Consider the following 57,671-nt stretch of genomic DNA (forward strand, 5'->3'; position numbering starts at 1 on the left):
AGACGCGGCTCGATCCCGCATAGCGGCTTGAGCACGCTCACGGAGGTCCAGCCGACGTGACATACGCCGGCACGCTTGCTGAAAAACGGCATCGCCACTGCTGCAACGCCTGCATACACCGTGGCGGCACAGCAGAACCCAACCAGCAGCCACTCCAAAACAGATAGCGAATGCACCGTCATTGGCCCCCACTCCGACTCCCCGTGGCCCGCAAACCGGCAATGACAAAACTAGTCGACAAGAGATGCACAAACACACTCGCTCGCACGATCGGAACTCCTTCTGTTGCGTCAGAACAATCGGCGTCGAATTGAGCCGCTGCCTTAAAGCAAAGCGTGCAAAGACATTCCTGTAATTTCCCGTAATATTGCGGTGGGTATATGACAGATAATCGAAAGCGTTTAGACAGAGATCAAATGGCCAATTCCAGCAGCTTACAAAAGATCAATCTGGTTGCGTTTCTGTCAGCCACCGAAAGGGCGTTGAAACTACTAGGTTAAGAGGCACCGCTGCCGCCACGGGAGCGTCAAGCTTGGTGCGCCTTTGAATGGCAATCGCACGCACATTCATGGGTCGGGAAAATTGTAGCAGCGCTGGCGCAGACTTGCTCGTTGCATTCGGTCATATGATCCGCGTTTTATTGACTCCGACAGTATCTTTTACAGCCATATAACTCTGTATTGTTAGTCTGACAATAATTGCGGCATTCCGGCAATTAATCCCCTGCGGGCGTTAACGATCTAATCAATTGGGCTAATTGCCGCACCCGGCTCGGCCTTTTGCACCTCCCGCTGGATCCGCGTTCCCTGTGCATGAGCGGGCCCGCTTCCGGGCGACGCAACACCCTGTTGCAGTTGTGGACTTGTGCAGCCCGTCAGCGCGAACGAACACGCTTTGGCACAATCCGATTTTGCCTTTGCTGTCGACGGCCTTACGGCGTGCGAGCACTTCGCTCCACGCGTTTCCGCTCGACGCAGGGCTTCGGACGAATTCGCCATGATTCCTTTTTCGGTTCTCGACCTCTCCCCCATCACCGCCGGCGCGAGCGCGGCGCAGGCTTTCGCCAATACGCTCGATCTCGCCCAGCACGCTGAAAACTGGGGTTATCGCCGCTTCTGGCTCGCCGAGCATCACAACATGACCGGCATCGCCAGCGCGGCGACCTCAGTGGTGATCGGCCATGTGGCGGGGGGCACCCGAACCATCCGCGTCGGCTCGGGCGGCGTGATGCTGCCGAATCACGCACCGCTCGTGATCGCCGAACAGTTCGGCACGCTCGCCTCGCTCTACCCCGGCCGCATCGACCTGGGCCTCGGCCGCGCGCCGGGTACGGACCAGACCACCGCGCGCGCCTTGCGCCGCGATCTGCAAGGCAGTGCGGACACGTTCCCGGACGACGTGGTCGAATTGCAGCGTTACTTCGCGGACCCAGTGCCGGGTCAACGCGTGCGCGCGGTGCCGGGCGCGGGGTTGCACGTGCCGTTGTGGCTGCTCGGCTCCTCGCTCTTCAGCGCGCAACTGGCGGCAGCGCTCGGCCTGCCGTTCGCATTCGCCTCGCACTTCGCGCCAGACCAGATGCTGACCGCGCTGCGTCTGTACCGCGCGCAGTTCCGTCCGTCGGCGGCGCTCGAGAAACCGTATGCGATGGTCGGCGTGAACCTGTTCGCGGCCGATACCAACGAGGCCGCCCTGCGTCTTTTCACGTCGCTGCAGCAGCAGTTCATCAATTTGCGACGCGGCACGCCGGGGCAATTGCAGCCGCCCGTCGACAGGGTCGAGGCGGCGGAGATGGAATTGAATGGCGTCGCGCAGTCGCTGGCGTGCTCGGTGATCGGCGATCCGGATACGGTTCGGGCGGGACTGCTATCCGTGATCGAGCAGACCGGCGCAGACGAATTGATGCTGACCGCGCAGATCTACGATCACGCTGCACGGTTGCGGTCGTTTGAAATTGCCGCGCAGGTGCGCGAAGCAATCGTCAGTGGAAAGTGAGAGGCAAGCGGGTGGTAACTAACTGGCCCGCTGCGGTAAAAGAGGCTCGCTGCGGTTCGCAGCGAGCCTCTTTTTACGAAGGCGTTCGAACACCTGATTGGGTATCTGGCGCCCGCAGATGACCCAACCCAACCTACTGATTAGCCGGCAACGCAGCCAGTCCATCAAGCAGCGCCTTGTGAAACGCCTGCGGATCCTGCATCTGCGGCGCGTGCCCCAGGTCTGCGAACTCGACGAGCGTCGCATGCGGAATCGTCCGCGCGGCGAGCCGTCCCAGTTCCGGATAGTGGCCAAGCTTCGCGCGCACGTCGGGCGGCGCGGCATCCTTGCCGATCGCCGTCGTGTCCTTCTGGCCAATCATCAGCAGCGTCGGCATCTTCAGCTCGCCTAGTTCATAGACCACCGGCTGGGTGTAGATCATGTCGTACAGCAGCGCGGAATTCCACGCCACGATCTGCTTACCCGGCCCGCGGTACATACCCGCCAGCATCTGCACCCATGGTTCGTAATCCGCGCGCCAGTGGCCCGCGTAGTAGGTCGCCTGCTCGTAGCGGCGGATGCCGTCGGCGGTCGTCTTCAACTCGCGCTCGTACCACTGGTCGACCGACAGCGACGGCACCCCTTTCGCTTTCCAGTCCTCGAGGCCGATCGGGTCGACCAGCACCAGCTGCTGCGTCTCTTGCGGATACATCAGCGCATAGCGGATCGCCAGCATGCCGCCGGTCGAATGGCCGATCAGGGTGGCGCGGCTCACGCCCAGCGATTCGAGCAGCGCATGCGTATTGCGCGCGAATTGCTGGAAGCTGTATTGGTAGTGCTCTGGTTTGCTCGATTTGCAAAAGCCGATCTGATCCGGGGCAATCACCCGGTAGCCTGCCTCGCTTAGGCGCCGGATGGTGGGCTCCCATGTGGCAGCACAAAAATTCTTGCCGTGCAGCAGCACGGCCGTGCGTCCGTTGGCATGGTCCGGCTTGATGTCCATGTAAGCCATGTGCAACGCCACGCCCTGCGACGTGAAGTCGTATTGTTCGACCGGCTCCGGGTACGTGAAACCTTGGAGTTCGGGTCCGTAAGCAGGACCCTCGCTGCCGGCGACGGCGGCACTCGCCTCGGCAGGCTCGCTGCCGGTAGCGGCATGCGCCGCGCCGCACCCGGCAGACGAGGCCAGCGCACAAGCGCACAACAGCGCAACCAGGGGATGAAGGCTGAAACTCATAGGCATGGGGTTCGGCGGACGGGTTCTGTTTCTGCACGAGTGCACGAGAATCCCGGCGGGCAGGCGCCCAACCCGCCGGGGAGCGGAGCCGCCGATTCTACGTGGGCGTCCAAAATCCTGCTGTGCGGCAGGCCCCAGTGCCTTAGGCACGCATATTGCCGCGCCCCAATTGCACAGCTATGCGCCGTGCCGCACGGACGCACCGATGGCCGGCTGCGATCTTGCGCAGGACACCGATATGTTGCGATACCTTACGATTCGTTGGGCATCCACATAATCCAGACTATTCGCGGGTGGCCATTCGGTGCTAAAAATAGCAAACAATCGTCAAGGCACCGCGACAGAAGACCGCATCTGGACCAGAATCGACAAGAAAAACAGCCAGCATAATCAATCGGGGCACACCACCAGCAACCAGGTTGCATGGGACATAGGAGACAAAGCATGGAAACTCCGGCAAGCCTCAACGATCTGCAACGCACCACTCTCGCAATCGTCCTCGCGGGCGGACGCGGCACGCGGCTCGGCCCGCTCACCAACAAGCGCGTCAAGCCGGCCGTGCACTTCGGCGGCAAGTACCGGATCATCGACTTTGCGCTGTCCAATTGCCTGAACTCCGGCATCCGCCGTATCGCGGTCGTCACGCAATACAAGGCGCATTCGCTGATCCGGCATGTCCAGCGCGGCTGGGGCTTCCTGCGTGGCGAGTTCAACGAGTTCATCGACCTGTGGCCCGCCCAGCAACGCGTCGAAGGTGCGCACTGGTATCGCGGCACGGCGGACGCGGTGTTCCAGAACCTCGACATCATCCGTTCGATCCGGCCGAAATACGTCGTGGTGCTGGCCGGCGACCACATCTACAAGATGGATTACACGCGCATGATCGCCGACCACGTCGAAAGCGGCGCGGACTGCACGGTGGGCTGTATCGAGGTACCGCGCATGGAAGCCGTGGCGTTCGGCGTGATGCACGTGGACGAGAACCGCCGCGTCACCGGCTTTGTCGAAAAGCCCGCGGACCCGCCCGCGATGCCGGGGCGCCCGGACATAGCCCTCGCCAGCATGGGCATCTACGTGTTCGATGCGGACTACCTGTATTCACTGCTCGAAGAAAATATCACCAGCGCCGACACCGATCACGACTTCGGCAAGGACATCCTGCCGCGCGTGGTCACGAAAGGCAACGCGATCGCCCATCCGTTCAGCATGTCGTGCGTATCATCGGACCCGAACGTGGAGCCCTACTGGCGCGACGTCGGCACGATCGACGCATACTGGGCCGCCAATCTGGACCTCTCCTCGACAATTCCGACGCTCGACCTCTACGACCGCGACTGGCCAATCTGGACGCACCAGCAGCAGTTGCCGCCCGCCAAGTTCGTACGCGACATGAATGGGCTGCAAGGCACGGGCACGAACCTGATCGTGTGCGGCGGCTGCGTGATCTCCGGCTCGCAGATTTCGCGCTCGGTGCTGTCGTCAAATGTGCTGGTGAATTCTTTCTGTAACATCAATGAGGCAGTCTTGTTGCCGCAGGTCACCATTGGCGCCAGTTGCCGATTGCGCCGCGTCGTGATCGACCGCGGCTGCGCCATTCCGGACGGGACGGTGATCGGCGAAGACCCCGTGCACGACGCCGAACGCTTCTACCGCACTGAAACCGGCATTGTGCTCGTGACGCCGGACGCGTTGCGAGGCCAGAAGGCGGAGCACTAGCGCGGGAGCCTGCTCACTCGAACCACCACCCGCCACAACCGGAAATCTGCCCATGACGATTCGCGCCCTGCACGTCGCAAGCGAGCTGTATCCCCTCCTGAAAACAGGCGGTCTTGCCGACGTGGCGGGCGCCCTCCCGCTGGCGCTGATCGAGCGCGGCGCGGACGTCCGGGTGCTGCTGCCGGGCTTTCCGGCGGTGATCGCGGGCCTCTCCGATCTGCGCACGGTGGCGCAGTTGGGCCGCCGTTTCGACGCGCCGCACGTGACGCTGGAGCAGGGCACGCTGCCATCCAGCGACCTCGTGGTCTACGTGATCCGCGCCGACTCTCTCTACGACCGCCCCGGCAACCCCTACCTCGACGCCGAACATGTGCCCTATGGCGACAACGCCCAGCGTTTTGCGCTGCTCGGCTGGACTGCCGCGCAGCTCGCCCAGCAGCTTGATCCGGCGTGGGCGCCGCAGATCGTCCATGCGCACGACTGGCACGCCGGCCTCGCCCCCGCCTATCTACGAGCAGCCGAGCGCCAGCATGGCAAAGCTTTCGCCCACAGCATATTCACCGTGCATAACCTCGCTTACCAGGGCATCTTCCCGGCGCATCTGTTCGGTCAGCTGGCGCTGCCGGCTGACTTCTTCAGCATGCAAGGCATTGAGTTCTACGGACAGTTGTCGTTTCTGAAAGCAGGCCTCTACTACAGCGACCGCATCACCACCGTGAGTCCCACCTACGCCCGCGAAATCCAGACACTTGCCCAGGGCGGCGGCCTCGACGGGCTCCTGCGCAACCGCACGCATGACCTGTCCGGCATCCTGAACGGCGTCGACTACACCGTCTGGAACCCGGCCACCGACACCCTGCTTGCCGAGCACTACACCGAGTCCCTGCTGTCCGGCAAGCACGCCTGCAAGAGCGCCCTGCAAAAGCGCTTCGGCCTCGCCGGCAAAAGCGACGCCTTGCTGTTTGGCGTCGTCAGCCGTCTCACTGAACAGAAGGGCCTCGACCTGCTGCTCGCGGCGCTGCCGGAGATCATCAAGCGCGGCGGGCAACTGGTGGTATTCGGTACCGGCGATACGACGCTCGAGAAAGGCTTGCAACGGGTGGCGCATGCGCACCCTGAGTCGGTGGCGGTCGAACTGGGTTTCGACGAAGCGCTGGCGCACGCCATCATCGCCGGCAGCGACGTGGTGGCGGTGCCGTCGCGCTTCGAGCCCTGCGGCCTCACGCAACTCTACGCGCTAGCCTATGGCTCGCTGCCGCTCGTGCATCGCGTGGGCGGCCTCGCGGACACGGTGGTGGACGCATCGCTGGAAAATCTGGCCGACGATCTCACGACCGGCTTCGTATTCGAGCGCTTTGAACCGGACGCGCTAGGCGCCGCGATTCGCCGCGCTTTCGCGCTGTACGCGCGCCACGCCGAGTGGAAAGCCACCCAGCGGCGCGCGATGCGCCAGGACTTCGGCTGGGGCGCCTCGGCCGAGCGCTATCTGACGCTGTACCGTGAGCTGGCCTGAACAAGCGGTCCGCAAGCGGGGGGGCGCCTCGCCACTCCGCGACCGCTCCATGATGGCTCGGCGCAACACCACGGGGACGGATCATGCCGGCCCGGTGAAAACTCATGTATTGTTGATTGCATAGGCACACCGCGCCGCTGCTGGGTTGTCCGAAACGCCAACATGGCAGCGCAAGGGTTCGCGCCAGCCTGATTGCATGACGTAGCGGCCGACGCGCCTCTCGCCGGTGCACGCGGCTTACGCCAGGCAAATCCATCCACCGAAACGGCCACTAGCGATCCTCGCGATCGCATGCGGCTCTATCGACCATTAGCGGCGCCTAACGGATAGCGCCGGCGAAGACATCATGAAAAACGTCCTGAGCATCCAGTCACATGTCGTCTTCGGGCACGCGGGCAATAGCGCCGCGGTCTTCCCGATGAGCCGTCTTGGGGTCAACGTCTGGCCGCTCAATACCGTGCAGTTCTCGAATCACACGCAGTACGGCCACTGGACCGGCAGCGCCATCGATGCTTCACAGATGCAGGATCTGGTCGAAGGCATCGGCGCGATCGGCGTGCTGCCGCGCTGCGATGCGGTGCTCTCGGGCTACCTGGGCACGCCCGACCAGGCGCAGGCCGTGATTGAAATCGTCAAGGCTGTGAAGGCGGCCAATCCGCGTGCCTGGTATTTCTGCGATCCGGTGATGGGGGCGGCCACCGGTTGCAAGGTCGAACCCGGCATCCAGGAATTTCTCGTGCGCACAATGCCCGAGGTGGCCGACGGCATGGCCCCGAATCACAGCGAATTGCAGCGTCTGGTCGGGCGGGAGATCGAAACAGTAGAGGAAGCGGTCGCCGCCTGCCACGAGATCATCCGCCGCGGGCCGAAGATTGTGCTGGTCAAGCACCTGCTCGACCGCAACAGCCCCGCCGACCGCTTCAACATGTTGGTGGTCACGCCGACCGAGGCGTGGATGGGACAACGGCCGCTCTACCCGTTCGCCCGGCAGCCGGTCGGTGTCGGCGATCTGACGAGCGCGGCGTTCGTCGCCCGCAGGCTGCTTGGCGACTCGATCCGGGTGGCCTTCGAACATACGCTCGCCGCCGTGAATGCGGTCGTCAAGGCGACCTGGCAAGCCGGCCGCTATGAGCTGGAACTGGTCGCCGCGCAGGATGAAATTGCGCAGCCGCGCGAGTGGTTCGACGCGTGGACCATCGATTCGGTATAGCGCCAGCGCTACGCGCTTACAGGGCCGCCTTGGCCCAACCTACCGGTTGCAATGGCTGCGCCGGCTGCGTATCCAGTGCGTGATGGCCGGCGATCTCAGCCAGCACCTGGGCGCTCGTTAGCCCTGCTGCCTGCGCAATCGACGGTGCCACGCTCACCACGCCCGCTACACACAGCGCGAGCGCAACGAGGGAAAACCAGACTCCCTTCATTGTATTTCTCCACATTGATCAGACGAATAAGCCGCCCGATTCCCTGATCGGAACAGCCGGGGCGAGTTTAACGATCCGTGCGCCCTGGCGCATCCCCCTTAGACGGAAAACACTATTCGCGCTTCGGTAGACAATCCAATAGCGATGCACCTGCGCGGGGCAAGCGGCGCTGCTCGCCCGCCGCTCAGGTCGCTGACGCTCGCTTGTCAGCCGCTCGTCCTATAATGCGTGCCGCGTGGTGCACGCAACCCTTTTCAAGCACCCGCTACAGGCAAACGAGGTACAGATGGACGGTCATATCCGCAGCGAGCGGGAAGAATATTTCGAAGAGTTGTGCATCAGCGTCGACGCCGACGAAGCGCACGAACAGGAAGCGATCGAGTATTTCGAGAACCAGTTCGGCGAGGCGGATTTCGATCCGACGCAGTGGCTCGACATCGCGCTCTACTACTCGCCGGCGGTGGCACGCGGCATCATCGAACTGGTCACGGCCGACGACCGCGCCCGCAGCAACATCGCCGAAGTGATCGCGGACAATCTCGACATCTCTTACGGCGAAGACGAGTGCCAGCAGTTTGCTGAGACCATCCAGTTCGCGCTTGCCAACGGCGTGCCGGTGGATCTCGATCTGGTGCTCGACGGCTGCCAGCGCGCCATCGACGATCTCGAGACCTGGGCCGACGACGACACCAAGGAACCGCTCATGCGTTTGCGCGAAGAAGTGCTGCGCCTGCAAGGCGAGCAGTAAGCGGCGCTCACCCGCCTGGGCACTTCCACGCCCAGGCATTCCCGCACGTCCACGCTTCTGCCGTTCGACGTTTCACCCCTCCGGCGCAACCGCGCCACCCGCCTTGCGTGTGCCGGCATCCGCACCCGCCAGCTGCTCGATACACGCCCGTCGCCCGCCCTGTCCAGGGCCTATGCTGAAATCCTCATCCAAAGCGCCGCGAACTGCCAAGACGGGCTCAAATTGGCTTTCTATATTTCGGCCACATTGATGGACACATTGATGGACACATTGATGGACACATTGACGGACACATTGAGGCACGCAGGACCGGTGGCACGCGAGTTGTCAAGCAATGCCTGGCACTACGTTCACCAGGTCTTGTCCTCACTACCGCTGTCACTGTGTTTTCCATCATTCTTTCTGGCGTACGATCATCCGTACTCTGAAACAGTCTGACCTTTGAAGGAGACCACGCCGCACGCATCGAGCCTCAAGCCAGTTTTCATCGCACATTCTGACCGGCTCGCGCCTTCGCGTTTCTCAGCGCGCGGCGCGCTGCTTCAGCGTGACAGCCGTACCCGGCCGCAGATGCCGGTTGCCGTGACCGATATTCATAATTTGAACCTGTCGCTGGAAGGAGAGACCATGAGCTTTAGCAAGACGCTGAAACCCCTCGTTGTGGTACTGGGCGCAATCCTCGCAGTCGCACCGCTGTCCGGCTTCGCGGACGACCTGCCGGTGAAGATCGGCTTCGCGGCGCCGCTCACGGGCGTCAACGCCGGTTACGGCAAAGACCTCCAGAACGGCGTGCAGCTCGCCCTCGACGAAGCCAACGCACAAAAGATCAAGATCGGCAATCAGGTTGCCAACTTCCAGATCGTCGCCGAGGATGATCAGGCCGACCCGCGCGTCGGCGTGCAGGCGGCGCAAAAACTGGTGGACTCCGGCGTGTCGGTGGTGGTGGGCCACTTCAACTCGGGTACGACGATTCCCGCGTCGCAACTCTATGAAACGGCCGGCATTCCGGTCATCGACCCGGCGGCCACCAACCCGATCATCACCGGGCGCGGTTTTGCGAACACCTTCATGGTGATCTCCACGGACGCGCAAAACGCCGGCAATGCGGGCGTCTACGCGGTCGAGGTGACCAAGGCCAAGCGCATTGCGATCCTGGACGACCGCACCGCGTTCGGCCAGGGCGAGGCCGACGAGTTCGAGAAGGCGGTGAAGGCGCACGGCGGCAATATCGTCGCGCATGAATACACCAACAACCAGGCGGTCGACTTCAGCACGCAGCTCACCGCGATCAAGGCCACCAATGCGGATCTGATCTTCTTCGGCGGCCTCGATACGCAGGCAGCAGGCGTCGCCAAGCGGATGAAGCAGCTCGGCCTCACGGCGCAACTGGTTGGCGGCGGCGGCGTCATGGATCCGGAGTTCATCAAGCTGGCAGGCGATGCAGCCGATGGCGCAATGGCATGGGAATACGGCCGGCCGCTCTCACAGTTGCCGGGCGGCAAGGACTTCTCAGAGAAGTTCAAGAAGCGCTTTGGCGTGGATATCCTGTCGTATGCGCCGTTCGGCTACGACGCGGCATGGGCGGCGATCAAGGCCATGCAGCAGGCCAAGTCCACAACGCCCGCGGCGTATCGCCCGGTGCTGAAGGCGATCAGCTTCGACGGCGTGACCGGTCCGATCGCCTTCGATCCGAACGGCTCGCTGAAGAACGCCGGCTCGACGCTGTATCAGGTCAAGAACGGTACGTGGGTGCCGATTGTGACCAAGGGTGGCGGGAGCTAAGCGTTGCGATGCGTTAAGACTTGAAGGATGGGACAGCCGGCAACACGCCGGCTGAACCAGCGGGCAGTCCAGCGCAAGGTCCTTGCGTCCTTGCGCTGGCACTCCCCGGACTGCGGCTGGCGCGGGCGCGCATCTAATCTATCTCGGCAAGCACTATCCGTTGGACATGGTCGGCGCTTTGATCCGGCCGGGCTGCGCGAAACGGTAAGTCACGGGCGTCGCCCGCACCACCACCTGCGATGACGCATCGCGCTCAATCCTCACCAGCGACGCCTGCACTTCATTGAACATGTCCGCCGAGCAGACCTGGTGGGCGAACTTCGTATGCAAGCGGCGCGTGATCTGCAGGACCCGGGTGGACGGATCAAACACGTAGTGCGAGGCGTAATCGAAGAAGTCGTCCTCCACGCTCGCGTCGGCCGGCAGATCGGTCACGCGCACCGTATCGGGCAACGTGATCTGCGCGGTTTCGTCGAAGTCACCACCTACACAGACCCACGGTTGCGTGCGTTGCGGCTCGGCCAGCCACGTCTGCACCTGGCTGGCAATGCCGCCCGCGAAACTTGTGAGGGCGGGTAGCGCGGTGGTGCCGTCGGTCCACGTGAAGTGCTCCAGCGTTCCCTGAATCGTGGTGGCGAACGGTCCTTCGGTGGTCGAGACGTCGCTGGTGCGCAGTAGCGAGCTGCCGTGCAAGCCCGTCTGCAACAGCCGGCTCGCGGCAATCTGCTGGGCGCGCTGATGAGTGGCGCGGCGGAACACGTTGCGCTCGAGTTCGGCCGTCGCACCCGAGTCTTCCACCCGGTACGCGTACGACCCTGCCCCGGTGTCGTTCACGTCGATCTGCAAGCGCACCGAGCGGGCCCGCGGCTGGACGGCCGGCGTGCGCGACATGACCCCGTCATCGACCAGCAGAACCGGCCGGTCCATTACGACGAGCGGCAGATAGCCGAACGCGATGCCGCCCGCGGTCGTATCCGCATAGAGCGAGAACTGCGGAATCCAGACGATCGCATGATTGATCGCGCTGTCGCCATAGCCCGGCACGTCCGGCAAAGTGTAGTAAGGCCCGAGATTCAACAGCACCGCTTCGCTATGGATGCCCACGGCCGCCAGCAATGCGCTGTACAGCGCGACGTGATCCTTGCAGTCGCCATAGCGGTTGTGCAGGATATCGATGGCCCTGTGCGGCACCGCCGCGGTCTCTCCGAGAAAGAGCGCCACGTAGCGTACATTCAGACGCATCCAGTCGTACAGGATGCGGGCCTTTTCGCGCGGATCGTTGGTCCCGGCCGTCAGTGACTGCGCAAGCTGAACGATGGCCGGATCGCTTATGGTGGCATCGGTGGCGGGGGCCTTGTAGCGCGCGGCGAAAGTGGCGTAGTCCGGCACTGTCGAGACCATCAGCCGGTCGCCCCACGTCTCGTAGCCCACCGCGCCGGACTCGATGGGCGTATACGGCCCGTGCCGGTAGTCGAACTCATAGCGGGTGCGGCCCTTCTCCGTGACCGGCGGCAATTCCACGTAACCGCGTGCGTCGGCATAGAGCGGTACGTCGGCGGGCAAGTCGAAGATCAGCCGCTGCAGCTCGACCGGATCGCGCGTCGGTTCGACCAGGTAGGCGAAGGTGCCGGCCTGCAGCGGCTTCGTGCGCGTCTTGCGAAACGCCAGATGTACCCGCGAGCCCGGCTCGACGCCCGGGAAAATCACCGTGCGCAATACGCCGTCCTCGAAGGTCGGCGCGCCGGCCGAACGCGGCTCCTGCACGTCGCGGATGCCGTCCGGGCCGACCGGACGCACGGTGCCATCTGGGTCGATCGTTTCGGCGGCGAGCAATTGCACATGCTCGATATCCTTGTTGAACCAGACGTAGCGCTGCGCGATGTCGTCGACACCGCTCGTCGTATTCGCACGCAGGACCGTGTCGTCGTGTTCCTCGACCGAGCCGTCCTTCTGGATCACGAAGTAATGGACATCACTTTCGATGGTGGATGGGGCTATGTCGTCGCTCGCGGTGGGGGCGGCTGCTTGTGCTGCGGACGCGACGAACGCCGCTGACGCGAGGCACGCGCCGCAGATCACCCATGCCAAAGCGGCGCCCCTGCGCCGTATGGAGCGCCTCATGCTGTGTGCGCCCTCACCCGCGCACGGGAAACGCCCCTGGTGCGGGATCGCCATGCACGTGGACTTACATCGAACTCCTGACGAAACGCGTAATTGAAATTCGACAGGTCGTTAAAACCGCAGGCGAGCGCAATATCGACGATCCTGGACGTGTCGCCGGCCACCTGCAAGGCAGCGGTGCGCAAGCGCGCGCGCAGCAGGTATTGATGCGGCGTCACGCCCGTCACACGCTGGAAAGTGCGCAGAAAATGGAACTCGCTCAACCCCGCGGCGCGCGCAAGACTGCCCAGGGTATGAGCATCTTGCGGCGCTTCGTCTATCAGATGGACGGTTTGCGCGACGCGCGACCACGCGGCGGCGCTTTCTGCGCGGGTGGGTTGAGTGAGTGCGCCGGCCGCCTTCAGCGTCGTAGCGGCCAGTTCGACGGCGAGTTCGTTCCAGGCGGAGTCGGATTGGCGGCTCATCCGATCGGTCTGCGCCACATCCGTACAGGCACGCGCGATCAAAGGCGTCAGCGACCGCAACGGTGGGATCCGTGCGTGGCGGAACGCCAGCGTGCCAGCTGCGACACCCGCGTCCGCCGCCAGTCGTTCAAAGTACGCCGCCGCGTAATGGAACGCGAGGCAGCGATCCCCCGCCCCATGCCGATGTCCACATTCGAAGCAAGTGCCGGAGTTACCGAGCATCAGCGCGCCCGGCGTCAACAAGGCATCCCCGGCAGCGCAGCGATAGCCGAACGTGCCCGCGACCACCATCGCAATGCACACGCCGCCGTGCTGCTCTTCGAATGGATGGTCGCGTGGGCCGTGCGTGCACAGCACGTCGGCGACCGTCCAGCCGTTGCCCCCGGCAAGCGGGCGCGCGAGCATACGGCCAGCCGCGCCTTCGAGCGCGCGTTGCGCGAGCGCCTGCTGCAAATCTGCGGAGATGTTCCCCACGATGACACCTCGTCCCGGTCGGTATTGTGTTTGTAGCACATCGGTGGCCGCTGCGTTCCAGTCAAGAGGCGGCGCGCTCGTCACGAAGGCGTGAACCGCCGCTCCTCACCGCGCCCGCAGTTCCGCTCCTTCGTCATGGGCCAGCTTCGTAAAGAAGAACAACGAGCAAAACGTCAGTACGCCGACTACCGCAAACGCCGGCGAAAAATCACGCGCTGTCAGATGCGCCGCGCTGCCGCCATGCAGATGCGCGGTCAACGCCAGCAACGACGCGGCGAACGCGACGCCGATGCTGATCGACAGTTGCTGCGCCATGCTCGAGAGCGCCGTCGCCCGGCTCATCATCGGCTTGGGCATATCCGAGTAACCGAGCGTGTTGAGCGTCACCATGCCGAGCGAATTGAACAGGCCGCCGAACAGCAGCACCACAAAGATCAGCAGATGCGGCGTAGTCGGCTGAAACAGTCCGTACCCCGCATAGAAGCATCCGGTGAGCGACGTTGCGCCGATCAGCAGCGTGCGAAAGCCGATGCGACGGATCGCCTGCTGCATCACCGCACGCACGCTAAGCGAACCGACCGCCGTCGCCACGCTCAGCGAGCCGGATTGCAGCGGCGACAAGCCGAAGCCGAGCTGCAGCATCAACGGCATCAGGAACGGCGATGCGCCAATCGCGATACGCAACGGCATGCCGCCCACCACGGCGGTCCGATATGCCTTGTAGCGCAGCAGGCCGGGATCGATGATGGCGTCATCATGGCGGCGGCTATAGCGCCAGTAAGCGAGGATCGACAGCAGGCCGAATCCGGCCAGCGCAAAGGTGACTTCCTGCGGCACCAGTCCGCGGCCTGCCGTATCGAGACCGCCGACGAGCCCGACCAGCCCGGTCGAAAGCAGAATGAAACCGGCGAGATCGAAACGCTGGTAAATGGGTTCGTGGGTATCGTCGATGAAGCTCATCGCCATCAGGACGCCCAGTACGCCGAAGGGGATGTTCAGCAGAAAGATCCAGCGCCATGAGGTGATCGTCACCACCAGGCCGCCGAGCAAGGGACCAGCCAGCCGCCCGATGGCACCCGGGACGGTGAACCAGACCATCGCCGCGACCATCCGCGCGGGCGGCACGCTGCGCAGCAGGATCAGGCGCCCGACCGGCACCATCATCGCGCCGCCCATTCCCTGCAAGACGCGGAAGATCACCAGTTGGGGCATCGATTGAGCGAGGCCGCACAGCGCCGAGCCGAGCGAGAACAGCGCGATCGCCGTGCAAAACACCCGGCGTGCGCCGAAGCGGTCCGCCAGCCAGCCGCTCGCCGGCAGGAACACCGCGAGGCTCAGCAGATAGGAGGTGATCGCCAGATTCAGGTGCAGCGTCTGGACCTGCAGCGAGCGGGCAATCGACGGCAGCGCCGTCGCCATGATCGACGTGTCGAGGTTTTGCAGGAACAGCGGACAGGCGACGATAAGGGGAATAAGTCGGGAGCGATCGGTCATGCGTTCCCTTTTACCGCAAATGCGCGGCGCCCGCAAAACTCGGCGGACGCACAACGGGGCGGGCCGCAGTTGGCTCACATGCCGCCCTCACCTGCTCCCCCGCACGCGGTCTCGCGTCTGCTGCCGCCAAGTTCGTCTACTTCGCCCGCCTTCAGCCCTCCTCCAGCGCCCGGCGCAGCGACAGCGTGATCCCCTGCGCCGCAAGCCGCACTTCATCGAGCGCCGGAAAGGTCGGCGCGATCCGCAGATGCCGGTCGTCCGGGTCGCGCCCATACGGATAAGCCGCACCCGCCGGCGTCAGCACGAGTCCCGCCGCGGCAGCCAGCGCCACGGTGCGCTTCGCGAACCCCGTCGGAGTGTAGAGGCTGATGAAGTAGCCGCCCGCCGGAGCGTTCCACGTCACGCCCGGTAGATCACCGAACTGCTCATCGAAGGCCGCCGCGACCGCCGCGAATTTCGGGCTCACCACCGCACGGTGACGCTCCATCAGCCGCTCGAGCCCCGCACGGTCGCGCAGGAAACGCACGTGGCGCAACTGGTTCAGCTTGTCCGGCCCGATCGTGCGCACCGATACGCGCTGCTGCCACCAGTCCACGTTGCGGCGCGAGCCGGCCAGAAACGCCATGGCACCGCCGCCGATCGTCACCTTCGAGAGCGACGCGAACACCAGCGCCCGGTCCTCGTGCCCGGCGGCAGCGCACGCGTCAAGCACGTTGAGCGTGGTGTGCCGCTGCTCCGTCAGATGGTGAAAACGGTAAGCATCGTCCCAGAACAGCCGGAAGTCCGGCGCCGCAGCCGGCATCGCAGCGAGACGCCTTACCACCTCGTCCGAGTAGATCGTGCCGCTCGGGTTGCTATAGAGCGGCACGCACCAGATGCCCTTGATAGCCGGATCGTTTGCTACCTGCGTTTCCACGAAGTCCATGTCCGGACCGTCGTCGTTCAACGGCACGTTGATCATGCGGATGCCGAGCGCCGCGCAGATCGCGAAGTGCCGGTCGTAACCGGGCACCGGGCAGAGAAAAGCAATATCGTCGTGTTTGCGCCACGCGTCGCCACCCGGCACACCGAACAGCATCGCAAACGCCAGTGCGTCATGCATCAGTTCGAGGCTCGAATTGCCGGCTGCCACCACCTGATCCGCCGGCACATCGAGCAGCGCCGCGCCGAACTCGCGCGCTTCGGGCAGACCTAGAAGGTGACCATAGTTGCGGCAGTCGATGCCGTCACGCGACAGAAAGCCGGCCGTCCCCGCCTCGTCGAGCAGTGCGCGCGAGAGGTCGAGTTGCTCGGGCGCGGGCTTGCCGCGCGACATGTCGAGGCGCATGCCCAGTTGCTTGAAGTCGTCGTAGGTCATTGGCATCGCGGTGGTCTCCGGTCTATGTGTGGTGCAAAGGTTTGAGAAGCGGCAGAAGCGGCAAAGGCGGCGGTCGAACCTCGCCCAGCCAGCAACGGAGCCCAGTATGCCGACCGCCCAGCATTCAGACAAACGCGTTATATTGAACGTTTCGATCAGCTTTTCTGATACCTATGAAAGCCTTGGACCTGGACGTGCTGTCGATGGTGGTCGCGATCGCAGATGCCGGCAGTTTCGTACGCGGCGCGACGCTCGTGCACCGTTCGCAGTCCGCCCTCAGCATGCAGATCCGCACGCTGGAAAGCGCGCTCGGCAAGCCCATCTTTGTGCGCGGCCCGCGCAGCGTCACGCCCACCGCCGACGGCCAGATTCTGCTTGCCTACGCGCGCCGCATGCTGGCCCTGCGCGACGAAGCCTGGGCGTCGATGGTGCATCCCGAGGTCAAAGGGCGCGTCGCGATCGGGGTGCCGGACGACTACGCGTCATCGCTGCTGCCGTCGGTGCTGCGCAAGTTTTCGGCGAGCTATCCGAAGGTCGAGATTCAGGTGATCGGCATGCCGAGCAATGCGCTCGCCCCGCTCGTCAGGGACAACAAGATCGATCTCGCCTGCGTGACCCGCATGAAGGGCTTGAGCGGCGATTTCATCCGCTTCGAACCGATGGTGTGGGCGGGCGCCGCCGCCAGCGGCCGCGAGATATGGAAAGAGCGGCCGCTGCCGGTGGCGCTGTTCGGGGTGGGCAGCGTGGCGCGTGCGAATGCCATTCACGCTTTGGAGCTCGCGAAGATCGCCTACCGCACTTCGTACGAAAGCCCGAGTTTGATGGGCCTGTTCAGCATGGTCGAAGCCGGACTCGCCGTCGCCCCGCTCGCGCGCTGCGCCGTGCCCGCCCACCTCGTACAACTGGGGCGCCCGCATGGCTTGCCGGTCTTGCCCGAACTTGAAATCGTGCTGGCCCGCAGCGCCCGCTCGAACCGCCCGCCCTGCGATTTCCTTGCCGAACAGATCCTGACCGAGCTGCGTGTGTGAATAAGTAGAATATTTCGCCGCGACGCGCAGCAGAAAACCCCGCACCCCCGCACAAAACACACGAACAGAAGGTCCGTTGATATGCAAACTAGCCCGCTCAAGATTGCCGTGCTGTTCGGCGGCACCAGCGAGGAACGTGAAGTCTCGATTGCCAGCGGCGCGCAGGTCGTGCTTGCATTACGCGCGGCGGGACATGAAGTACTGGCGATCGATACATCACGCGGACTGCTGAGCGGCGCAGAAGAAGTCCGCTTTCTCAGTTCACGCGTCAATGAAGCGCCGCCCGCCTCCGAGGCCCTTGCGATGATCCGCTCGGGACAATCGAGCGCGCTGCAGGCCGCGACGCTCGCCGGCGTGGATGTCGTGTTCGCCGCCTTGCATGGCGGCAGCGGCGAAGACGGCACCATCCAGGCCATGCTCGATCTCGCGGAACTGCCCTACACCGGCAGCGGGCATCTGGGCAGTGCGCTCGCGATGGACAAGGACGTGGCCAAGCGGCTCTTCGTCACCGCAGGCATTCCCACGGCGCGCTGGCTGATGGCGCCCGTCGCGCTCGAGGCCGCAGGAGAACAACTGGGTTACCCGCTCGTCGTCAAACCGAATAGCCAGGGGTCGACCGTTGGTCTTTCCGTGGTGCGCTCCGCGGACGAGCTTGCAGATGCCATCGCGCTGGCCGGTTCCTACGACAGCGAAGTCATGCTGGAGCAATTCATCGCCGGCCGCGAGATCACGGTCGGCGTGCTCGGTGATGAAGCGTTAGCGGTGGGGGAAATCGTCATCGATCCGGATGCGGTGTTCGATTACAAGGCGAAGTACCAGCCCGGCGCGGTGCATGAAATCTTTCCGGCCGACTTGCCGGAAAACATCGCAGAAGAGGCCCGCGCGCTGGCGCTGCGTGCGCATCGCACCTTGAAGCTGGATGGATACAGCCGCTCAGACTTCCGGCTGGATCGCCACGGGGTGCTGTGGTGCCTGGAAGTCAACACGCTACCCGGCATGACGGCGACAAGCTTGCTGCCGCCGTCGGCGCAGGCGCGCGGCATCGCATTCAGCGAACTTTGCGACCGGATCTGCCGGCTGGCTATCGAGCGGCACAGCAGGCGCAAGTGAACTCACTCGCTTTCGCCCAACCTTACCAGCAGCGCCTGTAGTTTCTCCACATGCCGCATCAGAAGATGACGGTGCTTTTCGATCTGCTCGAGCCGGCCGGTGAGATCGGCAAGGTCCGTGTCCTCCAGGTCAGAGGCGGCGATGACGTCCTCCACCTTGGCGCGCAACACGGCGAGTTCGACCGGCGGACTCGCCAGATGACGCTCGAAGCGGCGCACGTCCTGCACCGCCAGATCGCGGACCTTGCGAAAGTGCGCGTTGCGCCGATGCGTCTCGACGTCGAAGGTCTCCTCCTCGATGCGGCGTGCAGGGCCCGGCTGACCGAAGATGGGTTCTGGCGGACGCAGCACCGATTTCTTGCGCGCCGGATGCGCCGTGCCGCGAAAGCGCGCGAGCGGTGTTTCATTGTCGATCGCCTCGCGGGCGTTCGCGGGAATGTCCTGTTGGTTATGCGGCGTGTTCATCCAGCCGGCCGGCAAGCCGCTGACCGCTTCGACACCGCGCACGAACTCCTCGCTGAATTCACGTTGACCGGACAGCATCAGCTTCAAATAGCTTGCGGAGAACGTCATCATCCGCGCGAGCCGCGTTGCCGCGCCGACCTCCTGGGTCAGCACCACCAGATTTGCCCGCCAGATCGGGAGCAGGGACTCGTCGGAATCTTCCATTGCTGGGTCTTCCATCTTTTCTTGCCCGATTAATTAGTGTGTAACGTCGTGCGCAGGCCTCGCAGCCCATGCACGTCGTTTTCGTCAAAGGGTAGTCGCTTCGCCATGCCGCATGCAACCGGTATGTCCCGGGAAGTGTGACCTAACGTAACTGGCGTAACTAGCGACGGGGACCAGGCAGACCGTCATGCCCTTTCTGTTGACAGGCTGCGCGTGGGTGCGTTCCGGGTCGCTGAATGGCGTCGCGGCATTGTTCAGACGTTTGCGGCACGAATCGTGCTGCCAAAGAGGTTCTGCCACTCCATCCGAACAAAGGAAAATATGATGAAGAAAGCGATCCTTGCCTGCGCCACCGCGCTTGCCTCCCTCTGCGTCATGGTGCCGGCACATGCCGACGACCATCACCATCCGGTGTGCCACAAGGTTCACGTGCACGGACACTGGGAACGACACTGCCATTGAGGTGGCGTAACGAGACCCGATACGGCTGCTAGCGCAGCCTGCCCCGCTGCATGCAGGGGTTCTTAGGTCGGAAGAAAGCATTATTGCAGGAAGACACGCGCGGGGCTCGCAGTTGGAGCCCCACGCGTGTCCATGGTGCGTCGCGCGCGTTACGCCGCGGCCACCCGTTCCAGCGCGGTCTGCACCAGCGTCTTCAGAAGCGGCTCGACCTGCGCCGCGAGCCTTTCGTCATACGCATACGGCATCTGCTCTTCCATATACGTAATCTGCGTCAGTTCGAGCTGCACTGCGTGCACGCCCTCAATCGGCTGACCATACTGACGCGTGATATAGCCGCCCTTAAAGCGGCCATTCGCGATCGCCGTGTAGCGACCGTCCTGCTCGACCACCGCAGCCAGCGCCTCACCCAGTCCCGCCACAGCACTCGCACCGTTCGACGTGCCGAAGTTGAAATCCGGCAGCCGTCCTTCGAAAAAACGCGGTACGTGCGAGCGAATCGAGTGCGCTTCCCACAGCAGCACCTTGCCGTGCTTCGCCTTCAGCGCCGCCAGTTGAGCGGCGAGCGCATCGTGATACGGCTTCCAGTAGGCGTCGCGGCGACGCGCGACCTCGGCCTCGTCGGGCAAATGCCCGTCGAGATAGAGCGGCTCCTTGTCGAACGTGTCGACCGGCAAAAGGCCTGTCGTGTCCTGGCCCGGATAGAGATTCGCGCCGTCAGGCGGGCGATTCAGGTCGATCACGTAGCGAGCATAAGTCGGCATCAGGATCGAGGCGCCGAGGCCGCGCGCAAACCCATACAGGCGGTCGAGGTGCCAGTCGCAATCTTCGGTGCGCTGGGCGAGGGGCGTCATCGTCGCGGCAATATCGTCGGGAATGCGCGTGCCCATGTGGGGAATCGAAATCAGCAGCGGCAGGCTTCCCTCGTGCAGCGAAAAAACCGGTGGGGTGTTCGAAGCAGTCATGTCAGTCCAGAATCAATGAAATCGGGCGTCACATCAGCAGCTTACCTGAGCCTTATGTTTGAGGCGTTGGTTCGAGGCACTCACTTGAGCAATTCGGCGAGCGCTACCCGATATTGCGCGTATGCACGCTCTTCGTCGCGATGTCTGCGATTGTCGACAACCTTCACGCCCCCGGTGTAGACGTCGCGAATCGGCGTCTCGCCATGTTCGCAGAATACGACGCCGGAAAGCCACGCATCCGATGCATGCTCGGCGATGCTCGCATGGTCGGCGTCGAGCACCAGCCAGTCGGCGCGCTGCCCTGCCCTCAGACCACTCACGGCGCGGCCGGTGGCATGCGCACCGCCATCGAGCGCAGCGGCGAACAGGCGGTCGGCGACAAACGGCGCCTCGGCCGAGGCCAGCACATTGCGCTGGCGGCGCGACAGCCGCTGGCCATATTCCAGCAGACGTAGTTCGGCGCGCCAGTCCACGCCGATATGGCTATCCGAGCCGATACCGAACCGCCCCTTCTCGTCGAGATAGGTATGCGCCGGGAATATGCCATCGCCAAGATTGGCTTCGGTCGTCAGGCATAACCCCGCCACTGCGCCGCTCCTGGCGAGCGCGCTGGTTTCATTCGCATCGACATGGGTCGCATGCACCAGACACCAGCGTGCATCGACATGGAAACGATCGAGCAGCCATTGCACCGGCCGCGCGCCTTCCGTCTCGAGACACGCATCGACTTCCGCGGTCTGTTCGGCAATATGGATATGTACCGGCGCACCCGGCAGATCCGTATCGAGACCGTCGAGCAAGGTGCGCAGAGATTGTTCCGAAACCGCACGCAACGAATGCGGCGCTACGCCATAGCGTAGTGCCGCGCTTTCGGGGCGTGCGTCACGCAGCTTGCCTAGCAGGTCGAGCAGGCTCTCGGGCGTATTGATGAAACGCTGCTGATCGGCGCGCGGCGCGCGGGCGCCGAAGCCGCTGTACTGGTAGAGCACCGGCAGCATCGTCATGCCGATGCCGCTCGTCTGCGCCGCATCCACCACCCGCTCGGCCAGTTCAGCCGCGTTGACGTAACGGCTGCCCTCCGGCGTGTGATGCACGTAATGGAACTCGCACACCGAGGTATAGCCAGCCTTCAGCATCTCGATGTACAGCCACTGCGCGACGGCGGCGAGCCCTTGCGGCGAAATCTTCGCGGCGAAGCGGTACATCAGGTCGCGCCAGCTCCAGAAGTTGTCGGTGGCGTTCGCACGATATTCGGTGAGACCCGCCATCGCGCGCTGGAACGCATGCGAATGCAGGTTGGGCATGCCGGGCAAGACAGGGCCGGCTGCGCGGGCAACGCCGGCCATCGGCGCGCCCGTATCGGGCGTGACATACGTAAGCGTGCCGCTGGCGTCCCACTGCAGCAACACGTTGCGACGCCAGCCATCCGGCAGATACGCGTAGTCGGCGAACAGCGCGTGGCTGGTTGCTTCCGTCGATGCCTCGTTCGATGTGGGTGCCGGCGCTCGGTTCAGATCAGTCATCTTCAGACCTTGATGGGGTTCGACTTGGGGTGCAGCACAGCGGTCAATTCCGCGGCTAGCACAGCAGTTAGCGTGGGGCGCAGCGCGGCGTTCAGCGCGGAACGGGCGCCGTAACAGGCCGCGTATAGACCGTCTCACCGGCACGCACCACACGCGCACACAGTGGACGCCCAATCCAGTAGGCCAGCTCAGCGAGCGTATCGACGGACCACACGGCAAAATCCGCCGCGCGGCCAACCGCCAGCGTGCCGTGGCGGTCCGCCTGACCGAGCGCGCGCGCCGCATGCTGCGTCACGCCTTGCAGGACTTCGGGCACGGTCATGCGAAACAGCGTGGTCGCCATGTTCATCATCAGCAGGAGCGACGTGGTGGGCGACGTGCCGGGGTTGCTGTCGGTGGAGATCGCAATGGGCACTTCGTAGCGGCGCAGCAGTTCGAGCGGCGGCAACTGCGTCTCGCGGATGAAGTAGTACGCGCCCGGCAACAGCACGGCGACCGTACCGCTCTCCTTCATCGCGGCCACGCCCGCTTCGTCGAGAAACTCGAGGTGATCCGCGGACAAGGCGCGATGACGCGCAGCAAGCGCCGTCCCGCCGCTATTGGACAACTGCTCCGCATGCATTTTCACCGGCAACTTGTAGCGCTCGGCAGCGGCGAAGACGCGCTCGCTTTGCGCGAGCGAAAAGCCGATGCGTTCGCAGAACACGTCGACTGCGTCGACGAGGCCCTCGTCGGCCAGCGCGGGCAGCATGCGCTCGCAGACTTCGGTGATGTAGTCGTCGGGACGCCCGGCAAACTCGGGTGGCAACGCATGCGCGCCGAGAAAGGTCGTATGGACCGACACCGGATACTGCTCACCGAGACGGCGCGCAACGCGCAGCATCTTGCGTTCGCTCGCCAGATCGAGGCCATAGCCGGATTTGATTTCAATAGCGGTCACGCCTTCGGCAAGCAGCGGTTCAAGCCGTGCTGCGGATTGGCGGAACAAGCTCTCCTCATCGGCGGCGCGCGTCGCGCGCACCGTCGAAACGATACCGCCGCCCTGCCGCGCGATCTCTTCGTAGCTGACACCGGCGAGCCGTTGAGCGAACTCGTCGGCGCGCTGGCCGCCGTACACCAGATGGGTATGGCAATCGACGAGCCCCGGCGTGACCCACGCGCCGCCGAGGTCTTCGCGCGGCCACGCAGCGTAGTCAGCCGGCAATTCGCTGGCCGCACCGAGCCACGCAATCTGGCCGTCGCGCACGGCGATCGCGGCGTCGGCCAGCGTATGTTGGGGATCGCCCTGCGGGCAAAGCTTCAGGTGATGCCAGACGGTTTGCTTCATCGCGTGCTCGTTGCAGCTTGTTGCGGTCCGTGAATGCGAAGTCCGATGCGCGCCCGGACTCGCGGTGTGGGTGTTGCAGTGTGCTCGTACTGCCTGCGGCTCCGCTCTCCGTTCGCGCAGGCCTTTCAGCTCACGCGTAATGCAAGCGAATCGCGAGCAGCGCGCCCTCGCCGCTTATCTTGCACGTCAGGGCCTCGGGTGCCTCGATATGCAGCGTGTCGTCCGCCGCGAGCGTCACCGGTGCAGCATCGCCCAGCATCACTTCGAGCGAACCCGCCGCGCAAAACAGCAGCACGATGTCGGCGGACAGGCTGTGGTGTGGCGTCGTGCTGGCGCCGCCCTCGCTGCGCCATACCTCAAGCTCGCCCGTTGCCGCACCACGCCGCACCATCAGGTTGAAATCGCGCGTCGCCCCATTGACGAGACGCGCGTCGATGGCCGTCTCGCCCGCAAAACGCGCGATGTCGAGCGGTTGCGTCAGCGCGTGCGTCGGTCCTTGCGCTTCATCGAGCAGCATACCCGCGCCCGACAACAACACCAGCGTCCGGTCGATGCCGGCAAAGCGCGAGAACGGCCCCGCTTGCGCGACGTCCGCAATGCTCACGCGCCAGACGAACGCGTCGAGACCCGAACCTGCGGGGAACGCGGCCACCTCACGCGTGACGCCGCCGCCGTTCTTCCACGGCGCCGCCACGAGATCCACGCCACGCAGGAGCGTCACGATAGCGCCCGGCGCCACGATCAACGGCCCAGCATCGGCAGGTTAAGCCCCACCTCACGCGCGGTCTCCTGCGCGAGTTCGTAGCCGGCATCCGCGTGACGCATCACGCCCGTGGCCGGATCGTTGAACAGCACGCGGCCGAGTCGCTTGCTGGCTTCATCCGTACCGTCGGCGACGATCACCACGCCCGAGTGTTGGCTGAAGCCCATACCCACGCCGCCGCCGTGATGCAGCGACACCCATGTTGCGCCGCCCGCCGTGTTCAGCAGCGCGTTGAGCAGCGGCCAATCGCTGACGGCATCCGAGCCATCCTTCATCGATTCGGTTTCGCGGTTCGGGCTGGCTACCGAGCCGGTGTCCAGGTGATCGCGGCCAATCACGATCGGCGCTTTCAATTCGCCGTTCTTCACCATCTCATTGAACGCTTGCCCGAGACGATAACGATCCTTCACGCCCACCCAGCAAATCCGCGCCGGCAGGCCCTGGAACGCAATGCGTTCGCGCGCCATGTCGAGCCAGTTGTGCAGGTGTGCATCGTCGGGGATCAGTTCCTTGACCTTCGCATCGGTCTTGTAGATGTCCTCAGGATCGCCCGACAGCGCGACCCAGCGGAACGGGCCCTTGCCTTCGCAGAACAGCGGGCGGATATACGCCGGCACGAAGCCCGGGAAATCGAAGGCGTTTTCGACGCCCATTTCCAGCGCCATCTGGCGGATGTTGTTGCCGTAGTCGAGCGTCGCCGCACCGCGCTCCTGCAGCGTCAGCATCGCCTTCACCTGTTCGGCCATCGATTGCTTGGCGGGTTTGACGATGCTGTCCGGCGCCGTCTTCATGCGCTCACGCCAGTCTTCCACGCTCCAGCCTTGCGGCAGGTAGCCGTGAATCGGATCGTGTGCGCTGGTCTGATCGGTCACGCAGTCCGGCGTGATGCCGCGCGCGACGCACTCAGCGAACACGTCCGCCGCATTGCCGAGCAGGCCGACCGAGACCGGCTTGCCGGTTTTCTTTGCGTCTTCGACGATCGCCAGCGCTTCGTCGAGCGTCTTCGCTTTGCGGTCGACATAACGGGTCTTCAGACGGAAATCGATGCGCGTCTCGTCGCATTCGACTGCGATCATCGAGAAGCCCGCCATGGTCGCCGCCAGCGGCTGCGCGCCGCCCATGCCGCCGAGACCGCCCGTCAGGATCCAGCGGCCCTTCGGGTCGCCGTTGAAATGCTGGTTCGCCACCGAGAAGAAGGTCTCGTAGGTACCCTGAACAATCCCCTGGCTGCCGATGTAGATCCAGCTGCCCGCCGTCATCTGGCCGTACATCATCAGGCCCTTGCGGTCGAGTTCGTGGAAGTGCTCCCACGTTGCCCAATGCGGCACGAGGTTCGAATTCGCCAGCAGCACGCGCGGCGCGTCGGCATGTGTCTTGAACACGCCAACCGGCTTGCCCGACTGGATCAGCAGTGTTTCGTCGTCGTTGAGATCCTTGAGCGAGGCGAGAATCTGATCGAAGCAATCCCAGTTCCGCGCCGCGCGGCCAATGCCGCCATACACCACGAGCGCATGCGGATGCTCGGCAACTTCGGCATCCAGATTATTCTGGATCATCCGGTACGCGGCTTCCGTGAGCCAGCTCTTGCAGGTCTTTTCCGCACCGCGCGGAGCGCGGATCGTGCGGGTCGGGTCGAGACGTGGGTCGAAGTGCTTGGGGTTGTTCATGGTGGCTCTCGGAGGCTGGAAGGTACTCAGGAATCAGGTCAAAAAACGCAGATCGGATAAGCGAATCAAAAGTGTCCGGTGAAGCGGTAACGGCTGCCGGGATGCCAGAGATTGGCCACCGAAGCAACCAGGCTCTGCGACCACGTGCGTCGATGCAGCACGAGGCACGGTTCAAGTTCGTCCATGGTCAGCAGTTGCCGGGTGTCGGCATCCGCCACGGACGCTTCAATGCGGTATTCGACGCGCTGCAGCGGCGCGACGCGCACCAGATACTGGTTCGGCGTCGTGTTGGTAAAGTCCTGCAACGCATACTCGGGGGCGACCGCCGGGTTGACCCAGCGTTCTTCGAGCTGCACCGGCTCGTCGTTTTCAAAATGCAGCACGCGCGAGTGAAACACCGGACTGCCGGCACTCACCTGCATCTCGTCGGCCAAGGCCTCGTCGGCAATCGCCGCGCCGATATGCAGCACCTTCGCCTGATAGCGATGACCGCGCGCGACGATCTCGTCGGAAATGCTGCGGATCGCCACCAGCGTCGACTCGTACTTCGGCCGTGCGACGAAGGTGCCCGAGCCCTGCACGCGCGTGAGCACCTGCTCGGAAGTGAGCTCGCGCAGCGCACGGTTGACCGTCATGCGCGCTACGTTGAACTCGCGCGCGAGCTCGTTTTCCGAAGGGACCTGGTCGCCCTCACCCCATTCGCCCGCGTGAATGCGGGCGAGGATGAAGTCCTTGATCCCCTGATAGGCCGGTGAGTTCATGCTGCGTTTGCCGTGAGTGCCGTGAATGCGGTTTAGCGTGCTTACAGTTCGGACGGGAACACGTACGGGCTGTGCGCGGCGATCGTGCCGTTCTGCACGAGATGCGTGATCGCGGCGATGTCCGGCGCGAAGTAGTGATCCAGTTCGTAATGCGCGACTTCCTTGCGCACCGTCTTCATCACATGCTGCAGGCTCGGGCTGGTCTGGTGCGGCGCGCGCAGATCGACGCCTTGCGCGGCGGCGAGCAGTTCGATCGACAGGATGTTGGCGGTGTTCTCGGCGATATCGCCGAGCTTGCGCGCCGCAAACGTCGCCATCGACACGTGGTCTTCCTGATTCGCGGAGGTGGGCAGCGAATCGACCGACGCCGGATGCGCGAGCGTCTTGTTCTCCGACGCGAGCGCAGCAGCCGTGACGTGCGCGATCATGAAGCCGGAGTTCACACCGCCATCGCGGACGAGGAACGGCGGCAGACCGGACAGCGTCGAATCGATCAGCAGTGCGATGCGGCGCTCGGCCAGCGCACCGATTTCGGCCGCGGCCAGCGCGAGATTGTCCGCAGCAAACGCCACCGGTTCAGCGTGGAAGTTACCGCCCGACAGCACTTCGCCGGTGTCCGGGAAAATCAGCGGGTTGTCCGACACGGCGTTGGCTTCGATCAGCAGCACGTCGGCCGAATGGCGCATCTGGTCGAGGCAGGCGCCCATCACCTGCGGCTGGCAGCGCAGGCTGTACGGGTCTTGCACCTTGCCGCAATCGCGGTGCGACAGATTGATAGCCGAGCCGTCGAGGAGCGAGCGGTATGCCGCCGCTGCGTCGATCTGGCCTTGATGGCCGCGCAGGTCATGGATGCGATGGTCGAACGGCTTCACCGAACCGGCCGCCGCGTCCACCGACAACGCGCCCGCCACCAGTGCGGTGCGGTACAGGTCTTCGATCGCGAACATGTTGTAGAGCGCGAGAGCGGTCGAGGCTTGCGTGCCGTTCAGGAGCGCCAGACCTTCCTTGGCCTGCAGCGTAAGCGGCTTCAGGCCGGCGAGGCGCAAACCTTCGGTTGCGGCCATGCGCTCGCCCTTGACGATCACATCGCCAACGCCGAGCAGCGCCGCCGACATATGCGCGAGCGGCGCGAGGTCGCCCGACGCGCCCACCGAACCCTTGACCGGAATCACCGGCAGCACGTCGGCGTTGAACAGCGTGATCAGCGCCTCCATCACTTCGCGGCGGATACCCGAATGACCGCGGCCGAGGCTCGACAGCTTGAGCGCCATCAGGAGACGCACGACCGGACGCGACATCGGCTCACCCACGCCGACAGCATGCGAAAGCACCAGATTGCGCTGCAGCAGTTCGAGCTGGTCATGCGGAATGTGCGTGCTGGCGAGACGCCCGAAACCCGTGTTGATGCCGTATGCGGGCTCGCCCTTCGCGGCGATGTCCGCGACGGCCTTCGCGCAGGCGTCGATGGCGGCAAAGCTGGCGGGATCGAGTTGCAGCGTGACCTGTTCACGAGCGATCTGGCGCAGTTGCGGGAGAGTCAGGTGGCCGGGCTTGAGAATCATCATGGAGGAGAGTCCTGTCTATACAATTTGAGAGAAGTCTAGCGGCGTCAGCTTGTATATACAACTTATTTTTAATGGTTTGGCGTTAGGGGTTTCCATTAGGGCCTAATGCATAACTGGCATGGTTATCGCAGAGATTCCCGAGGGCGATGCGCGGCTATGCGCCAAGTGCGGGCAAGCGCCCTATGGCGTCAATTCGCAATCACTTGTATATACACGTTTGATGCGTCGGGTGGCAAGCGGACAAAATGAGATGCGCGCGACCTGTAGCGGGCGGGGGAGAGCCGGAGGTCCGCCACCGGTTTTGGCACTTGACATGTCAATCGAGGGTGCGCACGAAAAGACGCTCGCCATGTGCGAGGTTATTGCCGCCGGTGAACATGGCGTGCCTGCCTTATTCGCCAGCAGTGGGCGTGACAGAGAGCGAATCGAATTCGATAGCGAGTTCGGCCCTCAGGCTGGAATACATGAATGCGACCTGAGACGCCTTGCGTTCCGAGAGTCGCTCTCCCTTGTTCAGAGTGGCAATTACCGAGTCGTAGTTCTTATTCGACGCATATTCAGTCATTTCGCTACCGGGGAAGCATTGAAACAGGCGCACCCTCTCGCAACTGGTGGGCCGAACTGGCCAATAGCGTGTGCTTTCCTAGCTCTTGTCGCCATAGTTGACCGGTACAGGTGGCGCATCAGGTAAGGGAAGGAGGATCGACTACCCCGCCTTCGATCACGAAGTGGTTGGCATCGACGCCCGGCGCGAAAAATCGCCAGTCCTCGTTATCAGGTACGCCGTCTGGCGTGATCACGAGGTGCAGGCCCGCAGACATCGAAATACAGAGAGCCCCGGATTCGCTTCCCGCCACGCTTTCCACGGTCGTTACGCGTGACCTCACCAGCGATTCTTCGAGCCGCTCCGTCGCGAGGCTCGCCTTTTCGTCAGGACCATAAAGATCGTCCTGTGTCGCAACGACCACGCCGGGCTGCTCAATTTGCCAGTGGCATTGAACGTGCAACGCCCACAGGCCCACTCGCTTCATCGTTCCTTTGCGGGTCACGGTTTCCCGCAAGGGACCGAATTGAACCGTAAGCATATCTGCGGCGTGATTTATGGCGCTCACATCGAGCCCAGCGAGCACGGAAAGGCGCGTGTCGATCAATTCCTTGGTGTTCGTCATTCGCTGGCTCCGAACATATCTTGTGCGCGTTCCGTGATTTCATGATAGCCAAGACCTTCCCCGCTTATTTCGTCGTGGAGTTGGCGTGCCTGACGTTGGTCCAGTCCCATCGCTTTAACCACTGCCTTGAATTGCTTGTTTTGCGCCTGATTGTTTCCCGGCGTACCCTCGCCCCCTGCCAGTTGCTCAACGTCACCGGCCGGCGCATCCTCGCCATATTCGAACGACTGCGCACCGCCCAGCGGCGATGAAGTTTCGCCACGATCGTCAGCCACCTCGTCGCCGCCCTCGGCAGTTCCATCCTCGGCAGTTCCATCCGCGCCAGAGTCAATGCCGCGCGCGGCAGCGGCCACCGTTTCAAGCACGCTTAGCAGGTCGCCGCCGTCAATTGCCGTCATCGCGCGACGCGCAGCGATGAGTTGCGCTTCCCGCGTGGCGGGGTCATACGGCCCAGACAGGACCGGCTCGCCGTCGAACATTAACGGGCCCGGGCCGGCATTCGCGAAGGCGGACCACTTCTGACTACCTCCGCCCCATCCATCTCCGCTTGACGGCCACCGCAACGGCGCGGGCGTTGGGCGAGACACCCGGCCCAAGCACCCGTAGTCGCGATTGACAACGGGCACCAACCTACCGCATGCGACGGCCCGCCTGAGCATGCGCTCAACCCCCACGTTGTCGATGGGTAGATCCCAGTGGACCACATTCAGGGCGTCGGTCAGAAACGACTGAATCTCGCGTAGCTCGGCTCCTCCGCTCACGGTCCTCAAGTCGCCGCATGGCCGAAAGGACCGGTCAAAATCTTGCCGGTCTTCCTCGAGCTGCCTTATTTCGTCATCGTCCCGCATGAACCGGACGGTGTCTCCTGACGGACTGAGATATTGACCGGCCGGCACCAGCGTACATTGCCAACTGCTCCCGAGCGGGACCGAAAGCGTGTTCCATTGCGACATGGGCAAATCTACCTCGCTCGTTGCGACAGGAAATTCGTGATGGCGTAAACGTAGCAGATGGCTGGGTGCCTATGTTTTTGGGATATTCACCGTCTCTCTTTCGGGCGGAAAATTCGCTCGTTACGTTTCTTCCCTTGCACATACCCTCGGTGAAGAAGTTCGCCAGCCGGACACGCAGTACCGGATTTTTCCTGCTTGTCTAAGCGGCCGGATTGGCCGGTTGCCGGTCACGGCAACGGTTGGGCCGTCGCGAACAACTAGCAGGCAACCGGCTAGACGCCGCAGAAGCGCCACTAAAGCTGCAACCGCGGCCCAATAAAATCCAGAAACGCCTGCACCCGGCCCGCAAGCGACGCGCTCTGATAAAACACCGCACTGATCGGTTGCCGGTCATCAACCAGCACGTCTTCGAGCATCCGCACGAGCCGGCCGTCGCGGACGTCCGCGAGCGTCATGAAGTCGGACAGGCAGGCGATGCCGCTGTCCGCAACGGCTAACTGACGTATGGTCTCGCCGCTCGACGCCGTCATGGATGGCGCAATCTTCAGCGCGGCGCGCTCGCCCTCGCGCAGCGGCCAACGGTTCAAGTGTTCGGGTGCCGTAAAGCCGATCAGACGATGCGCACGCAACGCCTCGACCGAATCCGGCGTGCCGTTCTCCGCCAGATAGCCCGGACTCGCGACGATGCGCCGCTTGCTGCTGCCTAGCGAGCGCGCGTGCAGCGTCGAATCCTGCAGCACGCCGATCCGGATCGCGATGTCCACCGTCTGTTCGAGCAGGTCGACGATCCGTTCATTGCTGGTCAGCTCCAGCTGGATCTCGGGATACAGCGCGGAAAACGCCTTCATATGCGGCGCGATGCAATGGAGCATGAAGGGCGAGGCCGCATCCACACGCAGACGCCCACTTGGCCGTTCGCGCCGCCGGGCAACGGACTGCTCGGCCTCTTCCATGGCGTCGAGAATCGCCCGTGCCCGGCCAAGGAACAGCACACCCTCTTCCGTGAGTTGCAGCCGGCGCGTCGTGCGGCGAATCAAGGTGGTGTCGAGCTTCTTTTCAAGCCGTGTCAGGGCACGGCTCACGCCCGACACCGTCTGTTGCAGCATTTCGGCGGCGGCCGTGATCGAGCCGCTGTCGATCACGGTTACGAAAACCAGCAACTCGTCGGTGGAAGTCTTCATTGTTGATTTAAAATCAAGATTGATTTGAGACTAACACGCTTTTTGCCAGAATCAAGACGGCGGATACTGGCTTCATTCCAGCGGGTATTCAACGCTTCCCGCTATCCCAGCCACAAGGAGAACGTCTTGAACATTTTCATCACCGGTGCCAGCGGTTTTATCGGCGGTTCGATTGCCGCGGGTCTCGTGCGCGCCGGCCACCACGTGCGCGGCCTGATCCGCAACCCTGAACACGCCGCTGAACTGCAGCGCCTCGGCATTGAACCAGTCATCGGCACGCTCGACGATCGCGCGCTGCTGATTGCCGAAGCGCGGGCCGCGGACGCCGTCATCAACGCAGCCAGCAGCGATCATCGTGCGGCCGTGGAAGCGTTGATCGAAGGGCTCGCCGGCTCCGGCAAGCCGTTTCTGCATACGAGCGGTTCGAGCATCGTCGGCGACGCGTCGGGTGGAGAAGCCGGGGCGGCCGCCATTTTTCACGAAGATGCCTTGCCCGAACCGACCGCCGACAAAGCGGCCCGCGTCCGCATCGACCGTCTGGTGCTCGAGTCGGCGCAGCAGAATATCCGCTCAGCAGTGCTATGCAATACGCTGATCTACGGTCACGGTGCCGTCGCCGGCAGCGCCAGCGTGCAATTGCCGCGTCTCGTGCGCCAGGCGCAGAAAAGCGGCATCGTGCGGCATGTGGGACGCGGCGGCAACACCTGGTCGAACGTGCATATCGACGATGTCGTCGAGCTGTATCACCTCGCGCTGGAAAAGACGCCAGCCGGCGGCACATTCTACTTCGTCGAGAGCGGCGAGGCGTCGTTTCGCGACATGAGCGCCGCCATCGCCCGCGCGATGAAATTGGGCCCGGCGCAAGACTGGCCGCTAAAAGACGCCGAGCAGGAATGGGGTTACGAAATGGCCAACTACGGGCTTGGCTCGAATAGCCGGGTGCGCGGCGAACGAGCGCGTAAGCTGCTCGGTTGGCAACCGAAGCGGACCTCGGTGGTCGACTGGATCGAGCACGAGATGATGCCCCGCTAAGGGATTTCCTTAGAGGCGTAACCCAAGGGGTGGTCCTTCGGGGAATCCCTAAGAGGTCCGGGGGAGCCTGGAGGGTCTGCTTCGGGCAGGGGAAGCCTCAGGAGGGCTCCAGCGCCTCCCCCAAGGGGCCTTGCTTCGAAGCCCCAAGTGGGCTTCCGAAGCAGCGTAATCCGTGTAAGCGATCCTGTTGCGAATCCGTAAGCTCAACTCGCTAGAATCCTGCCGAATTAATGGGCCGATTCGAAATAGCGAGTCGCCCACTGAGCCCGGATTCCTCGATGAGCCTCGCGCTAAATTTCGATTGGCTGACCAACCTGATGGCGATCCTGTTCATCGTCGCGTGTCTCTATGACGCGCGCTACGACGAATACGGCACCTTGACCATCGCCGCGGCGGCGATGGGACTCGTCGTCATGGCGATCGAACTGTTCCTCAGGCCGGCCTTCGAAATGGCCCTGTAGCAAACAGAACGGCGCTGCCCACTGAATCGGCAGCGCCGCCAGGCCCCCCGGCATGTCGACTCACACACCGGCTCGCCTCGCTCCTTACAAGACCACCGCCACTTCCGGCGGCGCCCGGCGGAAGCCCCGCGTGAGCCAGCCAAGATAGACCAGCCCCAGCACGAACCAGATCGCGCCCAGCACCAGCGCCGTCTTCTCGAGGCTCACCAGCAACCACAGATCCGCAACCGCACCCAGTATCGGGAACAGCAGGCCGCCGAGCACACCCATGGTTTGCGCGCTTCCCTTTGCAAGGAAATACTGGCGCACGACACACAGATTGACCGCGGTGAACGCGAGAAACGCGCCAAAGTTGATGAACGACGTAGAGGTCGCGACATCGAGCTTCAAGGCAATCAGACCCACTGCACCGGCAATCGCGATGTTGATCGCCGGCGTCTTGAACTTCGGATGGATGAAACCGAAGATGCGCTTGGGCAGCACTTCATCACGGCCCATCGCATACAGCAAACGCCCAACGCTTGCCTGAGCCGAAATGCCCGAGGCGAATTGCGCGAGAATCAGGCCGGCCAGAAACACCGTCACGAAGATATCGCCACCCACCTTGCGCGCCACTTCGAACGCTGCGGAATCCGGATCCTTGAACACTGCGCCCGGATGTGCAAGCTGCACCGTATAGGCAGCAATCACGAAGATCGCCCCGCCGATCAGCGCAATCAGCACGATCGCACGCGGCATGGTCTTCTCCGGTGCAATGGTTTCTTCGGTCAGCGTCGAGACTGCATCGAAGCCGAGATACGAATACGCGGCAATCGCGGCGCCCGCCATCGTCGCGGAGAACGGCACATGCGGCTTGAAGAACGGCTCGGCGGAGATCAGCCCGCCCGGCCCCATTGCCGCGGTCACATAGTGACAGCACAGGATGACGAACAATGCGACGATGGCCAGTTGCACGACCATCAGCACGATATTGAAGCGGTTCGCCAGCTCGATGCCGAGGATATTCAGCCCACTCGTCAGCACGATGAAGGCGACGATCCAGATCCAGCTCGGGACCTGCGGAAACGCCGCGCTCAGATAGGCCGCACCGATCAGCCAGATCACCATCGGCAGGAAGAAATAATCGAGCAGCGTCGCCCAGCCGATCATGAAGCCCAGATGCGCACTGAAGGTCTTGCGCGTGTACGTATAGGCCGACCCTGCTACCGGGAAAAGCCGTGCGAGCTTGCCGTAGCTCAACGCAGTGAACACGATCGCGATCAACGCGATCAGATAGGCGAGCGCCGCCGTATCGTCGCTCGCGCTAGCGAGCACGCCATAGGTGCCGTAGACGATCAACGGCGCCATGTAGGCAAGGCCGAACAGCAGCACCGACGGCAGGCCGAGTGTGCGTTTGAGATGCGTGGTTTGCGTGCCCGCGGGTTCGGCGGGGGATGAGGTCGTCATGCTTTGTCTCCGGTCTCATGCAACGTTGTTGCTAACTCGCCGGCCAGCCTGGCCAGACGAACGGGCGGTATTGCGAGTAATTGGGTGTGATACGGACGTGCCGCATCACCCGGTTTGTAAAACAGGTTTTGTGCTGCAACTTCAGGCATTAAGCCGCCCGGTCTGACGAGAGCGGCGTATGAAAGCGCCGGTTCAGCGCCTGCGTGCTAACCGATCACGCGGACCCGCTGGCCATTTGCTCCGTCAATCGTCTTGAGATCAAGCGCGACGCGCGCGTCGTGCAGATAGCGATAATGTTCACGCGCCCCCTCCAGCCGCGCTGGATCGAGCGTCGCTTGCAGCACCGTCTGCGCGGAACCTGCTTCGCATACAACGTCGCCGAACGGATCGATCAGCGCCGATTCGCCGGAGAAAACCAGGTTGTCGTCACCTGTGCCGGTGCGGTTGACGAGCGCGGCAAACATCTGGTTTTCCATTGCCCGCGCCACGATAGCGCGGCGATGCACCGGGCCGAACGGATCCATATTGCCGTTGGTCACGATCAGCAGGTCGGCGCCGAGCGAGGCAACTGCCCGCGCGGTCTCCGGGAATTCAATGTCGTAGCAGATCAGCAGACCGACGGTCATGCCCTTGAAGCTGCATACTTCGTAGCGGTCGCCCGGTTCGAACACGCCGACGTCCGACGCCCACAGATGCGTCTTGCGATAGCGCAGCGCCAGCTCACCCCGCTCGTCGATCAGCACCGTTGTGTTGTAGAAGCGGCTGCCGTCGCGCTCGGCAAGACCCACCGCGACGGCCACACGCGCTGCCCGCGCGGCGTTGCGCACGCGCGTCAGGGCGGCGCCGTCGAGCGGCTGCGCGACATCGGCCACCGTGTCGCGGGTCGGAAAGCCTGATAGGGTCGTCTCGGGAAAAACAATCAGATCCGTACCGGCTTCGCGCTTTGCGATCACGTCGAGCACGCGTTGCACGTTGGGGTCGGTCGCGCCATCCTGAATCGGGATCTGCGCCAGTTCGAGCTGCATGTATGTCTCCTTGCCTGGTCCGCTTCGTTTGCACCGGTTGATTCTTTCAGCCGCTTGCAAAGCTTGGGGCTATTATCACCAGACATATTTATCGGGAAATCACCCGGCTGGGTTACCCTCAACGGAGCAGGTATGGAACTCGAATGGCGCGACCTCGCCTTTCACCGGGAAATTGGCGCGGTCATCGAGGCGCTCGACAACACGCAGTTCTGGACCCGGCTCACCCGTGCACTGGATCGCTACGTGGCGTTCGATAACTGGGTGGCGCTGCGTTTCACGCCAGACGAGGCGCCGCTCGTCTGCGCCGAATCGCCGACGCCCGACGGCACCGTCGACGTCATGTTCCAGGACTATCTCGCGGCGCTCTATCAGCTCGACCCGTTTTATATCGACGCATGCGAGCGGCCTGCATCGGGCTTCGTCACGCTCGCCGACGTGGCGCCCGACAACTTCACGATGACCTCGTACTACCAGCGCTACTTCAGGAAGAACATTGTCGGCGACGAGGTGCACTTCAACTACATGATCGATGCGCGGCACACGCTAGCGTTTTCGCTGGGCGCGACGCACCGCTATGGCGAGCGCGATCTCGCTGTGCTGGCGCTCTGCGCGCCGTGGGTGATTGCGCTGATGCGCCAGCGGCTGCCGCATGAGACGTTCGAGGCGGCCGACGCGCCGGGCAGCGGTGACGTAGGTGAGGTGAACGAAGGAAGTGCCGCGAGTTCCGCACCCACCGTTGACGCACCGACCTGCACGGAGCGCTTTGCGCAAGTGGCACAGGCTGGTGGACACACGCCACTCTCGGCGCGAGAAGTGGAGGTGGCGATGCTGACCTTGAGCGGCTTCTCGACACGGGCGATTGCCGAAAAGCTCTCAATCTCGTTCGAAACCGTGCGTGCTCACAAGAAGCACATCTATACGAAGCTCAACATCAATTCACAGTCCGAACTGTTTGCGCTGTTTTATGAAGCGGGACATCGCGGGGCGTAATGTCTGCGCGAGCGCCCCGCTCTATCCCCTCTATCCGCCCTTCACGAGCCGCACGCCGGGCAAGCTTGAGGCGCGTCCTCGTAGCGGTCGTGATGCTTCACCCATTCGCCGAGGTTCCTGACTTCGTTGCGGCCTTTCGGGGCGATGTCCAGGTGCGTGTAAGTACCGATAAACGGCTCGCCGCCACGCGCGTAGCTCGAATAGGTGTGGAAAATATCGCCGGCCTCGTCTTTATAGAACACGCTATGACCGGGCGCCTCGTCGCCTGAGATGTCCTGCTCCTCGAAGTTGTAGAACCCCCTGCCACGCGCGATCTCCTCCGGGGTAAACGACACGTGGTAGTCGAAGTTGAAATCGCTGTCATGGGACGACACCCAGCGAAACCGCCAGCCCATACGCTTTTTAAACACCTCGATCTTCTCGAGCGGCGCACGCGAAACGGCCATGTACGAGACGTCGTGATGCTCGAGGTGCGGCAGCAGACCGTCGACACTGTCCGACAGGAACGAGCAGCCGGGGCAGCCCTCCTTCCACTCCGGGCCCAGCATGAAGTGGTAGACGATCAACTGGCTGCGTCCGTCGAATAGCTCGGCGAGCGTCTTGCGGCCTTGCGGCGTATCGAACGTATAGGTCTTGTCGAGCTTGACCCACGGTAGCGCCAGACGCTTGCGGTTGAGTTCGTCGCGCGCATGCGTGAAGGCCTTTTCGTCCGCCAGCAACGCGCGGCGCGCGGCCAGCCATTCTTCTCTTGAGACAGTGCTATGCGGTTCCATCTGCATCTCCTTCCTCACACAAAACGCCGGGCCGCCCCAAGTTTTTGTGACCCCCTCGGGGGGCCTGGCGCGAAGCGGCAGGTTTGGGGGCATTAGTACTCAGGCAAAGTAACGTTCGAGCCCATCGAGCCCGGACGTCCAGCCGGATGCGTGCTTGTCGCGCGCATCTTCGTCAGCAAACTGTTCATGCGTCAACGTCAGCAGCGTGCCGTCGCCGTCCGGTCTTAATGCGACCGTGACGAGTGACTCGCGTTCGGGTGCCGAGCGCCAGGTCCACGTGAATACCAGCTTCGCGTCCGGTATCACTTCCAGATAGCGGCCGCTGACGGCGTGCTCTGCCCCATCCGCCCCACGCATGACGAGCTGAAAACGACCCTCGACCCGTGGCTCCACTTCGGCGTGCAGCATCTCGGTGCCGCTTGGGTGCATCCACTTCAGGATTTGCGCCGGTTCCGTCCAGGCGCGGAAGACTTTCGCGGGCGAGGCGTTGAGACGGCGCTGGAGTGTGAGACTGGGTTTGGCGGACATGACTCTTCCTCTTCGACAAAGGCGGCAAGACGATCGAGTTGTTCGGTCCAGAAGCGCTGATAGCGGTTGAGCCACTGCATCGCTTCCTCCATCGGCCCGGCGGACAGGCGGCACGCCACCGTGCGGCCGGTTTTGGTGCGCGTAATGAGGCCGGCCTCGGACAGCACATCGAGATGCTTCATCACCGCCGGCAACGACATCTCGAACGGCTGGGCGAGTTCGCTTACCGAGAGATCGTGCTGGTCGGAAAGGCGCGCAAGGAGCGCGCGTCGCGTAGGGTCGGCGAGCGCCGCAAATGTGCGATCGAGAAGGGTTTCTGAAAACTTAACCATGAGGTTAAGTGTAGTCGCACGAAGAGGGATGTCAAGGAAGAGATGTATGGGCTAACGGAGGGACCTGCCAGGGAAGCCACGCAAAAAAGATACGCGGCGCATCACAGGTCAAAAGACTGCAACACGCCGCGTCAAGGGTGGAGAAACAATCGACTTCATACGCGAGCGGACCAAGACCCAGCCCACCCGCGCATTACAGCAACCGCGACAACCACATCAGCCGAAATCAGATCGCCCAGCCGCCGAGATAGAACGCGGCCAGCACGATGGCAATCGCCACCGTCCCAACGTTCAGCTTGCGATACTCGCCGCTCACGATGCGGCCGATCACCAGCGTGCTGAAGCCGAGCATGATGCCCGTCACGATGTTGGCGGTCAGCACGATGAACACCGCGCACACCAGACCCGACATCGCGTCGACCATGTCGTCCATATTCAGCTTGCTCACGCTCGAGAGCATCAGCAGGCCGACGTACATCAACGCCGGAGCCGTCGCATAGGAAGGCACGAGGCCCGCGAGCGGCGAGAAGAACATCACCACGAGGAACAGCAGACCGACCACGGCCGCCGCCATGCCCGTCTTCGCACCCGCCGCGACGCCGACCGTCGATTCAATGTACGCAGCAGCTGGCGCACCACCGAGGAAGCCCGAGAAAATCGAGCTCAGCGAGTCAGCCGTCAGCGCGCGGCCGCCGTTGATGATGCGGCCGTTAGCGTCGAGTTGACCGGCCTGCCCTGCGACGGCGCGGATCGTGCCGGTCGCGTCGAACACGGCCGTCATCACGAGGGCCAGCACGCTAGGCAGCACCGCCAGCGACAAGGCACCCTTGATGTCCATGGCGCCGATCAGCGACGCATGGCCCGGCGCGCTCAGCGACGGCAATGCAAACACACCGTGATACGACACGGCCGGATCGATCAGGAGTCCGATGGCCGAGATCGCGACGATCACGATCAGGATCGAACCCGGCACGCGACGGCGCACCAGACCGAAGATCGCAGCCAACCCGACCACCGACATCAGCGCCGGCAGCGCCGTGATATTGCCGAGCGAAACCGGCAGGCCAGCGCCCGGATTCTTGACCACGAGGCCGACGTCATTTGCCGCGATCAGCAGCAGGAACAGGCCAATGCCGATCCCCGTGCCGTGCGCCACGCCCGACGGCAGGTTGCGCAGGATCCACGAGCGCACGCCCGTCACCGAAATGCCGGTGAAGACGATCCCCATCAGGAACACGGCGCCGAGCGCAACCGTCGGATGCAGGCCCTTGCCAAGTACGAGGCCAAAGGCGGTGAAGGCAGTGAGCGAGATCGCGCAGCCGATCGCGATTGGCAGCTTGGCCCAGACGCCCATCAGCAGCGAGCCGAAGGCGGTGGTCAGGCACACGGCCACAAAGACCGCGCTGGTGTCGAAGCCTGCCTTGCCGAACATGCCCGGCACGACGAAGACTGAATAGACCATCGCCAGAAACGTGGTGACGCCGGCGATGATTTCCTGACGCTGCGAACTGCCGCGCGAGGAGATTTCGAAGTACCGGTCGAGAAAGCCCTTTGAATCGAAGGTTTCGACGCCGACTTCAGAAATCGGCTGGGCGGTGGGTTCCATCATGATGAGTGCCTCCTTTATCAGCATGCTGAAACAGCCGGGGCACCGGCTGTCATCAGGTTCGTCTCGTTGCGTTTATGTAATGTGGTGGGCAAGGTTTGAACGTTCGTCCAGACGGACAGTCTGTGTTTCAGGCCGGTCCGCTTTCGTCCGAAGATTCCCGACATCCCTTACAATCGGGCACCTACGTGTCGGGTTGAAACCTGTGGGGCACAACCCGCGTCAGCACCGTTCGTCAGTTGCTGTCCCGAAATGTAGGCGAATACAAATATGTCTCCCATCGCATGAATGGCATGCCGGTCATGTCGCGATGCTTATATCGTTTAAGGCACGGTCGCATGCGGGTTCAGGCCGCGTGTTTACACCTACCGTCTGTCACGCGCCTTTCGCACGCGTGCTGTTCGTCTGAACGCGCTCCGCGAACCTGCTCACGCCGCACAAGGTCCCCTGGTCTGCTGTTTTCGTGCTTATCCGGGCCGGAACGCAGCGCGCCGCGGGTTAAACTCTGACGCATACGCCGTTTCAATTGCAGCAGCCGCGGGTGCGGCAAGCCAATCGCACCCTCCGCTCTCGCCCATGGAGTCCTTCTTGATGAGTGGCGGTTTTCTACGTCCAGCTTGCCGTTATCCGATCCTTCTCGTCCTTGCGGCTATGGCCCTGTCGGGTTGCAGTTTGTTGCGCGGACCGCAGCAGGCGCCGATCACCGAGGCCGTGCCGGTCCTCGTCTCGCCCGACGGCTCCACGCTTGTAGCCGGACCGCCTGAGACGACTGTGCAGACGGAAACCACCAAACCCGAAGCGCCGCCGAAACCCAAACGCCCGCCTGCGCCGCCCCGCAAGCCCGAGGAACCGCCTCCGCCGCCCGCGCCGCCGCCACCGCCGCCGCCCGCGCCTGCGCCGCTCATCGTGACGCGGCTGATTGACCGCAACCAGGCCCACGGGCTGCTCGACGCCGAAGTGCAGAAGCCCGACGGCAAAGTGGTGGGACGCGCCGTCGATCTCGTGACCGACGCGAGCGGCAAGCCGATCGAAATGGTCGTCAACCTGCAGGGCTTCCTTGGGGTCGGCGACCGCAAGGTCAACTTCCCGTGGAACGTGTTTCGCTTCGCGCCGAACGCCAAAGCGGCCACCATCACGCTCAATCTGGCGCCTGGCCAGGTGCCGCCCGCCGACCGCTCGAAAGCGGCAGCGGCGGCAGCCGGCACCGCGACGGCCACGCGCTTGCCGCTGCTCGATGCCACCGTCGAGCGGCCTAACGGCGGCAAAGTAGGCCGGGTGGTCGACGTGCTGATTGACAGCAATGCGCAGCCGCAAGCCGTGGTACTCGACGTCAGCAGCGGCATGGTGAGCACCGACCGGCGCACGATTGCCGCGAACTGGTCGGCCTTGCACTTCGGCACTAAAGACAAGGCGCTCTATCCGCTGCTGGATCTCAGTGACGCGGCGATCGCCGCTTCGCCCGCATACGACTCCGGCCAGCCAATCCGCGCCGTGTCGCCAGCGCCACCCGCGCCCCCGCCCGCCCCCACCGCGGCTGCGTCATCTACAGCGGCGGCTTCGACCGCACGGGCGGCTCGATGACAGGCCGGCTTATGGTTAATGCACGCAGCCTGCGCGCGCTCGACTGGATGAACTTCTTCGTCGCCAACGTGCAGACTGGCTTCGGGCCGTTCATCGCGTCCTACCTGGCGTCGCACAAATGGACCCAGGGCGAGATCGGCATGGCGCTATCCGTCGGCACGATCAGCGCGATGGTGAGCCAGGTGCCCGCAGGCGCTGCCGTCGACGCCATGCGCAACAAGAAAGGCGCCGCGGCCTGGGCGATCTTCGCGATCATCCTCTCCGCGGTGCTGCTCGCCAGCAGCCCGACCGTGCTGCCTGTGATCGCCGCCGAGGTTTTCCACGGCTTTGCCAGTTGCATGCTGGTGCCGGCGATGGCGGCCATCTCGTTCGCGCTGGTGGGACGTCAGAACCTCGGCGACCGGCTTGGGCGCAATGCACGCTGGGCGTCGATCGGCAGCGCGATCGCGGCCGGGTTGATGGGGTTGTTCGGCGAGTACTTCTCGTCGCGCGCCGTGTTCTGGCTGACCGCTGCACTCGCCATGCCCGCGCTGATCGCGCTAAGCATGGTGCAGAACACCGGCACGCTTGAGCCGCTGCCTCAGGCCAAGCCCACCCCGGATGAGAGCGAAAAACGCGAAAGCCTGCGCGAGCTGCTGCGCGACAAGCGCATGCTGATCTTTGCTGCCTGTATCGTGCTGTTCCACCTGTCGAACGCCGCGATGCTGAACCTGGCTGCCGGTGAAGTGACGGCCGGCATGGGCGATAACGTGCAGCTCGTGATTGCGGCCTGCATCATCGTGCCGCAAGCGATCGTGGCAATGATGTCGCCGTGGGTGGGACGCTCCGCGCAACGCTGGGGGCGCCGCCCTATCCTGCTGTTCGGCTTTTCCGCGTTGCCGCTTCGCGCGCTGCTGTTTGCCGGGATCAGCAGCCCTTATCTGCTGGTGCCGGTGCAGATGCTCGACGGGTTGAGCGCCGCGGTGTTCGGGGTCATGCTGCCGCTGATCGCCGCGGATGTGGCCGGCGGCAAGGGGCGCTACAACCTGTGTATTGGTCTGTTCGGTCTTGCGGCCGGGATCGGCGCGACCTTGAGTACGGCGGCGGCGGGATTTATTGCGGATCGCTTTAGCAATACGGTTAGCTTCTTCGGTCTCGCGGCGGCAGGCGCGCTGGCTGTGCTGCTGGTGTGGGCGGCGATGCCGGAGACGCGCGAGAGTGAGACTGTGCCGCAGGCGGAGGGGGTGCCGGAGGCGAGGTAGTTTCTTGGAATCAGGTCGATTGGTAGCGAAAGGCCGGTGTTGCGTGAGCGACACCGGCCTTTTCTTTGTGCGCGCGCTAACTTCTAATCAATCGGCCGCCCCGCCGTTTCGCGCATGAACGGCAGCGGCAGCAACGACACCACCCCGCAACCGATCAGATACCAGGCCGGCGCCAGCGTACTGCCCGTCAACTGGATCAGCCACGTCGCGAAGAATTGCGCGAAGCCGCCGAAGATCGACACACCGAGGCAATACACGATCGACATCCCGGTCGCACGCATCTCGCGCGGAAACATCTCCGGCAACATCACGATGTTCGGCACGGCAGTAAAAGTCACCAGCACCGCAAGCACGGCGACGACCGCCAGCAACACGGGGACCGTAGGCGAGGCATTGATCAGCATGAACGCCGGATACACGGCGGCGATCAACAGCACCCGCGAGATCCACAGTACGCGCTTGCGGCCCACGCGGTCCGACAGCGCGCCGGCGAACGGCGACAGGATCACGGTGACGAATGCTGCGGTCCATGAGGCCCACAGCGCGAGCGACATCGGCAGATGCATGATGCGGATCGCGTATGTCGAGAGATAGAACAGCACGATGTAGTTCGCCGCCGTGCCGCCGATGGTCGTCACGACGCCCGTAGCGATCACGCCGAGGTGGCCGCGAAAAATCTCGCGCACCGGCTGCGTGTGCACTGCGACGGACGATGCAGCGCCCGTGCGGTCCGCGCCGCGTGAGTGACCTGTGTCGTCCTCCGTATCGCTTTTACTCTGCACCGCAACAGGCAGCGTTTCGTCCAGATGACGGCGAATATAGACGCCGATCGGACCCATGGCCATGCCGATTACGAACGGTACACGCCACCCCCAGCTTTCCAGCGCAGGCGTCGACAGGCTTGCCGCCAACGCGACCCCAAGCAACGACCCGCAGACGGTATTCAAGCCTTGGCTCACGAACTGCCAGCTGCCGTAGAAACCGCGCGTTTTGTCACTGCCGTATTCCATCAGCAGCGAAGTGGAGGCGCCGATCTCGCCACCCAACGCAAAGCCTTGAATCAGCCGCGCGAGAATGACCAGCAGCGGCGCCGCCACGCCAATTGCCGCATACGTGGGCGCGAAGGCGATGATTGCCGAGCCGAGCGTCATCATCCACAGCGTGAGACTCATCGCCGCCTTGCGGCCGGCGCGGTCCGCATAGGCGCCGAGAATGACGCCGCCGACCGGTCGCATGATAAAGCCCACGCCGAACGTTCCGGCGGCCAGCATCAGTTGCGCGAGTTGCCCTTCGACCGGGAAATAAAGTTTGCCGATGATCGTGGCGAAGAAGCTGTAGATGGTGAAATCGAAGAACTCGAGGCCGTTGCCCAGCGTGATCGCGGCGATGGCTTTTGCATGGCCCACGCGTCCGTGGGACCGCGCCGTTGCGGGCACATCGCCGGGCAGTCCACGACCGGCCGATGTGTCATACGTCAGGCCGTCGTGAGTCAGTTCTTGCGCATTGGATTGCGGGTGCGGTGCGGCGGAATAGTCCATGTGGGGTCTCCTCCCAGGTGTCCTGCTGCTGCGTGGGTAGCTTGCTGCTCGATCAAACCTCAAGCAAGAAACGACTCGGTCAATCGCACCCAATACGCCGCACCGGTGGCGAGGCAATCGTCATTGAAGTCATAGCCGGGGTTGTGCACCATGCAGCCGCCCTCGCCGTCGCCATTGCCGATGATCAGATAGCTGCCCGCGCAACGTTCGAGCAGGAAAGCGAAGTCCTCGCTGCCCGTAAGCGGCTGCATATTGGGAATCAGGCCAGCCTCGCCGAGCCAATCGAGCGCCACCTGCTGCGCAAAGTCCGTCATGGCGGCATCGTTGACGAGCACCGGGTAACGGCGCTGATAATCCACTTCGGCGCGTGCGCCATACACAGCTGCCTGCGCCTGCACGACCTCGGTGATGCGCGTTTGCAGATAGTCGCGAACCTCGGGCTTGAGCGCGCGCACCGACAAACGCATTTCCGCGCTTTCGGGAATCACGTTCGGCGCTTCACCGGCGTGAATTGCGCCGACAGTGACGATCGCCATGTCGAGCGGGGCGATGTTGCGCGAGACGATGGTCTGCAACGCAAGCACGATCTGCGCACAGACAACCACCGGATCGACCGCCTTGTGCGGCACTGCGCCATGGCCGCCGCGCCCGGTCACCTTGACGATCACCGTATCCGACGACGCCATGAACGAGCCTGGCAGAAAGCCGAATTTGCCGGTTGGATGGCCGGGCATGTTGTGCATGGCGAACACTGCATCGCACGGGAACGCATCGAACAGGCCGTCTTCGAGCATTTTCTTCGCGCCGGCCTGGCCCTCTTCAGCCGGCTGGAAAATCAGATTCAGTGTGCCGTCGAAGGACTTAGTGCGGGCCAGATGCTTGGCCGCCGCGAGCAGCATCGCGGTATGGCCGTCGTGACCGCACGCGTGCATCTTGCCGGGGAGCGTGCTGGCATACGGCAGGCCGGTCTGTTCGTGGATCGGCAAGGCGTCCATGTCCGCGCGCAAGCCGAGGCGCTTCGTGCCGTTGCCCACTTTCAACTGGCCGATCACACCGGTTTTCCCGAGCCCGCGTGTCACCGTGTAGCCCCATTCCTGCAGACGCTCGGCCACGAGGTCGGCGGTGGCGAATTCTTCGTACGCCAGTTCCGGGTGGGCGTGGATACGGTGGCGCAGAGCGATCATTTCGTCTTCGAGATCGGCGATGCCCGCCGGGATGGCCATGGTGTTCACGTAGCTGTCTCCGTCTGTGAATCAGTGAATGCGTGAGGCCAGCATAGCCATCGTGATTTTTGACGGGCAGGCGTAGAATCGTCACGACGGCAACCACAGGTTGCCACCCCCTCCCTGTTTAGATCCGATGAAACTCCATCAGCTCAATACCTTGGCGGCGATCGCGGATACCGGCAGTATCCGGGCGGCAGCGCGTACGATGGGCCTCTCGCCCGCTGCCGTGACCAAGGCGGTGCGCGAACTGGAGGCCGATCTGCAGGCGCCGCTCGTGATCCGCAGCGCGAGCGGTGTCGCGTTTACCGAGTTCGGCCGCGCGCTCGTGGTCCACGCGCGGCTGGTGCTCGGGCAACTGCAAAGGGCCGAGGCGGAAATCGAATCAATGCGCGGGGCGGCAGCGGGGAAATTGTCGATCGGCGTCACGCCATGGATCGCGCTGACGTTTTTGCCGCAGACGGTGCAGCGCTTCCGTCAGCGCATGCCCGAGGTACAGCTGGAGTTTTTTGAAGGGCTGCTGGGTGTCGTGCAACCGCGCCTGCGCGACGGCAGCCTGGACTTTTCGATTGGACGGCCGCCGCCCGCTTCGCCGCAATCGGAGTTTCATAACGTCCCGCTGTTTTCCACGCATTCGGCCGTGGTCGCACGGCGCGATCATCCGAAGGCCGGGTGCCGGACCTTGCTGGAACTCGAGGACGCCGAGTGGGTGCTCAACTGGGACCCGGCGAGCCGCGAGTCGATTGCGGACAATCTCTTTCGACAACGCGGCATGAAGGTGCCGCATACGATTCACCTCGCGCACTCGCTGGCGATCGTGCTGGGCTTGCTCGCGCATACGGACATGCTGAGCATCTTTCCGTGGCCGCTGGTTGAAGTCAGCAGTGCGAAGGAGAATCTGTGGGCACTGCCGCTGCGCGAGACGGTGGATGAGACCATCGTCAGTATTACGTCACGGCGTGGTGCGCCGACGAGCCCTGCTGCGGCGTGCTTTCTTGAGTGCCTGCGGGAAGTGATCGATGAGGGGGCGCGCTCGAAAGATCCGGAGCAGCGCAGGTTGTTTCATTCGATTGAGTTGCTGCTGTAGGTTCGCAACGCATCGCCCCTCAATCCAGAAGCTCCGCCGCCCGCTTCCTCAACTCGATACCGAAGTCATCGAGCCACCCAATCGACAACCGCCAGCTCTGCCAGTAAAGATCCACGTCGATCGGCTTCCCCGGCGCCATATCCACCAGTTCACCGCTCTCGAGATGCGGCGTGATCATCCGTTCCGGACACAGGCCCCACCCCATCCCCGTGACGCAGGCCCGTAAAAAACCCGCGACATGCGGAATCCAATGCAACGGCGGATCAACCTCCGCTCGCGTAATCCGCCGCATAAAACGCTTCTGCAACTGATCCTTCGGATTGAAGTCGACACACGGCGTATTCCGCAACGACTCGCGCGTCACGCCCTCGGAAAAGTAACGCTCATAAAACCCCGGCGCGCACACCGCCAGATAACGCATCCGACCGAGCCGAACCGAGCGGCAGCCCTGCACCGGCTCGGCCTGCGTGGTGACCGCGCCCTGCACGCTGCCGTCGCGGATCCGCTGCGCGGTGTGGTCCTGATCGTCGATCACGAGATCAAGCAGCATCTCCCGCTCGACACAAAAGCCGGCGACCGCATCGATAAACCACGTGCCCACGCTGTCATCGTTGACCGCCACGCGCAAGGTCGGCCACGACTCGACCAGCGCCCCCGGCAACGCAGGCAAGCGGCCAGTCAGCTCCGATTCGAGCAACTGCACCCGCTCCGTATGCCGGCATAGCAGCGCGCCGGACGTGGTCGCCACACATGGCTGCCCCCGTTTAACAAGCACGCTGCCCACCCGCTCCTCCAGCAGCTTCACGCGCTGCGACACCGCGGACGGCGTCACATTCAGCTCGCTCGCCGCGCGATCGAACGATCCGTGGCGCACTACTGCAGCAAGCGCATCCAGCAAAGCGTAGTCCAGCATTAGCGTTCCTTAATCGGCATTAAGTGAATTAGCTTCTCTTACGAGACGCAAAACCGCAGACTAGCGCTAATTCGTCTCAACCGTCTACTGGATCTCTTATGGATTGGCTCGCTTTCTCCCACGGAGCGGCGCTGTGCGCGTCGTTGATCGTGACCATCGGTGCGCAAAACGCCTTCGTTCTGCGGCAAGGCATCATGCGCTCGCACATCGGCAAAATCGTGCTGCTCTGCACGTTATCGGATTTCATCCTGATCGCGGCGGGCGTCGGCGGCGCCTCAGTGCTGGTGGAGCGCTATCCGGTGTTCGTCCACACCATGCTGTACGTTGGGCTTGCCTACCTCGCGTGGTTTGGCTTCAATGCGCTGCGCCGCGCGGTACGGCCCGGCCATGCGGTGCTGGATGTCAACGCGCCGGGCGACGCGGCCTCGGGCAACCCCGCCTCCACCGCACCCGCGTCGTCTGCCCAACGCGCCATGCCTATCATCCTGATGACGCTCGCCTTCACGTGGCTCAACCCGCACGTGTATCTCGACACCTTTCTGCTGATCGGCACCGCGGGCGCCCGTGAAGCGCTGAGCGGCCGGGTCGCATTCGCGCTCGGTGCAATGGCGGTCAGCGCGGTGTGGTTCGTCGGCCTCGGCTACGGTGCCCGAATGCTGGCCCCGCTGTTTCGCCGCGCAACGGCCTGGCGCGTGCTGGACGGCGCCATCGGCAGCATGGTCCTGCTGCTCGCCGTTACACAGTTACGCTAACCACACCAATAAGCAAAGGCCCTCGGGAGCGATAGACAGGGCCAAAAGCGGGACGGAAGCCGTAAAATCGGGCTTCCGTCCCGCTTTTTTTCATTGCCCGCCCTCATGGTCAATCCGACGCACTTCGATCTGCACTCTCTGCGCGTCTTTCTGACGGTCGCCGAAACCGGCAGCCTGACCCGTGCGGCTGAGCGCAGCCACATGACGATCTCCGCGATCAGCAAACGCATCGCCGACCTCGAACGGGCCACAGATTGCGCGCTGCTGGTGCGCCATCCACGCGGCGTCGAACTCACGCCGGCTGGCCAGGGACTCCTGACCCACGCGCTGCAGGTGCTCGACCAGGTCAACCGGATGGCGAGCGAAATGAGCGACTTCGCGGTCGGCGTGCGCGGCCACGTGCGGATCTGGGCCAACACCTCGGCCATCGTGCAATTCCTGCCCACCGACCTGCAGCGCTTTCTGGCCGACAACCCCAGCGTTAGGATCTCGCTCGAGGAGCGCCTGAGCGGCGAAGTGATCGAGGCGCTCGGCGCGGGCCGCGCCGATCTGGGTGTATTCGCGGACAACGTGCCCGCGCCGATGGTGGACAAACGCCTGTACCGGCGCGACCGGCTGGTTCTACTCGTCCCCGCGGGTCATGCGCTAGCCGACATGAAGCAGATCGCCTTTGCCGACACGCTCGACTACGACTATGTCGCCCTGGCCAGCGGCAGTTCGCTGCTGCTGCGCATGATGGACGCCGCCCTCGCCGCCGAGCGTCCGTTGCGGCTGCGCATCCAGATGCGCAGTTTCGACGGCATCTGTCGGATGATTGAAGCGGGCCTCGGCATCGGCATGCTGCCCGCGACGGCCCTGCGCCCGGAAATCCTCGCCGCAGGCCTGCGCGCGGTGCAATTGACGGACGCCTGGGCCGAACGCACGTTGTGGATTGGCGCGAAGGACGCAGAGGCGCTCACGCCGGAAGCGGCAAAGCTGTTCGAATTCATGGCGGGCGTGCCTGCGGCAGACTGAGCGTCGCCCCGCTTCGCCCTTTCTCGCGAGGAAAGGGTCCGTGAACATTCCGACATTCCCAACGCCGCCGCGCTGCGTCACTATCCTGTTCAACGGCACACACTGGATGGAGACGAAGCATGGCTGGACCGCTCGACGGGATCCGCGTCCTCGAACTCGGACAACTGATTGCCGGCCCGTTCGCGAGCCGCCTGCTCGCCGAATTCGGCGCCGACGTCATCAAGGTCGAACCGCCCGGCACGGGCGATCCGCTGCGCAAATGGCGCATGCTGCACGAGGGCACCTCGGTCTGGTGGGCCTCGCAGTCGCGCAACAAGCGCTCGGTGACGCTCGACCTGCGCGACCCTGAGGGTCAGGCAATCGCACGGCGCCTCGCAGCCGAAGCCGATGTCATGATCGAAAACTTCCGCCCCGGCGCGCTCGAAGGCTGGGGTCTCGGCTGGGACACCCTGCATGAACTGAACCCCAAGCTCGTGATGCTGCGCGTGTCGGGCTACGGCCAGACCGGCCCCTATCGCGACCTGCCCGGCTTCGGCGTGATCGGCGAGGCAATGGGCGGGCTGCGTCATCTGACCGGCGAACCCACCCGCACCCCCGTGCGGGTGGGCGTATCGATCGGCGATTCGCTGGCGGCCTTGCATGGCGTGATCGGCATTCTGCTTGCACTGCGCCATCGCGACCAGCAAGGCGGCGAAGGCCAGATGATCGACGTCGCGCTGTACGAGTCGGTCTTCAACATGATGGAAAGCCTGTTGCCCGAATACTCGGTGTTCGGCGCTGTGCGCCAGGCGGCGGGCAGCAGCCTGCCGGGCATCGCGCCCTCCAACGCCTATCGCTGCCGGGATGGCAAATTCGCATTGATTGCGGGCAATGGCGACAGCATCTTCCGCCGCCTGATGGAGGTGATCGAGCGCCCCGATCTCGCCGCCGACCCGGCGCTCGCGCAAAACGACGGCCGCGTGGCGAACGTCGAACGGCTCGACGCCGCCATCGGCGCGTGGACCGCGCAGCACTCGCTCGATGACGTGCTGGCCCGCCTGAACGAAGCGCGGATTCCGGCCGGCAAGATCTACGACGTCGCCGATATCGCCACCGACCCGCATTACCGCGCCCGCGACATGATCCTCGACAGCACGCTCGACGACGGCACGCCGGTGCAACTGCCGGGCGTGCTGCCCAAACTCAATGCCACGCCCGGCACGGTGCGCTCACGCGCTCCGGCGCTTGGCGAACACACGGATGAAGTGCTCGCCTCGCTCGGCCTCGATGATGCCCAACGTGCCGCCCTGCGCGAGCGCGGCGTCATCTAACCGATACCTTCAGGAGTCCAACAATGAGCGCCATCCGCCCTCGCCTCTATATCCAGGAAGTCGCCACCCGCGACGGCTTCCAGAACGAAGCCCGCTTCGTCGAAACCGACGATAAGGTTGCCCTGATCGACCGTCTGAGCGCCTGCGGCTTCGCCAAGATAGAAGTCACCTCGTTCACCTCGCCGCGTGCGATTCCGGCGCTGCGCGATGCGGAAGCCGTGATGCACCGCATCGTGCGCGCACCGGGCGTCGTCTACACTGTGCTGGTGCCGAACGTGCGCGGCGCCGAACGCGCGCTGTCGTGCGATGTCGATGAGGTCAACCTCGTTATGTCGGTCAGCGAAACCCACAACCGCGCCAATCTACGCATGAGCCGCGAAGAATCGTTCGCACAACTGCGCGATGTGATCGAGGTGGTCAGCAAAACCCGGGTGGCGATCAACGTGTCGCTGTCGACCGCTTTCGGTTGCCCGATGGAGGGCGATGTCCCCGAAGACGAAATCCTCGGCTGGGTTGGGCGTTTCGCGGAGCTTGGCGTGCATGGTGTCACGCTGTGCGACACGACCGGCATGGCCTATCCGAACCAGGTACGGCAACTGGCGCAACGCACGCGCGACCAGTTCGCCAGACTCGAAACCACTTTGCACTTTCACAACACGCGCGGCATGGCGCTCGCCAATACGATGGCGGCGCTGGACGCGGGCATCGACCGCTTCGACGCCTCGCTCGGCGGTCTCGGCGGCTGTCCCTACGCGCCCGGCGCGAGCGGCAACGTCTGCACGGAAGAGCTCGTGCATATGCTGGAGTTGAATGGCTACGACACGGGGGTTGATTTGACCCGGGCGCTGGAAGCGTCCGCGCACTTGCCGGGGCTGATCGGCCACGATGTGCCGAGCCAATTGCTCAAAGCCGGCCGGCGGCTCGATCTGCATCCCGCGCCCGAGGCTGGCGAGCAAAGGCCACCCGTTTCGGGACGTTGACAGGGTCATCTCTCTGCGCGCCCTACCCCAACGGTTTGCAACGCGCCGTCCGTCACGTACGGCACCAGCCCATCCTTGCAGATCTTCTGCACCGTATCGCGCGCGCACTGCTCATCGCCCGGCGCACAGTAGTCGATCGAGATCACCGGCAAGCGGTACTGTTCACGGATGATTCTGGCTTGCCCGAGCAGCCAGTCGCGATCCGCCAGCGGCACCTGTGTATAGCTTTGCTTCGCCTGGTCCCAGCCGCTATAGAGCGATTCGAACGCCACCGCGTACACCAGTTCGTGCACCTGCGGCAGGATCTCGAAGCCCCGGTTGAACATGAGCATCGCGCGCGGATAGCGCGCCTTGATCGCGCGAATCACCGCCACCAGTCCCGCCTGCTGGCGCTGGCGGTCCGCGTCGGTTTTGGCGATCAACTGATACGAATCGAGCGTGTCGAGAAAGAAGCCGCGATAGCCTTTGCGCCACAGCGGGGCAATCACCTGCTTCACGTAAAACGCCGGCCAGCCGGGAGCGTCCTGATCGACGACCTTCGACTCCCACGCAGCGTTGTGTCCGACGAGCCACTCCTTCGGCATCGCCGCGTAATACGGGCGTTGCGGCGTCACTTCGCCGACGCTGACATACGCGAACCAGGCGGTGTGGCCGCCGTGTTGAGCCTCTGGGTCGAAGCCGCTATCCGGTTCGACCACTACCGCATCGAACTCGGACAAGGCCGCAACCGGCACCTGCCCGCCATAGAAGAACGCCACGGAAGGCTGCGCGGAAGCATTCGTTGCACTGGCGGCATTGCTGGCCGCATCGGCCGCCGTCTGGGCCTGCGCGAGCGGCACCATCCCGGCAGCCGTGCCGAAGCAGGCTACCCAGGCAGCAAAGCGGCACAGCGCGCGCACCATGAACATCCGCATCCTACGTGATCAGTTAGTTATGCAGCATGTAGGTTTCGTATTCGAGCTTGGCGAACTTGCGGTCCAGCGTCAGCACGGCGCCGACCACCAGAATCAGCAGCGCCAGCGCGAAGCCATAACCATAGGCATTGGGGCTCATCTGCAGCGTGATCCACGTGAGCACGCCGTTGAGCACCACGAAAGCAACGCATAGCCTCAACACCGTGCGCCGCGCGTCCAGATAGAAGAACACGTTCAGGAGACCCAGCAGTACCACCTGCAGGCTGGCCGCAATCACGTCGACGGTCAGGAGCGGCATATAGAGCGGCGAAATATGCAGCGCCTCCAGGATGTTCTGGCCGAAGGCGACAATCAGCAGCAGCGCGACGACCTGAATCTTGATGATTTCATACAGGCCCGCGCGCACGCTGCCGACCATCATGTCGCGCATATCGTTGATGTGGCGCAGCGTCGCGCCGCTGCGCACAGCATCGTAGAAGGCGTCGTAATACTCGACGAAATCCGCCTCGATGCGCACCAGAAACGTCGCCATGCCGGGCATCACGCACACATAAGCGATGAACACGGGGATGTCGTAGATCACCGAAGCATGCAGCGGTCCGATGACCGGCGCGCCAGTGCCAGGCGCGTACCAGAACATGAACTTGTCGAGCCACACGCCGAGATTGAAAAACAGCCCCACCAGCGCGAGCGTCGGATAAGCGAAGCGCCTGTCGAACACCTCGAACGAGATCAGACGGCCGCTGCGGTAGTTGCTGTAAATCAATCCGGACAGGCCGCCAAGCAATATCAGATGCCCCGCTACGAAACCGCCGAGCAGCCCCGGCAGACCATGCCGGTTGAGCATCAGGGCAAACGTAACCGTGCAGCCGTAGCCGATCAGAAACACAAACAGGATCTGCCGGTACTGCTTGACGCTCGAGAGAAAGATCACGGCGATCCAGATGTTGCTGACCACCACGAACCCCGCCACCATCAACACGCGATAGGCCAAAGGTTCGCTCCTGAACCCCAGCGACATCGCAACCACACCGACCAGTCCGGAGGCAATCGTGCTGACGAGCACGACGCCGTTGTAGTTGGACAGCACCAGATCGTCGCGCTTTTCGAACAGGCGGTCGGAGATGAAGCGCGTGAACGACAGCTGCAGCGGTCCGGTCAGGATCAGGCTAAGCGAGATCAGGTACGTGACCGACACCTGAAACTGCACGATCGCGTACTTCGGTATCACGAACGCGAGGCTCATCACGCCGATGATCAGGATGCCGAAGATCGACAGAATCAGCGGCCCCGAACTGATCAGGCCCGCGTACGCATACGCACGGGCGACGCCGAACAGCGTCTGGTGCTTGAGGATCTTGCGTAGTTCGAAACCAATCCCGGCCATTAGCGTGTCTCCCCGGTTTGAGCGGCAGGCGCTCCGGCTGGCGCACCGTGATTTACCGGACAGACACCGGCGGCGCCACCGCGCTTGCGTTGCTGAGCGTCGGGCGCGGCTGCGAGCTGGTTGTACAGGGCCTGGTAACTGTCGGTCATCTGCGCTTTCGTATAGTAGCGGCGCACGCGCTCGAGTCCGGCCTGCTGCGCGGCCTGCCAGCGAGTGTCGTCGTTCAGCAGCGCCACCACGGCTTGCGCGAACGCCGCCGGATTGGCAATCTGCACGACTGAGCCCGCGCTACCAAGCGCACGGTCCTCGTCGCTGAAACCTTCGATCATCTGGCGGCACGCGCCCACATCCGTCGTAATGGACGGAATGCCGGCCGCGAAACCTTCCAGCACGACCAGCGGCAGCGCCTCGCTAATCGAGGTTAGCGCAATCACGTCGATCTTCGGCAGCACCGCGTCGATGCGCTGAAAACCGAGGAATTTCACGTTCTCGGCGAGCCCCAGGCTCTCCACCAGTGCGCGGCACTCGAGCGCGTAAGCCGGGTCCTCTTCTTCCGGCCCGATGATCCAGCCTTCAATATCGGGCATGCTGCGCGAAGCCACGAACATGGCGCGGATAAACGTCTTGATGTCCTTGATAGGCACGACGCGGCCAATCAGCGCCACCACCCGGTGCCGCCCTTCGACCCGTTGCGCGACGAGCGGCGCGAGGCCATCCACGTCGACGCCGTTCGGGATGCTGCGCGTACGCTCGGCGGCGGCGCCGTCGGCGACCTGGCGCTGGCGGTTCGCCTCGTACAACGCCACGATCTCATCGGCGGCGTCGTACGCAAGCTTGCCGATCGCTTCGAAAAAACGCACCCACAGCTCGCGAAAATAGCTGATGCGCGAAATGTCGCGCTCGAACGCGCCGCGGTTGTCGCGAATCCACTGGCTTTGCAACAGGTCGATCTTGCGTTCTTTCGTATAGATGCCGTGCTCGGAAATCAGCAGCGGGCGCCCGGTACGGTAGTGCAGGAGCGCGCCCAGAAAACCCGCGTACCCCGTCGAAATCGTGTGATAAACGCGCGCCGGGATCAGTTTTTCGGCGACGTTCGCCAACTGCCACAGCGGCTTGTGCATGATGCGCACGGTCCAGAAGTAGTCGGTAAACGATGGGTCAGTACAGTATTTGTCGTACTGCTCGACAATGAACTCCCACGACTGGCGGCTTGCCAGAAACTGCGCCTCGTTGAGCGCACCGTGTTCGCCGAGCGTCGGCACCATCTCGGCCATCAACGCCCCAACGTCTGCGCCGCGCACGCCGCGCAACGCGGCGTGCAGTTCGGCCGACTTCGCAAACGCCGCCGCATCGCCTTCGATCTCGCGAGGCCGCTGTGCGTCTGCCGCCGCCCGCTCGTACAGGTAATGCGTCTCGAAGTGCACGACGTTATCGGGCAACGCGTAGGCCGCGCCGTTGTAGTCCTGCTCGCGGCTGCCGATAAAGACGATCGCAAAGCGCGTCTGCGGATACGCTTTCAGCATTTCATTGACCCAGCTCGACACCCCGCCGCGCACAAACGGAAAGGTGCCTTCCAGCAGCAGGCAGACATCGGCATCGGCGGCGCGCCGCATCAGGGACTCTTTCATGATGACCAGTAAGTCACAACAGGTTTGAGCGTCGGCAGCGCCGCGGCATTGCCGAGCGTCGCGAGCCATTGGCCGGTCTGGGCGTACTCGCCGCGCAGGAACGCCACTTCGGCGAGCCACGGAATCAGCCGTTCGCGCGGAAAGCCCAGTTCGAGGGCGCGTTCCATGTACTCGCCAGCTTCATCGGGCTTGCCCTCAGCCAGCGCGAGGCGGCCGCGAATCAGCCAAAGCGCCGCGTCCTTCTCGTCGATCGCAAGCGCGGCGCGTGCGTAGCGGTCGGCCTGTTCGAGCGTATGGCGATACACCGCGCCCTGCACGAGGTTCTGATAGACCAGTTCGAAATACAGTTCAGCGAGACGCCGGTTGATCGCATGCCGCTCGCCGTCGTCCTTCGCCTGCTCCAGCGCTTTACCGGTCGTGAAGATCTTTTGCATGATCTCGTTCTCGGCCTGGTCGAGCGTGCCGTAGGCGATCAGACGCACGTCCTCGATCGGATCGGCCAGCAGGTCGCGCAACAGGGTGCCCGTGGTGCGGGTAGGCATGCTCTGGATCGCGACGAGTGCGGTGAGCCGGTCGGTGGACGAGACCTGCGTGTTGACGAGGCGCGCCTGCAGACGGGCGCCGCCGCCGTGCGAAACACGCGAGACGAGGTAGGTGACGAACTCGGGACGCGGCACGTCGGCCAGTTGATCGCTGTCTCTCGTGCCTGGCCACCACGCTGCCCAGATGCAGCTCGCCAGCAGAACAAAGCCGGCGCCCAGCGGCACGAACGTACACAGCACCCACAGCAAGAGCAGCGTCCAGAGACGCGGTTCGCGGTAGCGCGACGGCAGCATCTGGCGCAACAGCAGCGCCTGCACGATCGCCACCAGCGCCTGAACGACAAAGCCGGCGAGCAGCGGATCGATGCCGGCTGGCGCATGCAGGGAGCTCTCGTACGCTACGTACTCCACCAGCACGTAGCCCGCGAACAGCAGCACGTTGACGAGGGCGGAGATGAGCTTAGACATCGAGGCCGCTTCGCTTCAGAAGACGCTGCAACGCCGGACCCGGCTCCATGGCGCCCAGGTGCAGCGTATGAACGCCGACGCGGGCACTCTCCAGATCCAGATTGAACTGGGCCGAGAGGCTGGTTTCGATACGGGCAAGGAAACCGTCGATGCCGGTCGTGTCGGTTGCCGGCATCAGATTGACCAGCACCGATTGCGACGCCGTTTGCACCGGCCACATCAAATCGAGCGCACGGCGGCGGCGAATCACATGTGCGAACAGCGAGTCGCCCGCTTCGTCGCGCGGGAACGCCAGCGCGACCATCGACGAAGCAATACCGGCGTCGCGCTGCAGACGCGTGAGGCGTCCAAGGTCGAGCGCAAAGTCGTACGGACAGCCAGGCACCACGTTGAGGATGCCCTCCACGAGGCTCGAGTGCTCCACGCCGTCCGCGTAATAGCCGAGCAGCACCAGCAGCAGTTGCAGGTTATCGAAGTTCAGCGACAGGAACGGCATGCGCTTGATCACCAGCACTGCCAGCAACTGACCGTCTGCGCTCACCAGCGGCGCGCACACGAGGTACTGCGACTGGGCGGCGGGAATGTCTTCGCTTTTCAGGTGAGCAACGCTCATCGTGCTCATCGCGTGAGTGACCAGTTCGTCGTCTGGCGCGAGCGCGAAGTCATCGCCCACGCGCGCCGCGGCCTGCGTGCCGACCCGGCCGTGAAGCACAGGGAACAGCGCCGCGACTTCAATCTGGCATACCTGGGCCACGAATTCGAGCAGGCCATGCGCGCCCGGCAAGGCCCGCAATGGTGCGGATGGCGCGGCCTGTGCCGCCACACTCCCCTGCGTCCCGGAGGTGTCCGGGCTCACGCTCTCTCCCAGCACCGACAGGCGCCGCAACTCGGTAATCGAATCGCGCAGCGTGGTCGGCTTCGACAACAGATCCTTCTCCAGCCGCTCATGCGACAGGCGCATCAGATAGTGGCTGTTGGTGATCGCCACGAGGCGGTCGTTCAGATAGTCGTTGATCGTCGAAGCCCGGGCGGCGCGATTGCCCCACGTGTCGCCGAAGTGACCCGCGACGATGGTCTGCAGCAGGCCGCCGGTGAAGAACATCAGTGGCCACGCCTGCCCGTGGCTTGCGCCGAGCAGATACCACGCGCCCACCACCATCGCGCTCGCGAGCAGACCGAGCAGCGTGCCATAACGCAACCCGATAATGAACGGCGCGAACCACAGCCACGGAAAACCCGAATTCAACAGCAACGGATCCGCACGGTCGAGCGCCCAACACAGCCCGAGCACGACGAGCATGAAGACGACCGTTTCGACGATAGCGAAGGGTCTGGTGGCGGCAGGCGCCACCAGACGCCGCATGGCGCTGAGATTGCCAAACGGATTCGAATGACGCGGTTTCGACGCGGTAGCGCCGGATTGCGCGGTAGCGGTATTCACGGCCTGTACCTCATGACGGAGC

At 63.7% G+C, this 57,671-nt stretch carries 51 protein-coding genes and 1 pseudogene; 19 read left to right on the forward strand and 33 right to left on the reverse strand.

Translation table 11 applies throughout. From position 1 onward, the window contains the following. Positions 1–182 (reverse strand): annotated as a pseudogene (locus tag P3T40_RS32005) (bacteriohopanetetrol glucosamine biosynthesis glycosyltransferase HpnI); the annotation flags it as partial. A gap of 814 nt (positions 183–996) precedes the next feature. Here P3T40_RS32005 and P3T40_RS32010 point away from each other — a divergent pair. After that, positions 997–1,992 carry an LLM class flavin-dependent oxidoreductase gene (locus tag P3T40_RS32010; RefSeq protein ID WP_429271725.1) on the forward strand — a complete coding sequence of 332 codons (996 nt, stop codon included), beginning with the start codon at positions 997–999 and terminating at the stop codon, positions 1,990–1,992. Positions 1,993–2,125: 133 nt separating this feature from the next. On the opposite strand, the gene P3T40_RS32015 is transcribed toward P3T40_RS32010, so the two are convergent. After that, positions 2,126–3,208, reverse strand: coding sequence for an alpha/beta fold hydrolase (locus P3T40_RS32015; RefSeq protein WP_429271726.1), 1,083 nt, complete (start codon positions 3,206–3,208; stop codon positions 2,126–2,128). Positions 3,209–3,652: 444 nt separating this feature from the next. Between P3T40_RS32015 and glgC the strand changes: the two genes are divergently transcribed. The 3 genes from glgC to pdxY all read left to right on the forward strand — a co-directional run bounded on the left by glgC (position 3,653) and on the right by pdxY (position 7,647). Then, positions 3,653–4,924 (forward strand): glucose-1-phosphate adenylyltransferase, encoded by a 1,272-nt coding sequence (gene glgC / locus P3T40_RS32020; protein ID WP_429271727.1) that lies wholly within the window; start codon positions 3,653–3,655, stop codon positions 4,922–4,924. A gap of 52 nt (positions 4,925–4,976) precedes the next feature. After that, the gene (gene glgA / locus P3T40_RS32025) at positions 4,977–6,437 is read left to right on the forward strand and encodes a glycogen synthase GlgA (protein WP_429271728.1); all 1,461 of its coding nucleotides are present in this window, start codon (positions 4,977–4,979) and stop codon (positions 6,435–6,437) included. Between the two features lie 346 nt (positions 6,438–6,783). Beyond that, complete coding sequence (pdxY, locus tag P3T40_RS32030; RefSeq protein ID WP_429271729.1) at positions 6,784–7,647, forward strand: pyridoxal kinase PdxY; 864 nt, start codon at positions 6,784–6,786, stop codon at positions 7,645–7,647. Between the two features lie 16 nt (positions 7,648–7,663). Here pdxY and P3T40_RS32035 read toward each other — a convergent pair whose 3' ends face one another. Next, positions 7,664–7,858: a hypothetical protein gene (locus tag P3T40_RS32035; protein WP_429271730.1), complete on the reverse strand. Its 195-nt coding sequence runs from the start codon at positions 7,856–7,858 to the stop codon at positions 7,664–7,666. A 286-nt stretch (positions 7,859–8,144) separates the two neighbouring features. Here P3T40_RS32035 and P3T40_RS32040 point away from each other — a divergent pair, with 286 nt between their 5' ends. Both P3T40_RS32040 and P3T40_RS32045 read left to right on the forward strand, forming a co-directional pair. Next, positions 8,145–8,606 carry a hypothetical protein gene (locus P3T40_RS32040; protein WP_429271731.1) on the forward strand — a complete coding sequence of 154 codons (462 nt, stop codon included), beginning with the start codon at positions 8,145–8,147 and terminating at the stop codon, positions 8,604–8,606. Positions 8,607–9,233: 627 nt separating this feature from the next. After that, complete coding sequence (locus P3T40_RS32045; protein WP_429271732.1) at positions 9,234–10,388, forward strand: branched-chain amino acid ABC transporter substrate-binding protein; 1,155 nt, start codon at positions 9,234–9,236, stop codon at positions 10,386–10,388. Between the two features lie 153 nt (positions 10,389–10,541). Here the strand turns inward: P3T40_RS32045 and P3T40_RS32050 are convergent, their stop codons facing one another. From P3T40_RS32050 to P3T40_RS32065, 4 genes are all read right to left on the reverse strand, one after another. Continuing rightward, on the reverse strand, positions 10,542–12,509 hold the full coding sequence (locus P3T40_RS32050) for a DUF3857 domain-containing transglutaminase family protein (RefSeq protein WP_429271733.1): 1,968 nt from the start codon (positions 12,507–12,509) through the stop codon (positions 10,542–10,544). Next, a complete protein-coding gene (locus P3T40_RS32055; RefSeq protein ID WP_429271734.1) occupies positions 12,506–13,447 on the reverse strand; it encodes a helix-turn-helix transcriptional regulator in 942 nt (313 codons plus the stop codon). Before P3T40_RS32055 ends, P3T40_RS32050 begins: the two co-directional genes overlap by 4 nt. A gap of 105 nt (positions 13,448–13,552) precedes the next feature. Then, complete coding sequence (locus P3T40_RS32060; RefSeq protein WP_429271735.1) at positions 13,553–14,941, reverse strand: MFS transporter; 1,389 nt, start codon at positions 14,939–14,941, stop codon at positions 13,553–13,555. Between the two features lie 151 nt (positions 14,942–15,092). Further along, entirely contained in the window at positions 15,093–16,304 is a 1,212-nt protein-coding gene (locus tag P3T40_RS32065; RefSeq protein ID WP_429271736.1) for an aminotransferase class I/II-fold pyridoxal phosphate-dependent enzyme, read from the reverse strand. Between the two features lie 167 nt (positions 16,305–16,471). On the opposite strand from P3T40_RS32065, the gene P3T40_RS32070 reads away from it, so the two are divergent. Both P3T40_RS32070 and P3T40_RS32075 read left to right on the forward strand, forming a co-directional pair. Next, positions 16,472–17,326, forward strand: a complete 855-nt coding sequence (locus P3T40_RS32070) for a LysR substrate-binding domain-containing protein (RefSeq protein ID WP_429271737.1) — start codon at positions 16,472–16,474, stop codon at positions 17,324–17,326. Positions 17,327–17,407: 81 nt separating this feature from the next. Next, on the forward strand, positions 17,408–18,436 hold the full coding sequence (locus P3T40_RS32075) for a D-alanine--D-alanine ligase (RefSeq protein WP_429271738.1): 1,029 nt from the start codon (positions 17,408–17,410) through the stop codon (positions 18,434–18,436). A gap of 2 nt (positions 18,437–18,438) precedes the next feature. Here the strand turns inward: P3T40_RS32075 and P3T40_RS32080 are convergent, their stop codons facing one another. After that, positions 18,439–19,104 (reverse strand): hypothetical protein, encoded by a 666-nt coding sequence (locus P3T40_RS32080; protein ID WP_429271739.1) that lies wholly within the window; start codon positions 19,102–19,104, stop codon positions 18,439–18,441. Positions 19,105–19,428: 324 nt separating this feature from the next. On the opposite strand from P3T40_RS32080, the gene P3T40_RS32085 reads away from it, so the two are divergent. Beyond that, on the forward strand, positions 19,429–19,566 hold the full coding sequence (locus P3T40_RS32085) for a hypothetical protein (RefSeq protein ID WP_429271740.1): 138 nt from the start codon (positions 19,429–19,431) through the stop codon (positions 19,564–19,566). A gap of 149 nt (positions 19,567–19,715) precedes the next feature. On the opposite strand, the gene hutG is transcribed toward P3T40_RS32085, so the two are convergent. The 11 genes from hutG to P3T40_RS32140 all read right to left on the reverse strand — a co-directional run bounded on the left by hutG (position 19,716) and on the right by P3T40_RS32140 (position 31,437). Further along, complete coding sequence (gene hutG / locus P3T40_RS32090) at positions 19,716–20,528, reverse strand: N-formylglutamate deformylase (protein WP_429271741.1); 813 nt, start codon at positions 20,526–20,528, stop codon at positions 19,716–19,718. An 80-nt stretch (positions 20,529–20,608) separates the two neighbouring features. Then, positions 20,609–22,051: a formimidoylglutamate deiminase gene (locus P3T40_RS32095; RefSeq protein ID WP_429271742.1), complete on the reverse strand. Its 1,443-nt coding sequence runs from the start codon at positions 22,049–22,051 to the stop codon at positions 20,609–20,611. 91 nt (positions 22,052–22,142) lie between these two features. Continuing rightward, positions 22,143–23,378 (reverse strand): imidazolonepropionase, encoded by a 1,236-nt coding sequence (gene hutI / locus P3T40_RS32100; RefSeq protein WP_429271743.1) that lies wholly within the window; start codon positions 23,376–23,378, stop codon positions 22,143–22,145. 130 nt (positions 23,379–23,508) lie between these two features. Beyond that, positions 23,509–24,099 carry a HutD/Ves family protein gene (locus tag P3T40_RS32105; RefSeq protein WP_429271744.1) on the reverse strand — a complete coding sequence of 197 codons (591 nt, stop codon included), beginning with the start codon at positions 24,097–24,099 and terminating at the stop codon, positions 23,509–23,511. Positions 24,100–24,119: 20 nt separating this feature from the next. Continuing rightward, complete coding sequence (gene hutU / locus P3T40_RS32110; protein ID WP_429271745.1) at positions 24,120–25,808, reverse strand: urocanate hydratase; 1,689 nt, start codon at positions 25,806–25,808, stop codon at positions 24,120–24,122. 65 nt (positions 25,809–25,873) lie between these two features. Further along, positions 25,874–26,569, reverse strand: coding sequence for a histidine utilization repressor (hutC, locus tag P3T40_RS32115; RefSeq protein WP_429271746.1), 696 nt, complete (start codon positions 26,567–26,569; stop codon positions 25,874–25,876). A 41-nt stretch (positions 26,570–26,610) separates the two neighbouring features. Continuing rightward, positions 26,611–28,134: a histidine ammonia-lyase gene (hutH, locus tag P3T40_RS32120; protein ID WP_429271747.1), complete on the reverse strand. Its 1,524-nt coding sequence runs from the start codon at positions 28,132–28,134 to the stop codon at positions 26,611–26,613. Positions 28,135–28,525: 391 nt separating this feature from the next. Further along, positions 28,526–28,699: a hypothetical protein gene (locus tag P3T40_RS32125; RefSeq protein WP_429271748.1), complete on the reverse strand. Its 174-nt coding sequence runs from the start codon at positions 28,697–28,699 to the stop codon at positions 28,526–28,528. Positions 28,700–28,817: 118 nt separating this feature from the next. Continuing rightward, entirely contained in the window at positions 28,818–29,303 is a 486-nt protein-coding gene (locus P3T40_RS32130; RefSeq protein WP_429271749.1) for a hypothetical protein, read from the reverse strand. Next, complete coding sequence (locus P3T40_RS32135; RefSeq protein WP_429271750.1) at positions 29,300–29,782, reverse strand: hypothetical protein; 483 nt, start codon at positions 29,780–29,782, stop codon at positions 29,300–29,302. Before P3T40_RS32135 ends, P3T40_RS32130 begins: the two co-directional genes overlap by 4 nt. Before the next feature lie 767 nt (positions 29,783–30,549). Then, on the reverse strand, positions 30,550–31,437 hold the full coding sequence (locus tag P3T40_RS32140; protein WP_429271751.1) for a LysR substrate-binding domain-containing protein: 888 nt from the start codon (positions 31,435–31,437) through the stop codon (positions 30,550–30,552). 126 nt (positions 31,438–31,563) lie between these two features. Here P3T40_RS32140 and P3T40_RS32145 point away from each other — a divergent pair, with 126 nt between their 5' ends. Next, positions 31,564–32,469 (forward strand): NAD-dependent epimerase/dehydratase family protein, encoded by a 906-nt coding sequence (locus P3T40_RS32145; protein ID WP_429271752.1) that lies wholly within the window; start codon positions 31,564–31,566, stop codon positions 32,467–32,469. Between the two features lie 278 nt (positions 32,470–32,747). Further along, positions 32,748–32,930 carry a hypothetical protein gene (locus P3T40_RS32150; protein ID WP_429271753.1) on the forward strand — a complete coding sequence of 61 codons (183 nt, stop codon included), beginning with the start codon at positions 32,748–32,750 and terminating at the stop codon, positions 32,928–32,930. An 84-nt stretch (positions 32,931–33,014) separates the two neighbouring features. Here the strand turns inward: P3T40_RS32150 and P3T40_RS32155 are convergent, their stop codons facing one another. Then, positions 33,015–34,376: an APC family permease gene (locus tag P3T40_RS32155; RefSeq protein WP_429271754.1), complete on the reverse strand. Its 1,362-nt coding sequence runs from the start codon at positions 34,374–34,376 to the stop codon at positions 33,015–33,017. A gap of 206 nt (positions 34,377–34,582) precedes the next feature. Further along, positions 34,583–35,401: a carbon-nitrogen hydrolase family protein gene (locus P3T40_RS32160; RefSeq protein ID WP_429271755.1), complete on the reverse strand. Its 819-nt coding sequence runs from the start codon at positions 35,399–35,401 to the stop codon at positions 34,583–34,585. 132 nt (positions 35,402–35,533) lie between these two features. On the opposite strand from P3T40_RS32160, the gene P3T40_RS32165 reads away from it, so the two are divergent. Next, entirely contained in the window at positions 35,534–36,391 is an 858-nt protein-coding gene (locus P3T40_RS32165) for a response regulator transcription factor (RefSeq protein WP_429271756.1), read from the forward strand. 41 nt (positions 36,392–36,432) lie between these two features. Here P3T40_RS32165 and P3T40_RS32170 read toward each other — a convergent pair whose 3' ends face one another. From P3T40_RS32170 to P3T40_RS32185, 4 genes are all read right to left on the reverse strand, one after another. Then, on the reverse strand, positions 36,433–37,164 hold the full coding sequence (locus P3T40_RS32170) for a DUF899 domain-containing protein (protein WP_429271757.1): 732 nt from the start codon (positions 37,162–37,164) through the stop codon (positions 36,433–36,435). 99 nt (positions 37,165–37,263) lie between these two features. Beyond that, entirely contained in the window at positions 37,264–37,692 is a 429-nt protein-coding gene (locus P3T40_RS32175; RefSeq protein WP_429271758.1) for an SRPBCC family protein, read from the reverse strand. Further along, positions 37,599–38,024 (reverse strand): ArsR/SmtB family transcription factor, encoded by a 426-nt coding sequence (locus tag P3T40_RS32180; protein WP_429271759.1) that lies wholly within the window; start codon positions 38,022–38,024, stop codon positions 37,599–37,601. Before P3T40_RS32180 ends, P3T40_RS32175 begins: the two co-directional genes overlap by 94 nt. Positions 38,025–38,250: 226 nt before the next feature. After that, positions 38,251–39,633, reverse strand: a complete 1,383-nt coding sequence (locus tag P3T40_RS32185) for an NCS2 family permease (protein WP_429271760.1) — start codon at positions 39,631–39,633, stop codon at positions 38,251–38,253. Positions 39,634–40,221: 588 nt separating this feature from the next. On the opposite strand from P3T40_RS32185, the gene P3T40_RS32190 reads away from it, so the two are divergent. Continuing rightward, positions 40,222–41,211, forward strand: a complete 990-nt coding sequence (locus P3T40_RS32190; protein ID WP_429271761.1) for a PRC-barrel domain-containing protein — start codon at positions 40,222–40,224, stop codon at positions 41,209–41,211. Then, positions 41,208–42,452, forward strand: coding sequence for an MFS transporter (locus tag P3T40_RS32195; RefSeq protein WP_429271762.1), 1,245 nt, complete (start codon positions 41,208–41,210; stop codon positions 42,450–42,452). Before P3T40_RS32190 ends, P3T40_RS32195 begins: the two co-directional genes overlap by 4 nt. 83 nt (positions 42,453–42,535) lie before the next feature. On the opposite strand, the gene P3T40_RS32200 is transcribed toward P3T40_RS32195, so the two are convergent. Together P3T40_RS32200 and P3T40_RS32205 are read right to left on the reverse strand one after the other, a co-directional pair. Next, complete coding sequence (locus tag P3T40_RS32200) at positions 42,536–43,990, reverse strand: MFS transporter (protein ID WP_429271763.1); 1,455 nt, start codon at positions 43,988–43,990, stop codon at positions 42,536–42,538. Positions 43,991–44,049: 59 nt separating this feature from the next. Beyond that, on the reverse strand, positions 44,050–45,222 hold the full coding sequence (locus P3T40_RS32205; RefSeq protein WP_429271764.1) for a M20 aminoacylase family protein: 1,173 nt from the start codon (positions 45,220–45,222) through the stop codon (positions 44,050–44,052). A 127-nt stretch (positions 45,223–45,349) separates the two neighbouring features. Here P3T40_RS32205 and P3T40_RS32210 point away from each other — a divergent pair, with 127 nt between their 5' ends. After that, the gene (locus P3T40_RS32210) at positions 45,350–46,300 is read left to right on the forward strand and encodes a LysR substrate-binding domain-containing protein (RefSeq protein ID WP_429271765.1); all 951 of its coding nucleotides are present in this window, start codon (positions 45,350–45,352) and stop codon (positions 46,298–46,300) included. 19 nt (positions 46,301–46,319) lie between these two features. On the opposite strand, the gene P3T40_RS32215 is transcribed toward P3T40_RS32210, so the two are convergent. Continuing rightward, positions 46,320–47,213: a LysR family transcriptional regulator ArgP gene (locus P3T40_RS32215; RefSeq protein WP_429271766.1), complete on the reverse strand. Its 894-nt coding sequence runs from the start codon at positions 47,211–47,213 to the stop codon at positions 46,320–46,322. A 98-nt stretch (positions 47,214–47,311) separates the two neighbouring features. Here P3T40_RS32215 and P3T40_RS32220 point away from each other — a divergent pair, with 98 nt between their 5' ends. The 4 genes from P3T40_RS32220 (at position 47,312) to P3T40_RS32235 (ending at position 51,269) form a co-directional block, all read left to right on the forward strand. Continuing rightward, positions 47,312–47,965: a LysE/ArgO family amino acid transporter gene (locus P3T40_RS32220; protein ID WP_429271767.1), complete on the forward strand. Its 654-nt coding sequence runs from the start codon at positions 47,312–47,314 to the stop codon at positions 47,963–47,965. Between the two features lie 105 nt (positions 47,966–48,070). Continuing rightward, positions 48,071–48,979, forward strand: coding sequence for a LysR family transcriptional regulator (locus tag P3T40_RS32225; RefSeq protein WP_429271768.1), 909 nt, complete (start codon positions 48,071–48,073; stop codon positions 48,977–48,979). A 119-nt stretch (positions 48,980–49,098) separates the two neighbouring features. Further along, positions 49,099–50,289, forward strand: a complete 1,191-nt coding sequence (locus P3T40_RS32230) for a CaiB/BaiF CoA transferase family protein (RefSeq protein WP_429271769.1) — start codon at positions 49,099–49,101, stop codon at positions 50,287–50,289. 23 nt (positions 50,290–50,312) lie between these two features. Further along, positions 50,313–51,269 (forward strand): hydroxymethylglutaryl-CoA lyase, encoded by a 957-nt coding sequence (locus P3T40_RS32235; RefSeq protein WP_429271770.1) that lies wholly within the window; start codon positions 50,313–50,315, stop codon positions 51,267–51,269. Positions 51,270–51,274: 5 nt separating this feature from the next. Here the strand turns inward: P3T40_RS32235 and P3T40_RS32240 are convergent, their stop codons facing one another. Genes P3T40_RS32240 through P3T40_RS32260 form a run of 5 tightly spaced genes read right to left on the reverse strand, consistent with a single transcriptional unit; the run spans position 51,275 to position 57,649 of the window. After that, positions 51,275–52,177: an endo alpha-1,4 polygalactosaminidase gene (locus P3T40_RS32240; protein ID WP_429271771.1), complete on the reverse strand. Its 903-nt coding sequence runs from the start codon at positions 52,175–52,177 to the stop codon at positions 51,275–51,277. Positions 52,178–52,196: 19 nt separating this feature from the next. Beyond that, positions 52,197–53,570 carry an exopolysaccharide Pel transporter PelG gene (pelG, locus tag P3T40_RS32245; protein ID WP_429271772.1) on the reverse strand — a complete coding sequence of 458 codons (1,374 nt, stop codon included), beginning with the start codon at positions 53,568–53,570 and terminating at the stop codon, positions 52,197–52,199. After that, positions 53,570–55,198, reverse strand: a complete 1,629-nt coding sequence (gene pelF / locus P3T40_RS32250) for a GT4 family glycosyltransferase PelF (RefSeq protein ID WP_429271773.1) — start codon at positions 55,196–55,198, stop codon at positions 53,570–53,572. Before pelF ends, pelG begins: the two co-directional genes overlap by 1 nt. Beyond that, positions 55,195–56,208: a tetratricopeptide repeat protein gene (locus P3T40_RS32255; protein WP_429271774.1), complete on the reverse strand. Its 1,014-nt coding sequence runs from the start codon at positions 56,206–56,208 to the stop codon at positions 55,195–55,197. Before P3T40_RS32255 ends, pelF begins: the two co-directional genes overlap by 4 nt. Continuing rightward, a complete protein-coding gene (locus P3T40_RS32260) occupies positions 56,201–57,649 on the reverse strand; it encodes a PelD GGDEF domain-containing protein (RefSeq protein WP_429271775.1) in 1,449 nt (482 codons plus the stop codon). The genes P3T40_RS32255 and P3T40_RS32260 overlap by 8 nt, the downstream gene beginning before the upstream one ends. Between the last annotated feature and the right edge of the window lie 22 nt (positions 57,650–57,671).

The organism is Paraburkholderia sp. EB58 (genome assembly GCF_050436665.1).
Lineage (GTDB): Bacteria > Pseudomonadota > Gammaproteobacteria > Burkholderiales > Burkholderiaceae > Paraburkholderia.

Coding starts and splice junctions, on each gene's coding strand:
- P3T40_RS32075 (WP_429271738.1), top strand. CDS start 17,408: ATGCAAACTAGCCCGCTCAAGATTGCCGTGCTGTTCGGCGGCACCAGC.
- P3T40_RS32170 (WP_429271757.1), bottom strand. CDS start 37,164: ATGGAACCGCATAGCACTGTCTCAAGAGAAGAATGGCTGGCCGCGCGC.
- P3T40_RS32215 (WP_429271766.1), bottom strand. CDS start 47,213: ATGCTGGACTACGCTTTGCTGGATGCGCTTGCTGCAGTAGTGCGCCAC.
- P3T40_RS32060 (WP_429271735.1), bottom strand. CDS start 14,941: ATGACCGATCGCTCCCGACTTATTCCCCTTATCGTCGCCTGTCCGCTG.
- P3T40_RS32190 (WP_429271761.1), top strand. CDS start 40,222: ATGAGTGGCGGTTTTCTACGTCCAGCTTGCCGTTATCCGATCCTTCTC.
- P3T40_RS32080 (WP_429271739.1), bottom strand. CDS start 19,104: ATGGAAGATTCCGACGAGTCCCTGCTCCCGATCTGGCGGGCAAATCTG.
- P3T40_RS32130 (WP_429271749.1), bottom strand. CDS start 29,303: ATGACGAACACCAAGGAATTGATCGACACGCGCCTTTCCGTGCTCGCT.
- P3T40_RS32095 (WP_429271742.1), bottom strand. CDS start 22,051: ATGACTGATCTGAACCGAGCGCCGGCACCCACATCGAACGAGGCATCG.
- P3T40_RS32255 (WP_429271774.1), bottom strand. CDS start 56,208: ATGTCTAAGCTCATCTCCGCCCTCGTCAACGTGCTGCTGTTCGCGGGC.
- hutG (WP_429271741.1), bottom strand. CDS start 20,528: ATGACTGCTTCGAACACCCCACCGGTTTTTTCGCTGCACGAGGGAAGC.
- P3T40_RS32070 (WP_429271737.1), top strand. CDS start 16,472: ATGAAAGCCTTGGACCTGGACGTGCTGTCGATGGTGGTCGCGATCGCA.
- P3T40_RS32085 (WP_429271740.1), top strand. CDS start 19,429: ATGAAGAAAGCGATCCTTGCCTGCGCCACCGCGCTTGCCTCCCTCTGC.
- P3T40_RS32050 (WP_429271733.1), bottom strand. CDS start 12,509: ATGAGGCGCTCCATACGGCGCAGGGGCGCCGCTTTGGCATGGGTGATC.
- hutI (WP_429271743.1), bottom strand. CDS start 23,378: ATGAAGCAAACCGTCTGGCATCACCTGAAGCTTTGCCCGCAGGGCGAT.
- pelF (WP_429271773.1), bottom strand. CDS start 55,198: ATGAAAGAGTCCCTGATGCGGCGCGCCGCCGATGCCGATGTCTGCCTG.
- glgA (WP_429271728.1), top strand. CDS start 4,977: ATGACGATTCGCGCCCTGCACGTCGCAAGCGAGCTGTATCCCCTCCTG.
- P3T40_RS32035 (WP_429271730.1), bottom strand. CDS start 7,858: ATGAAGGGAGTCTGGTTTTCCCTCGTTGCGCTCGCGCTGTGTGTAGCG.
- P3T40_RS32150 (WP_429271753.1), top strand. CDS start 32,748: ATGAGCCTCGCGCTAAATTTCGATTGGCTGACCAACCTGATGGCGATC.
- P3T40_RS32015 (WP_429271726.1), bottom strand. CDS start 3,208: ATGAGTTTCAGCCTTCATCCCCTGGTTGCGCTGTTGTGCGCTTGTGCG.
- P3T40_RS32210 (WP_429271765.1), top strand. CDS start 45,350: ATGAAACTCCATCAGCTCAATACCTTGGCGGCGATCGCGGATACCGGC.
- P3T40_RS32180 (WP_429271759.1), bottom strand. CDS start 38,024: ATGGTTAAGTTTTCAGAAACCCTTCTCGATCGCACATTTGCGGCGCTC.
- P3T40_RS32200 (WP_429271763.1), bottom strand. CDS start 43,990: ATGGACTATTCCGCCGCACCGCACCCGCAATCCAATGCGCAAGAACTG.
- hutU (WP_429271745.1), bottom strand. CDS start 25,808: ATGAACAACCCCAAGCACTTCGACCCACGTCTCGACCCGACCCGCACG.
- hutC (WP_429271746.1), bottom strand. CDS start 26,569: ATGAACTCACCGGCCTATCAGGGGATCAAGGACTTCATCCTCGCCCGC.
- P3T40_RS32135 (WP_429271750.1), bottom strand. CDS start 29,782: ATGTTCGACGGCGAGCCGGTCCTGTCTGGGCCGTATGACCCCGCCACG.
- P3T40_RS32010 (WP_429271725.1), top strand. CDS start 997: ATGATTCCTTTTTCGGTTCTCGACCTCTCCCCCATCACCGCCGGCGCG.
- P3T40_RS32230 (WP_429271769.1), top strand. CDS start 49,099: ATGGCTGGACCGCTCGACGGGATCCGCGTCCTCGAACTCGGACAACTG.
- glgC (WP_429271727.1), top strand. CDS start 3,653: ATGGAAACTCCGGCAAGCCTCAACGATCTGCAACGCACCACTCTCGCA.
- P3T40_RS32240 (WP_429271771.1), bottom strand. CDS start 52,177: ATGTTCATGGTGCGCGCGCTGTGCCGCTTTGCTGCCTGGGTAGCCTGC.
- P3T40_RS32195 (WP_429271762.1), top strand. CDS start 41,208: ATGACAGGCCGGCTTATGGTTAATGCACGCAGCCTGCGCGCGCTCGAC.
- hutH (WP_429271747.1), bottom strand. CDS start 28,134: ATGATGATTCTCAAGCCCGGCCACCTGACTCTCCCGCAACTGCGCCAG.
- P3T40_RS32235 (WP_429271770.1), top strand. CDS start 50,313: ATGAGCGCCATCCGCCCTCGCCTCTATATCCAGGAAGTCGCCACCCGC.
- P3T40_RS32175 (WP_429271758.1), bottom strand. CDS start 37,692: ATGTCCGCCAAACCCAGTCTCACACTCCAGCGCCGTCTCAACGCCTCG.
- P3T40_RS32040 (WP_429271731.1), top strand. CDS start 8,145: ATGGACGGTCATATCCGCAGCGAGCGGGAAGAATATTTCGAAGAGTTG.
- P3T40_RS32140 (WP_429271751.1), bottom strand. CDS start 31,437: ATGAAGACTTCCACCGACGAGTTGCTGGTTTTCGTAACCGTGATCGAC.
- P3T40_RS32225 (WP_429271768.1), top strand. CDS start 48,071: ATGGTCAATCCGACGCACTTCGATCTGCACTCTCTGCGCGTCTTTCTG.
- P3T40_RS32155 (WP_429271754.1), bottom strand. CDS start 34,376: ATGACGACCTCATCCCCCGCCGAACCCGCGGGCACGCAAACCACGCAT.
- P3T40_RS32165 (WP_429271756.1), top strand. CDS start 35,534: ATGGAACTCGAATGGCGCGACCTCGCCTTTCACCGGGAAATTGGCGCG.
- P3T40_RS32065 (WP_429271736.1), bottom strand. CDS start 16,304: ATGCCAATGACCTACGACGACTTCAAGCAACTGGGCATGCGCCTCGAC.
- P3T40_RS32160 (WP_429271755.1), bottom strand. CDS start 35,401: ATGCAGCTCGAACTGGCGCAGATCCCGATTCAGGATGGCGCGACCGAC.
- P3T40_RS32045 (WP_429271732.1), top strand. CDS start 9,234: ATGAGCTTTAGCAAGACGCTGAAACCCCTCGTTGTGGTACTGGGCGCA.
- pdxY (WP_429271729.1), top strand. CDS start 6,784: ATGAAAAACGTCCTGAGCATCCAGTCACATGTCGTCTTCGGGCACGCG.
- pelG (WP_429271772.1), bottom strand. CDS start 53,570: ATGGCCGGGATTGGTTTCGAACTACGCAAGATCCTCAAGCACCAGACG.
- P3T40_RS32185 (WP_429271760.1), bottom strand. CDS start 39,633: ATGATGGAACCCACCGCCCAGCCGATTTCTGAAGTCGGCGTCGAAACC.
- P3T40_RS32220 (WP_429271767.1), top strand. CDS start 47,312: ATGGATTGGCTCGCTTTCTCCCACGGAGCGGCGCTGTGCGCGTCGTTG.
- P3T40_RS32125 (WP_429271748.1), bottom strand. CDS start 28,699: ATGACTGAATATGCGTCGAATAAGAACTACGACTCGGTAATTGCCACT.